Genomic DNA, 55867 nt, shown 5'->3' on the forward strand with positions numbered 1-55867 from the left:
GGAAGACCTCGGGCGTAGTCGGTTGGGGTTGGGGCGGCTTCAATGCCGTCTTCTAGGAGCTTTCGATAGCTCATCCACGAGGATGCCCCGCCGATGGAATCGGTCAGGGTCCCTTAGAGTATTTTTCCAATTTATCTACCGCTGCCCGAATCAGGCAGCTTCTTTCCTGGAGGAAACCCCTTGGAGACCAGTACTCCTATGCCTGCCGTTGCGCGGAAGCGACGGCGCTTGTTTTCAGTCCTTGCCGCGTCTGTGGTGGCCGGTTTGCTTGCCACCTCGGCGCTGCCTGCACAAGCGGCTGTGCCGGCGATTGGGGTGCCTGCGCGCTTGGTCTCCATGGCACCACCGAGGCTCATAGGAGATCCGACGGTCGGCGGAGTGTTGAAAGCAGACGTCTCGTGGGCCAACCCGTCGGTATCGCCCGAAGGCGGAGCCCCCTCCTTCTCCTTTTACTGGACACGGGACGGCCAGGTAATTCCCGGCGCGACGAACCAGACGTACCGGGCCACGGCGGCGGACTATGGGCGAGCGGTCACAGCCTTCGCGACCGTAACGTATGATCCCGACTCTACGGTTACGCTCCAAGCCACGGAGACACTCCGCATTGCTGCAAAGCCTCGTGCGCGGGGATTCAACAGCGACAACACCATGGACATCTTCGCCCGCGACGCGGCCGGGAGGTTATTGCTCTACCCGACGGACGGCCGGGGGCACTGGCAGCCGGCCCAGATCATCGGAACCGGGTGGAACGTCTTCAACCACATCTTCTCTCCTGGTGATTTCGATGGGGACGGCACAGTGGATGTCATGGCACGCGATTCCCAAGGACGGCTGTTCCTCTATCAGGGAAACGGCAGCGGCGGATGGAAGCGAGCAATCCAAGTCGGCCAGGGCTGGCAGGAATTCAACGCAATAGTGGGAGTCGGCGACTTCAATGGCGACGCCACTAACGACGTATTGGTCAAGGACAAGTCAAACAACGTCTTGCTGTACCCCGGGAACGGCAGCGGCGGATGGCTGCAGCCATACACCGCGGGGTGGTCATGGGGGCTCTACGACGTGATCGTGGGAGTCGGGCATTTCGGTGGAACGAGCAAGTTGGAAGTCGCCGGACGAAACGCGTACGGCGGACTCCAAATATTCCAGACCCGTCGCGATGGATGGTTCATCAACTTCGCAGAAACCGTTGGCTGGGGTTGGGGTGCCCTCAGCACGATCGGCTCCGCAGGCGATTTCAACGGCGACGACAAGATCGACGTTTTCGGCATTGACCGCAGCGGCCAACTGACCATGTACTACGGCAATGGCGCGGATTACTGGGCCAGCGGACTGCCCGGTAGCTTCTGGACGGGCCAATCGACTGTCGGCTGGGGCTGGGGTGGCTTCACAGCCGTGTTCTAGGCCTAGTCAACGCTCTTGATCTTCACCACGAACACGGCACCCAGGAGCCCGATGACTGCGGCGGCTACGTAGAGCGACACGTAGCCACCCCAGTACGTGACAAACGGGAAGGCGATCAGTGGGGCCACTACCTGGGGCAGCGAGTTGGCGATGTTGATGACGCCCAGGTCCCGCCCGCGGTCCATTGCGGTGGGCAGGACCTGGGTGATGAGTGCGAAGTCAACGGCAAGGTAGGCGCCGAATCCGATGCCCAGTACCAGCGCACCGGCAAGTCCCCCGATCCATGTGGGGGCAAACGCGAGGATCAACGACGCCACTGCGATGATGACGGATGACGCTATGACCAGAGGCTTCCGCTTTCCCATCCTGTCGCTCAGCCGCCCACCGAGCACACTGGTGATGATCACCGTGACGGCATACAGGCCAGTGAGGATCAGGACACCGAACTCTGGCTCTATGCCCTCAGTTTCCTTCAGGTGCACGGCGTCGCTGAGGAAGAAGAGCAAATACAGCGTGACCATGTGGTTGCCCGTGCTTACCAGCAGCCGCGTCAGCCAGGCCCAGGCAAAGTCCGGATAGCGTTTGGGCGAAATCCAGAATCCCTGGAGGAATTTCGCCAGGTTGAATGCGGGACGCTCGCCAAGCGGCAGGGGCTGATCGTCGCTCTTGAAAAGATAGAGCACGACGCCAGCCAGCAGCGCTGCGGCACAGACCCAGTAACCCATGGCGAAGTTACCGGCAACGACGGCGGCGATCACCGCGCCGACCAGAATACCCACCGTCTGCCCCATGGCAGCCAGCCCGCCCACAGTTCCGCGTTGCGGCACGGGTACGCGGTCCGGAACAGCGGCAGTGATGGCGGAGTACATGGCGTTGGCTCCGGCCTGCACGAGGCACCACAGGACGGTCATCACGGCAACGTTGGGAGCACCTGCCAAGGCAACCAACGCAACAGCGCCCAGGATGGCACCCATCAGCACCCAGGGAACACGGCGGCCGAACCTGGAGGTCGTACGATCACTGAAGGCGCCGAACAAGGGATTAGCGACCATGGAAACGGCTGCACCACAGCCGGTCACCAAAGCCAGGATCGCTTCCTTCTGCCCTTCGTCGAAGTGAGCTGCCTGCTGTCCCAAGAGCACTTGGAGTGGACCAAAGAAGGCCGCGTTGATGCCCAGGTTGACCAGTACCACTCCGGTGACCCATAGCGGCCGAACGCGTTCTACCGGTTCGGCAAGGGCCGTAGCGGTTCCCCGCGTTACGGCAGGATCCGGCACCGGACCCGGCAGGTCGGACAGGCTCATGGCAGGTTCCCCCTCGTTTCAATGTTTGGATTCAGCCTAGCGCGGCGTAGAGACACTGGACCGCCGTCGCGTTCTTTATCCACATAGGCCGAAACAAGCGCTGCTATAGCCCATGCACGAGCGTTAGTGTGGCCTCAAAGCGACTGAGGGGAAGCACTATGAGCGAGCAAGTAAATACCGCCGATCTTTACGACGAACGTGGCGAGGAACTGGAATCCATAGCCGTCCAGTTTCAAAACCTGGGTGGGCGCACCCACTTCAGCGGGCCGGTCCGCACTATCCGGTGCTTTGAAGACAATGCACTGGTGAAAGCCGTCCTCGGCACTCCCGGCGAAGGGGCTGTTCTGGTCATTGACGGGCAGGCGTCGCTTCGGACTGCTCTCATGGGAGACATGATTGCCGAAAGCGCGGTGGCCAACGGCTGGTCGGGTGTGGTGATCAACGGAGCTATCCGGGACCGCGAGGCCATTGGCCGGCTGCCGCTGGGCGTCAAAGCCCTGGGTAGCAACCCCAAGAAGAGCGCCAAGACGGGCGTAGGTGAAGTGGACGTTCAGCTGGTGATCGATCGCGTCCGCATCCAACCCGGAGTGATGATCTACTGCGACCCGGACGGCATCCTGGTGGAGCGCTGACCCTTCCCTCGTGGACGACTTAGACGGAAAGTGGAAGAAATATTCTCCCTTCGGGAATCAACTGGGCCGTAAGATAGTTACTGAAAGCAACTATCCTGCTTAATCCACTTTTCTGCCACCTCTGGAGAAGATATGTCCAAAACCACGCCCGTTCGGGCCGCCGGTGAGGTCCTGACCCATCGTCAGACCCTCACCGTCATGGTGGGACTCATGCTCGGCATGTTCCTGTCCTCGCTGGACCAGACCATCGTGTCGACGTCCATCTACACCATCGCCAACGACCTCGATGGCCTCTCGCTCCAAGCCTGGGCCACCACCGCGTACCTCATTACCTCAACGGTCAGCACACCCCTGTACGGCAAGCTCAGCGATATCTTCGGACGACGCCCGCTGTACCTCGTGGCCATCGTAATCTTCCTGGCAGGCTCTTTGTACGCGGGATCGGTGCACTCCATGACCGAACTGGCCATCGCCCGCGGCATCCAGGGCCTCGGCGCAGGCGGCTTGTTGGCGTTGGCCCTCACCATCATCGGCGACATCGTCGCTTTGAAGGACAGGGCTAAGTACCAGGGCTACTTCATGTCCGTATTCGGCATCTCATCTGTCTTGGGGCCGGTCATTGGCGGCGCCTTCGCTGGTTCAGCCAACATTCTCGGCTTCGACGGCTGGCGCTGGGTCTTCTTCATCAACCTGCCTATCGGACTCGCGGCACTCGTCGTGGTCTTCATGTACTTGCACCTGCCAGCGCGGCACGTGAAGCAGAAGATCGACTACTGGGGCGCCGCCGCCATCACACTGGCCATTGTTCCGCTGCTGCTGGTCGCAGAACAGGGCCGTACGTGGGGTTGGGCCTCCGCCGGATCGTGGCTCTGCTATGGCCTCGGCATCATCGGCATCGTCGCATTCCTGCTCGCTGAGAAGCGCGCTGGAGACTACGCCCTGATCCCTCTGCGCCTCTTCAAGAACATGACGTTCGGGCTGTCATCGCTGCTGAACTTCATCATCGGCATCGGCATGTTCGGCGCCATCGCCATGCTGCCCATGTACCTGCAGCTAGTGAAGGGGCTGACTCCTACCGAGGCCGGCCTCATGATGATCACGTTTACCGTGGGCATCCTGTTCGGTTCCATCTCTGCCGGCCGCACCATTTCGTCGTCGGGCGTCTACAGAATCTTCCCGATCATGGGCACGGCTACCTTGGCAGCTGCGGCTACCGTCATGGGCCTTGTGCTTGGCGTCGACACCGGTCTGTGGGTTCCCGGCCTGATTGCCGTGTTCTTCGGCGTTGGTTTGGGCTTCTGCATGCAGCCCCTTACCCTTGCCATGCAGGTTTCGGTTCCTCCCAAGGACATGGGCGTTGGTACCTCCACAGCGGCGTTCTTCCGTTCCATGGGTGGTGCCGTGGGCACGGCAGTGTTCATCTCCATGCTGTTCAGCACTGCTGCCGATAAGATCGCCGACGGCATGAAGACAGCTGCGGCCAACCCGGACTACCAGGCCGTCATGCGGGATCCCGCAGTAGCCTCGGACCCCGCGAACGCCAAGCTGTTCGACTTCTTCAAGAACGGCGCCAATAACGAGTCCCTTAACGACACCAGTTGGCTCCACACAGCCAACAGCACGCTGACCAGGCCGATCACCGAGGGCTTTGCCCAGGCGATCGACATCGTCATGCTGACCGCAGCCGGGCTCATGATCATTGCGTTCCTGATCAGCTTCGCATTGCCGAATAAGAAGCTCACGGACCCGAAGGCTGCCGCCAAGGAATCGGTGTCCGCACACTAGGCAGCGACTCGCTCCAAGCACCATGAACAATAAAGGCAGGCAGTCCACGGACTGCCTGCCTTTATTGTGTGAGCCCGGCCAGTCCACTCTCGATAGTGCGTTCAACTAGTTGCGCCAAAGTTCCCTCTTTTCACGCACTTGGCCCCGCGGAGGGCCCGCTCAGCCAACTCACAGCGGCCGAACAGACTTCGATGCGTTAACAACGTGAATACATGTCACGTCGGTCACTTGACTGGAACTCGGCCGATATGACGTGCCACACTGTGTAGCGCGAGTGCACCGGCGTCCCCGTCGGAACAGCCGACGACGTCCCTGCACTCCGATCCCACACCACAATCCCCCAAGGGAGTCCCATGTCCAGTTCCAGCACCGAAGGCGCGCCCCAAGTCTCCCGGAAGGTGATCGGCCTGGCCGTTGCCGGCGCGGTGGGCGGCTTCCTCTTCGGCTTCGATTCTTCCGTGGTCAACGGCGCCGTGGACGCGATGGCCGACGAATTCGTCATGAGCGAGGCCTTGACCGGGTTCGCCGTCGCCGTCGCTTTGCTGGGTTGTGCCGCAGGCGCCTACCTGGCCGGCAAGGTGGCCGACCGCTATGGGCGCATTCCCGCCATGAAGATCGGCGCGCTTCTCTTCCTGGTGAGCGCTGTTGGAACGGGCCTCGCGTTCAGTGTTTGGGACCTCATCTTCTGGCGCCTCGTAGGCGGCCTCGGAATCGGGCTTGCCTCGGTAATCGCTCCGGCCTATATCTCCGAAATCTCCCCGCGGCACGTGCGCGGACGTCTGGCATCGCTCCAGCAATTGGCCATCACCACTGGTATCTTTGCAGCGCTGCTTTCCGACGCAGTGCTGGCCAATTCGGCCGGCGGCGCGGATGGCACCCTGTGGCTGGGCATCGAGGCGTGGCGCTGGATGTTCATCGCCTGCGCTGTTCCTGCAGCTGTGTACGGGTGGATCGCTTTCCGCCTGCCCGAGTCGCCGCACTTCCTGGTACTCAATGGCAAGGAAGACCAAGCCCGCACCATCTTCAACAAGCTGATCCCGGGCGACGACATTGAACGGCACATCCGTGAGATCCGCGAATCCATTCAGCAGGAGAAGCTCTCCACCAAAAAGGGCTCGCTGCGCGGCAACAGGTTCGGTCTCCTCCCCGTGGTGTGGATCGGCATCATCCTGTCCGTGCTGCAGCAATTCGTCGGCATTAACGTGATCTTCTACTACTCCACCACGTTGTGGAAGGCCGTCGGATTCCAGGAGAAGGACTCCCTGACGATCTCCGTCGCCACGTCGGTCACCAACATCCTGGTGACCCTCGTAGCCATCGCACTCGTTGACCGCATCGGCCGCCGACCCATCCTCCTGACCGGCTCCATCGGAATGGCCGTATCGCTTGGCGTCATGGCCTTGGCCTTCTCCTCAGCGACCGGCACCGGCTCGGAAATTTCGCTGCCCGGCGCATGGGGTCCTGTGGCCTTGGTTGCCGCGAACGTGTTCGTCATCAGCTTCGGCGCCTCATGGGGTCCCCTCGTGTGGGTGCTTCTGGGCGAGATCTTCCCGTCCCGCATCCGCGCCCGCGCCCTTGGACTGGCCGCCGCAGCACAGTGGATCGCCAATTTTGCGATCACTCTCAGCTTCCCCGTCATGGCGGCAGGCTCGCTGCCGCTTACGTACGCCATGTACGCAGCGTTCGCCGCGGCGTCGTTCTTCTTTGTGATGTTCAAGGTTCCTGAGACGAATGGCATGTCCCTCGAGCAGGCCGAAACACTGTTCGTCCCCAAGGGCGCACCCGTGGCGCCGCTGCCAGTCGCCTCAGACGAACCCAAGTAATTGCGCAACCCCAGGTAGTACACAACGAGCCCCGCGGATCTCCGCGGGGCTCGTTTGCTTAAGGCGCACCCCTTACACCAGGTGCGGCTCGTGCGACCTCAGGTAGCTGCGGCCTCCAAAAGCAATGAGGATCGCAATCACCATAGCCACTGCGCCAGCGAAGAACGGCACCTGCGGTCCGAAGTGCTCGCCAAGCTGGGCTGCAGCGAATGGTGCCAACGCACCGCCCATCCAGCGCACAAAGTTGTAGCCGGCCGAAGCGACGGGACGCGGAGAATCAGACACGCCCATGGCCAGTTCGGTGTAGACCGTGTTGTTGATCCCCAGCAGGGCACCGGCCACGATGACAAGGACGACGACGGCGGTCACCGAGTGCCCAGCGGCCAGTCCCAGCCCAATCATGTCGAGCATGAGGACGGCCAGGGTGCCGGTCAGGACCTTCACTGCACCGAAGCGCTTCTGCAGGACGGGAGCGACGAAGACCGAGAACACGGCAACAGCAACGCCCCAGCCGAAGAAGACTCCCCCGATCCCGTAGGCGTCCATGCCCAGGATGAACGGGGTGAAGGCGAGGATGGTGAAGAATCCGTAGTTGTAGAAGAGGGCACTGGCTGCGGTGGTCCGGAGTCCCTTGTGCCCGAGTGCCAGGAGCGGATCCCTGAGGCGGGATTTCCTGGCGGGAGCGGGTGTCTTTGGCAGCAGTGCCAGCAGGGCGATGAACGCTGCCGCCATCAGGACAGCGGTGCCGAAGAACGGTGCTCGCCACTGCCAGCCTCCCAGCAGGGCACCGAGCAGTGGGCCGAGCGAGATACCCAGACCGAGGGCGGCTTCATAGAGAATGATGGCCGTCCCGGTTCCACCACTGGCCACACCTACGATTACCGCAAGTGCCGTGGCCACGAACAGTGCATTGCCGAGTCCCCAACCGGCGCGGAACCCGACCAATTGTTCAACGCTGCCGGAAAGGCCGGACAACGATGCGAACACCACGATGATGGCCAGGCCGATCAGCAGCGTCTTCTTGCCACCGATTCTTGACGATACGAAGCCGCTGATCAACATGGCGATGGCCGTCACCAGGAAGTAGCTGGTGAACAGCAGCGACACCTCACTGGTGGATGCCTCAAGGTTCTTGGCAATCGCCGGAAGGATGGGATCCACCAGCCCGATGCCCATGAACGCGAAAACGGCCGCGAGGGCGGTGGCCCACACCGCCTTCGGCTGCTTGAGGAAGGAGGCCTTCTCAGCCTCCAGAGTGGTTTCGATGGTTGTTTCGGCGCTTGCTGAAGCGTCAGCCAACTGGCGTGACATTCAATGGCTCCTGTCGGTGCTGGTTTTCTGGTTGTGCTGGATTTTCTTAGTTCTGGAATGAGCTGTTGAGTTTGGCGATCACGGGCAATGCCGCGGCGAGCTGCTCGATTTCGTCGCTGGTGAGGTCCTGAAGGAGTTCGGCCACCATCGCGTTGCGCCGCTGGTTGGCAGAATCGACGGCGGACGTCCCCGCTTCGGTGATGACCACCTGGACTGCCCGGGAATCGTCGGGATCCTGCTGGCGGGTAACCAGGCCGGCTCGCTCAAGCTTGATGATTTGCTCAGTAGCGCTCGGGACTTTGATGCCCAGGTTCTTGGCGATGTCGCCCACGCGAAAGCCGTCGTCGGAGATCATGGACAGCAGGCTGAGCTGCGCGGCCGTAAGGTCACCTTCAGGATCAAGACGTCGGAACATGTACACGCCGAGACGCAGTGACTCGCGAAACTCCTGCGCGAGGTCAAGGAGCCGGGGATCAAAGGTGTTCATATTTAGGCAGCCTAATAGTTAGGGTACCTAATAGTCAAGCCTGGCCGGTGAAGTTGGTCTGCGTCTGTGGCCCGGTGGCGCCGGAGCTTTTGATGTGTAGGCGTGGCCGGTTGGTGTGCGAATTTCAAGGGTGTGCACATCCTCGGGCAACGACTGGGCCGCCCAACCAGGGCTTTCCTTGGTGTGGTTGCAGGCTTCGCAGAGTCCTGCACTGTTGGTCACAGTGGTGGTACCACCTGATTGCCACGGGACGATGTGGTCGATATGCCTAATGGGCGCGTCGCAGTAGGGCGTACGGCAAGTATCGTCCCGGACTTCGATGAAACGCCTCAATCTAGGCGGGAAGAGTCGCGCCTTGGAGTCCATGGTGATGAGCTCCCCGGTGGACGGTGCTGCGTAGAGGCGGCGAAGCCACACGGTGAACTCGGGATCCTTCGTTGGCAACGGACTACCGCCCGCCGCATACGGCCTCCTTTCACCAGGCTCGTCCAAGGCAGCCCCTCCGGCGCCAACCAAGGCTCTCGCCCATGCCGCCGGGACGATTCCGTAGCCCTTGAGACGAGCCGGCTCACTGTCCCCTTGGAACAGCGTGCGGTCCGTCATGATGACCTCAAGGTCGACACCACTGATTCCGCCGCGCCTGCCGGTAATGCGTTCGACAAGGGTGTCTGCCATAACCTGGCCCCTGTTCCGTGATTCACCAGCGGAACGTACAGAGTCTGCCTTCCGGGTGAGTGCGGCATACACGGCAACCCCTTGGGCGACAGGAAGCAGGGCGGTCAGGTATGTCATGGCGTCCGGCGCGGGGCGCAGGCTGACGTTCCGCTCCGTGGCAGCGTGACTGGCGCGCTGGGCAACGGTACGGGGATCGCGACGATAGGCGGCGGCTTTCGCTGCGGCGATGATGGCTTTGTCGCCGACACCATCGAAGGTGCCGGCGTCAGGTGCGAGTTCCTCGTCCACGGCGCGCCGATCCTCCAAGGAGAGGCAGGCCGTCTCTTTCACGAGCAAGGTGGCGCGCCATTCATTGAGCTGTCCAGATTCCAAGGCAGCCATGGTGCGCGGCATCTCCGTTACCAACGCCTTGGCCAGCCCGAGGAGACGCGAGCCGCGACTTGGTGATCCGCGACGCGCCAACGCGATCTCCGCGCCCGAACCCTGCCCTTGCTCAGAGGTGGGAATGCCAGCCGACGCTTGCTCGCTGCGACGCGTGAGGTCGAAGGCTACGGCCGCCCGGGCCTGGACGCTTGAGATAGCCGACTTCAGATCCTCTAAACCGCGCAGCTGATCAATCAACTCACCACAGGTCGACCCAAGGCAAAGGGCCCTCAGCAGCCCCATGAGAGCGGAGACACTGGGCGCGGAGCTGTCAGGCTGGGGCGCCATCAGCAGGGCATGTGAGTCCGAATCAATCGCTTGCCGCTCCCGAATCTTCTCCATGGCCCAACTCTTCCAGCGGGCCAACTGCCCCGTAAGGCTGGAATCTGCCTATGTGGAAAACGTAAGCCGAACTACCGTGGGCCCGGCTCAGAGCGTCAGCTTCATTCCCTCATGACTCGCGACGAAGCCGAGCCGTGAGTAGAAACGGTGCGCTGCCACACGGGATTTGTCGGTCGTCAGTTGCACCAGCGAGCAGCCCCGCTCGCGCGCCTGGTCGATAGCCCACTCGATCATCAGCGCCCCAACACCCTGGCCGCGCAGCACGTCCGACACCCGGACGGCCTCGATCTGCGCCCGCCAGGACCCCTTGCGGGACAACCCCGGAAGGTAGCTGAGCTGGAACGTGGCAACAACATCCCCGGCGAGTTCGCCGACCACCAGAAGGTGGGCCGGATCGGCGTCGATCGCGTCAAAAGCCCGCTCGTAGGGCGCCAGGTCGTCGACGCTCTCGCGGGTGGCACCCAACTGATCGTCCGCCAGCAAAGCGAGGATCCGAGGCAGGTCGCCCTTGCGGGCCCGCCTCAGGCTGAACGTGCCAGGTTCGACGGCGGCAGTCATCAGGGCGGGTGCGGTACCAGATTCCGTAGTCACCATCCCAGCATGCCATTGTGGCTGGAACTCAGTATTGCTAAGTACCGGTACTTAGTTCTACTATGTAGTGGTAGCTAGTAATACTGAGTAGTGAGGGAGGTGTCCGATGGGCAAGCAAATGACGGAGATGCTCAAAGGCACATTGGAGGGCATTGTCCTGGCCCTCCTGACCGGAAAGGCAGCGTATGGATACGAGATCACCACGCTGCTCCGGGAACAGGGCTTCACCGAGATCGCTGAGGGCACCGTGTATGCGCTGCTGGTCAGGATCGAGCAAAAGGGGCTGGTGGACGTTGAAAAGCGGCCATCCGAAAAAGGGCCGCCCCGCAAGGTGTACACGCTCAACACACAGGGCGAAAAGGAACTGAACGAATTCTGGAACACATGGAGCTTCCTGTCCGGACGGATTGAAGAGCTCCGCAAGGAAGGAAAATAACATGGCAGCAAAATGGATCGAGCTGGTCACCGGATCACTCGAGCAGAAGAAGCAGTACAAGCAGGCCAAAGCACGGCTGGACGCCCTGCCCGAGCCGTACCTCACCGTAGCGACCGCCTTCAACAGGTACTTGATGTACTACGGCGGCGTCACCGAGGGAGACACCATGGTGCAGATGTTCACGGACCTTGCCGACCTCTGGGAACGCGCAGCAATCGATGGCACGCCCGTAAGCGAAATCGTCGGCGAGGATCCCATCGAGTTCGCCGAGGCCTTTGCCCAGGCATACGGCGGCAAGCGCTGGATCGACAAGGAACGCGAGCGCCTCACCAAGGCAATCGACAAGGCAAAGGAGGCTGAATCATGACTGCAACGGCAATCCGGGTAGAGGGCATTGAGAAGTCGTATAAGGATCTCCACGTCCTGCGCGGGGTGGACTTCGAGGTAGCGTCAGGCAGCATTTTCGCCCTTCTCGGCTCCAACGGAGCGGGCAAGACCACCATGGTGAAGATCCTGTCCACGCTGCTCAAAGCGGATGGCGGTTCGGCCGCCGTCGAGGGTTTTGACGTGGCTGCGGAGCCGCTCCAGGTAAGGCAGTCCATCAGTCTCACGGGTCAGTTCGCCGCCGTGGACGAGGTCCTGTCCGGCAAGGAGAACCTGATCCTGGTGGCGAAGCTCCGTCACTTGAAGGGCCCCGGGCAGATCGCGGATGAGTTGCTGGCGCAGTTCAGCCTCACCGACGCCGGAGCCCGCAAGGTAGCGACGTACTCCGGCGGCATGCGGCGTCGCTTGGATATCGCCATGAGCCTGATCGGCAATCCGAAAGTGATCTTCCTGGACGAGCCGACCACCGGTCTGGACCCCGAGGCCCGCCTGGAAGTGTGGCAGATCGTCAAGAACCTCGCCCACCAAGGGACCACGGTACTGCTCACCACGCAGTACCTCGATGAGGCTGAGCAACTCGCAGACCGCATTGCCATCCTCCACGAGGGCCGCATCATCGCCAACGGCACCCTCGCGGAGCTCAAGCAGCTGCTGCCGCCGGCCAAGATCGAATACGTCGAGAAGCAGCCGAGCCTGGAGGACATCTTCCTGGCCCTGGTGGGAAGTGGCGGAAACGTCCCAACCGATAACAACGAGTCAGTAAAGGACAGGTCATGAACACCCATTTCTTCGCAGACACGTCCGTGCTGCTGGGCCGCTCCATGCGGCACATCTTCCGGAGCGTTGACACCATCATCACCACTGCGATCACCCCGATCGCCCTGATGTTGCTCTTCGTCTACGTATTCGGCGGAGCCATCAGGACCGACACCGAGAATTACGTGAACTACTTGCTCCCGGGCATCATGTTGATCGCGATCGCTTCCGGTATCGCTTACACGGCGGTCCGCTTGTTCACTGATATGCAGAGCGGCATCTTCGAGCGGTTCCAGTCCATGCCCATCGCACGTTCCTCGGTTCTCTGGGCGCACGTCCTGACCTCCTTGGTGGCCAACGGACTCTCACTGGTGATCATCGTGCTGGTGGCGCTCCTCATGGGATTCCGCACTTCGGCAAATGTTCTGGATTGGCTGGCCATCGCGGGAATCCTGGCACTCTTCACCTTGGCGCTTACGTGGATCGCCATTATCGCCGGCCTCTCCGCGAAGTCCGTGGACGGCGCCGGCGGGTTCTCCTACCCGCTGATCTTCCTGCCGTTCATCAGCTCGGCCTTCGTCCCGACGGAGACCATGCCTGGCCCGGTCCGCTGGTTCGCCGAGAACCAGCCGGTCACCTCCATCGTGAACACCATCCAGGATCTGTTCGCGCAGCGTCCGGTGGGCGGAGACATCTGGGTTGCCCTGGCTTGGTGCTTGGGGATCCTGGTCGTCTCCTACGGCTTCGCAACTGCTGCTTACAAACGCCAGATCGCGTAGTGCCCGCAGCCTGACTCAGCGCCAGAGAAGGCCTAAGCTCCCCCTCAACCAGGGCGGGAGCTTTCGCCATTCAGACGGATTCGCCATTTGTCAGACATTAGCTATAGCTTTATCGAACAGATTTGTAACGGCCGTCACTATTGTGGCGGGTCCTTCGAAGGGTTCTTGAACTAATGTCCGACCAGACAACACAGGGGCAGCTCCGCGCCTCCAGCAGGGACAGCGAGCCCCACCTGTCACGCTCGCTCAGCAACCGCCACATCCAGCTCCTGGCCATCGGCGGCGCCATCGGAACGGGCCTCTTCATGGGCTCCGGCAAAACCATCTCCGTTGCCGGTCCCTCGGTGATCTTCGTGTACATGATCATCGGCTTCATGCTCTTCTTCGTCATGCGGGCCATGGGTCAGTTGCTGCTGTCCAACCTGAACTACAAGTCCTTCAGCGACTTCGCGGGCGACCTACTCGGTCCCTGGGCCGGGTTCTTCACCGGCTGGACCTACTGGTTCTGCTGGGTAGTCACCGGTGTTGCGGACGTCATCGCGATTGCGGGCTACGCCAACGAACTCTGGCCGGGAATCCAACTCTGGATCCCGGGCCTCGCCACCATCATCATCTTGCTGCTCCTCAACCTCCCCACGGTCAAGGCCTTCGGCGAGACCGAATTCTGGTTCGCACTCATCAAGATCGTGGCCATCGTGGCGCTGATCGTCGTAGGCCTGGTCATGATCTTCACCGGCTTCCAGTCCAACGCAGGCACCGCGAGCTTCACCAACCTCTGGAGCCACGGCGGGTTCTTCCCCAAGGAATTCATGGGATTCGTGGCCGGCTTCCAGATCGCCGTCTTCGCCTTCGTCGGCATCGAGCTGGTAGGCACCGCCGCAGCCGAAACCAAGAACCCGGAGCACAACCTGCCCCGCGCCATCAACGCCATCCCCCTGCGCGTGATGCTCTTCTATGTAGGCGCGCTCATCATCCTCATGTCGGTCACCCCGTGGACCGAGTTCAAAGCCGGCCAGAGCCCGTTCATCGCCATGTTCTCCCTGGCCGGCCTGGGTATGGCAGCCACCGTGGTCAACCTCGTGGTGCTCACCTCGGCCATGTCATCGGCCAATTCCGGCATCTACTCGACCTCCCGCATGGTCTACGGCTTGGCCAACGACGGCGACGCGCCCAAGCTCTTCGGCCGGCTCTCCAGCCGAAAAGTACCCCAGAACGCACTGTTCCTGTCCTGCGTTCTGCTGCTGGCCGGCGTCGCGCTTCTCTACGCGGGCAAGGACGTTGGCGTCGCCTTCGATATGGTGACCACCGTGTCCGCGGTCTGTTTCATGTTCGTGTGGTCGATCATCCTGGCCAGCTACCTCGTGTACCGCAAGCGCCGGCCCGAGCAGCACGCGGCCTCGCCATTCAAGATGCCCGGCGGCATCCCGATGGTATGGGTGGTCTTCGCGTTCTTCGCGTTCCTGGTCTGGGCGCTGACCACGCAGCCTGACACGCTCACTGCCCTTCTGGTGACGCCCATCTGGTTCGCGATCCTCGGCGTCGCCTATGCCGTGGTCCGCAAGACACCCCTCCACCAGGCCCGCGTGGCCGAGTGGAAGGCGATGTCCGAGGCGGAAACCGCAGCCGCGCGCTGACTCTTAAAGCGCGCTAACGCCCAAAACAAGTGAAGCCCGACGTCGGAACCCAGCTTGGGTGCCGACGTCGGGCTTTCTTTGTACAACTGAAAGCGTCAGGCGAAGTACACGCCGATGCGGTTGCCGTCGATTTCCTCGATGCGGATGTCGATGTCGTAGACGTCGTGCAGCATCCCGGCGCGCATGATCTCCGAAGGCGTGCCCTGATGGATGAGCCGGCCGTCCTTCATGGCCAGGATGGTATCCGAGTAGCAGGACGCAAAGTTGATGTCGTGGACCACCAGGACAATGGTCTTCCCGAGCTCGTCCGCCAGCCGGCGCAGCAACCGCATCATCTCCACGGAGTGCTTCATGTCCAGGTTGTTCAGCGGTTCATCAAGCAGCAGGTATTCGGTGTCCTGAGCCAGAACCATCGCGATGTACGCGCGCTGACGCTGACCGCCGGAGAGCTCGTCCACGAATTTGTCGGCCATGGACGTGAGGTCCAGCTGTCGGATGGCCTCGTCCACGTGTTCAAGGTCCTCCACCGTGGGCCTGCCGCCGCTGTGCGGGAAGCGGCCAAAAGCCACGAGGTCGCGGACCGTGAGCCGCATGGTCAGGTGGTTTTCCTGCCGCAGGATGGCCATGGTCCTGGCCAGTTCCTTGCTGGGCGTCGCTGTGACATCCAAGCCAGCCACCGACACTCCCCCGGCGTCCATGGGCTGGAGACGACTGATCAACGAGAGCAGCGTGGACTTGCCCGCACCGTTGGGGCCGATGATGGACGTGATGCCGCCGCGAGGGATCTCGCAGCTCACGTCGTCCAGCACAGTGGTGCCGCCGTAGCGCTTGGTCACGTTCCGGACGGTAATCATGGGCAGACCCCAGTCATTTCAGTGAGCCTTTCAGCAAGAGGTAAAGGAAGAGGATGCCGCCAGTGAACTCGATGATGACGCTCAGCGCCGTGGCGAAACCGAAGACGCGCTCCAACAGCAATTGGCCACCCACCAACGCAATGGCACCGATCAGCACCACGATCGGCAGCAGCCAGGCGTGCCGGAAACCGCGGCAGAGCTGGTAGCCGAGGCTGACCACCAGGAGCCCGAAGAACGTCACCGGCCCCACCAAGGCGGTGGAAATTGCCACCAGCAGCGAGCACGCGAGCAGCACCCGCATCACCACGCGCTTGTGGTCGACGCCTACGTTGATGGCCACTTCCCGGCCCAGCGCCAGCACATCCAGGGTGTGCCGCATCCGCCACACCCCAACGCACACCAGAGCGATCAGCACCGCGGAAACACCCAGCAGGCCGGGATCCACATTGTTGAAGCTGGCAAAGAACAGGTCCTGCAGGATGATGAATTCGCTGGGTTCCATCAGCCGCTGCAAGAGCGAGGAAAAGCCACGGAACAGTGTCCCCAGGACGATCCCCACCAACAGCAACAGGTGCAGGGATCGCGTGGCGCCGGTGAACATCCACCGGTACAGGAAGGCGCTGAAGCCCACCATCAGGAGGATCTCGAGCCCAAATTTCAGCGTTGACGGAGCCGTCGCCAACGTCGCGGCACCCGCCACGAACGCCAGCGCGGTCTGCACCAGGATGTACAGCGAATCGAACCCCATGATGGACGGCGTCAGGATCCGGTTGGCCGTCACGGTCTGGAACAGCAGCGTGGAAACCCCCACCGCGACAGCCACCAGCAGCATCGCGGACACCTTGATGGCCCGGCGGGGCAGGATGTAGGCAATGTTGCCTTTGAGGTCGATGGTCAGGAAAACGGCAACGAGCACGACGGCGGCAATCGCCAGGATGCCGATCACCAGTCCCGGCGGGGTGCTGCGGATGGCCTCACGCCAGCGGGTGCGGGCGGAAAGGCGGGGTGCGGTCAGGAGCGCTTCAGGCATTGCGTTTCCTCAGGAGCAGGAAGAGGAACAGGATGGCGCCCAGCACGGACATGACCATGCCGACGGGCACTTCATAGGGGAACCGGATGGTCCGGCCGATGATGTCGCAGACCAGCACGAACGCGGCTCCGAACAAGGCGGTCCACGGAACGGCCCGGCGGAGGTTGTCTCCGAACAGCAGGGACACGATATTCGGCACCACGAGCCCCAGGAAGGGAACGGCGCCAACCGTCGTGACGACAACGGCGGAGATCAACGAAACGATCATCAGCCCCAGCCGCATGGTGCGCGCGTAGTTCAGGCCGAGGTTGGTGGTGAAGTCCTGGCCCATGCCGGCCACAGTGAAGCGGTCGGCGGCAAAGAGGCCCAGCAACACCAGCACGGCCACGATCCACAGCAGTTCGTACCGTCCGCGGAGCACGCCGGAGAAGTCGCCGATCATCCAGTTGCTCAGGGTCTGGAGAAGATCGAAGCGGTAGGCGAAGAACGTGGTGACTGCAGCAATGATGCCGCCCAGCATGATGCCTACCAGCGGAATAAGCAGGGTGTTGCGGGCGGGGAGCCTGCGGAGAATGGCCAGGAAGAGCGCGGTGCCGAGTACGGCGAACACAGAAGCCACGATCATTTTGGTGAGGATCGGTGAGTCAGGGGCAAGAACCGTGACTACCAGGATTCCGAGCGTCGCTGATTCAACTGTGCCCACGGTGGAGGGCTCCACGAACCGGTTCCGGGCCATGAGCTGCATGATCAACCCGGCAACGGCGACGGCCATCCCGGCCAGCACCACAGCAACGGTGCGCGGCACCCGCGACACCCAGAAGATTTCCCAGGCTCCGGCGTCGTTCGCCATCAAAGCAGACAGGGAAACATCACTGACACCCACGAAGATGCTGCCCACGGCGATCACCAGCACAACGACAGCCGCCGCAACCAGTCGGGCGGTCTCGCCAGTCCGGTTGCGGCGTGCTGGTGCCGCGGGGCGCACGGCTGTAGTTGTCACGTCAGAACTTCAGGTAATGCGGGATATCAGGCGACGGAATCGGCCACTGCGGTGACCATGGCCTGGACGTTGTTCAGGCCATAGCCCACGAGGTACCAGCCGGCGGGATCCAGGTTGACGATCTTGTTGTTCTTGGCTGCGTTGGTGGACTTCACCAGCTCGTTGTCCAGGATGGGGTTGGCTGTGGAGCCTGCGGTGCCGATCGCGGTGTCGCGGTTGATGACGTAGAGGATGTCCGGGTTGGTTTCCTTGATGTATTCAAAGGAAACGGCCTCGCCGTGGGAACCCTCGGCTTTGACGTCGGCAGCGGTGGGAACGCCCAGGACGTCGTGGATGATGCCGAAGCGGGAACCCGCACCGTACGCGGTGACTTCACCGCCTGAGGTGAGGACGATCAGGCCCTGGCCAGCCGTGGCGGCCTTGGTCTTGGTGTCCGCGACGGTCTTGTCCACCTCTGCGAGCTTGGAAGCGACTTCGTCTTCCTTCTTGAAGATCTTGCCGAGCTTCTCGGTCTGGGCCTTGAAGCTTTCCATGGGCTTGGCCGCATCAACGGAGAGGTCGATGGTGGGGGCAATCTTGCTCAGTTCCTCGTAGGCGCCGGCAGTGCGGCCGGAGACGATGATGAGGTCCGGAGCTGCGGAGCTGACGGCTTCGAAGTCCGGTTCCTTGAGCGAGCCGACCTTGGCGTACTTGGCCTCGGAGAACTTTTTGAGGGCCTCCGGGTAACTGGCCTCGGGAACACCGGTGGGCTCGACGCCGAGTGCGTTCATGGTGTCCAGGACGCCGAGGTCGAACGTGACAACCTTCGCGGGGTTCACGGGAACGTTGGAGGTAGAGCCCTGGGCGTGCTCGATGGTGATGGTACTGGCCTCTTCCGGCTGCGAGGACGCCGTCGCGCCGCCTCCACACGCCGTGACGGTCAGCAAGGCAGCGCCTGCAGCCAGTGCCCCAATGTAGCTCGACAGCCTCTTTTTCACGCCAGTACTCCACTCACTAATAAGTCATAGATGTGTTGCCTAATTGTTTTTGACTCTATTAGTAAGGTGAGGCTAACTTCAAAACCGAAAGGCCCTCCAATGGGCAAAAGTGAGCAAACTCACTGGTTTTTCTCCTGCCGGAGACCAAAACCCTCCCCACCCCTGTCCACGCCCTGCTGCAACTCGACGCGAAAAGGCCCGACGTCGGCGCTCGGGTGAGTGCCGACGTCGGGCCTGTCTGGAGACAGTGAGAGACCGTCCGCCTGATCGAGCCGTTCCGTGAGAGAAGGTCAGCCTGAAGGGGGCAGAAGGTGAGAGAGGGTCAGGCCTCGGCCTTGCGGTCCTCCACGAGCTTTTGCAACGCCGGGAACAGCGGGTGCGCAGGCGTCAGTTCCGTGATGCGTTCGACGGCGGCAGCCGCGTCCAACTCCGACAGCATCCTTGCGAGCTCCACGGCTTCGTCATCGGCACCGTCGTCGAAACGAAGGGCTGCAGACATGGCCTCAAGCAGCGCTACCGGAGTGACGCCACGCTCGGCGAGCTCAGCCGCGGGGCCAACGAAGCGCTCGTGCCGGCCGAGCTTCCGCAAGGGCGCGCGGCCCACGCGGTTCACGGTGTCCGGCAGGTGCGGGTTGGTGAAGCGTGACAGGATCTTCTGCACATACGCTTCCTGTTCCGCCTCCACGAACCCGTGCTTGGCCACCAGAAGTTCCTTCGTTTCCTCCAGCACAGCCCGGACCTTCGCAGCCACGGACGGATCGGCCATGGCGTCGGAGATCTTCTCAAGACCGGCCTGGTAACCGAAGTATGCCGCCGAAGCATGGCCCGTGTTCACCGTGAACAGCTTGCGCTCGATGTACGGGCCCAGCTCATCCACGAAGGTAGCCCCGGGAATGCTCGGCGCATTGTCGCCAAAAGGCGTGCGATCGATGACCCACTCATAGAAGGTCTCCACCGTGACGTCCAGGCCCTGGCCCGGCGCCTGGTTGGGGACAATGCGGTCCACTGCGGTGTTGGCAAAAACAGCGACGGCGTCCAGGTCGCCTGCCGAATCGTCCCACGCCGCACGGATCTCCGTGTGAAGGAGGTCCGTGGCGTTGATGGCGTTCTCGCATGCCATGACCTGAAGAGGTGGCAGATCCACCGGTCGGGCAGCCAGCCCGCGGGCAATCACGGGCGCCACGAACTTCAGGATGTGCGGCCCCACGGCAGTGGTGACCACGTCCGCCGTCGAGATTTCCTCAACAACAGCAGCTTCCTGCGAACCCGAGTTGAAGGCACGGAAACCGGTGACTGTCTTGACCGCCGGGTTCTCGCCTACCTCGTGGACGTCGTAGCTGCTGGCCGAGGCGAGCTGGGTGATCAGCGCGTCCGCTACGTCCGCGAACACCACCTCATAGCCGGCTTCGTGGAGCAGCAGCCCCACGAAGCCCCGCCCGATGTTGCCTGCCCCAAAATGGACTGCCTTCACTATGCGTTGACCTTTCCGAACAGCTCCAGGACTTCGTCAACCGTGGTGGCTTCTTCCAGTTGGGCAACCTGCGCCTTGTTGGTGAAGATCTTGGCGATCGACGAGAGGATGTGGAGGTGTTCGTTGTTGATGCCGGCCACACCGACGACGAACTTCACTTGCTTGCCGCCCCAGTCGATGCCCTCGGGGTAGCGGATGATGGACACTGCCGAGTGGTTGATGTGTTCCTTGGCATCGTTGGTGCCGTGCGGGATCGCCAGGAAGCTGCCCATGTAGGTGGACACGGATTCCTCGCGCTCGTGCATGGCGTGAACGTAGCTGACATCAACGGCACCGCGGTCCAGCAGGAGTTTGCCGGCTTCGTCGATGGACGCATCACGGTCAGTGGCCGTGCCATTAAGGACCACGCTTTCGCGGAGCAGGACACCCTTACCCTCGACGGCGGCGGCCGGCTCGGCGGCATGTGCACCGTGGGTGGCGGCTGCTGTTGTGGCAGCTGCGGCGGGCTGGGCGTCTCCGGCGGGGGCCGCCGTCGCGCCTTCTTCGCTGTTGCTGCTCCGTACCAGTTCAACGATTTCGTCGTACCGCGGGCTGTTCATGAAGTTATCCACCGAGTAGTGCACGGCACTGGAGGTGCGTGGCTGGGCACGTTCGGTGAGGTCCTCGTGGGTGACGACAACGTCGTAGGTGTCGTTCAAGTTGGCGATGGCGGAGTTGGTGACCTTGACGTCCGGGAAGCCGGCCGCCTTGATCTTGTTGCGCAGCACCGAGGCACCCATGGCACTGGAGCCCATGCCGGCGTCGCAGGCGAACACGATGTTCTGGACCGGCCGGGTCAGGACGGTTCCGCCCTGGTCACCGGCGCGATCGCCGACGAGTGCCGAAGAGACGGAGCTCTTCTTGCCCTTCATGGCTTCCATGCGCGAGGTGGCCTCGGTGAGGTCGTCCTCGCCCTTGTTCTTGGAGGTGCGCAGGATCAACGACGCAATGAGGAAGGAGACGGCGGTCGCCAGGATCACTGCGAGGATCACGCCAACGTAGCTGTCTCGCGACGTCTGGGCGATCACGGCAATGATGGAACCAGGCGCTGCAGGAGCAACCAAACCCGAGTTGGTGATGGCCAATGTTGCGATGCCCGTCATGCCGCCGCCGATAGCCGCGAGGATCAGGATGGGCTTCATCAGGACATATGGGAAGTAGATCTCGTGGATACCGCCGAGGAAGTGGATGATCGCCGCACCGGGAGCCGACGCCTTGGCGGCACCACGGCCGAAGAACATGTAGGCCAGGAGGATGCCGAGGCCCGGGCCGGGGTTGGCTTCCAGGAGGAACAGGATGGACTTGCCCTGTTCCAGCGACTGCTGGATGCCCAAGGGGGTCAGCACGCCGTGGTTGATGGCGTTGTTGAGGAAGAGGACCTTGGCGGGCTCGATGAAGATGCTGGTCAGCGGCAGCAGGCCGTTGTTGACCAGGAACTGGACGACGTTTCCGGCGCCGGTACTGAAGGCCGAAACCAACGGGGAAATGCCGTAGAAGCCAAGCATGGCCAACAGGGCGCCCCAGATGCCGGCGGAGAAGTTATTCACCAGCATCTCGAAGCCGGGGCGGATCTTGCCGTCCCACAGGCGGTCAAGCTGCTTCATGGTCCAGCCACCCAGCGGGCCCATGATCATGGCGCCAATGAACATCGGGATGCCCGCGCCGACGATCACGCCCATGGTGCCGATGGCTCCCACCACGCCACCACGGACGTCATGGACCATCTTGCCGCCGGTGTAGCCGATCAGCAGCGGGAGCAGGTAGGTGATCATCGGGCCAACAAGGCCTATGTTGGGAACCCCCTCGGCATTGGTGCCGAAACCACCGAGCGCGGGAACTGGAATCCAGCCCTTCTCGATGAACAGCGCCGTAATCAGACCCCAGGCGATGAAGGCGCCAATGTTGGGCATGATCATGCCGGAGAGGAATGTTCCGAACTTCTGGACACCAACGCGCACGCTGGTGCGGGGCTTCGCAACTGTCTCTGTTGCCATGTGAATTCCTAACGTGTGTCCCGCGGCGGCGCGGGGTCAGTCGATATAGATCGAGAGAGAACAGCCTTAGGAGCTGCTGGAAATGCGGTGAAGCCATTCGAGGAAGAGCTTCAGTTCAGAGCTGGAAAGTTGGTCCGAATGCGAGGCCTGCAGTGCCGCATTCAGGGCGATTGCCGCAACAACTACCGAGGACTTACCGGAGTCGTCGGCTGCGGCGCCACGGGCGGTTTCCGTGGAGACGGCAAAAATCATGGAATCCCGGGTCATCGTTGAGAGCTCGAGGTTCCGTTCTTCCACCGGTTCGGCGATCAACATGAGCGTTACGCCCACATTGGCCGCCAGAATGCTGCGTGCCGCTTCGCGGGGCGGCACGTTGATCTGACCGGCAATGGCGGCCTTGTTCAGCATTTCTTCCAGGAGCGCTTCAGCATCGGCCACGATTGCTGGGCGGCTTTCCGGCCTGATGTTGCCGAACATGACCAGATAAAGATGGGGTTGGGTCAGGCCGAACTGGACGTGGTTATCCCACATCCGCCGGACGTCTTCCAAAGGCTCCCCGGACGGTGCAAAATCCCGCTCTCCCGCCACGTACTCTTCGAAACCGGCTGAAACAACGGCGTCGAACAGTCCTTCTTTGTCACCAAAGTGGTGGTAAAGCGTGGGCGCCGTGACCCCGGCAAGCTTGGTGATCTGGCGCGTTGAGACCGCTGACCCCTCCGAATTCGCCAGCAATTCGGCAGCTGCGCGAAGCAACCGAATTTTGGGCGGAAGCTGGTCATCGAAACTCATAACCGCTACCCTAGCACCTATAGCGTTGCTATATGAAGTGGCTCACAAAGGAATTTTGTAGGCTAGTTTTCGAGGCTCCCGGTGCCGTCGCCGGCGGGCCTGAACCAACAAGCAGGAACAGAGGATTCAGTGCAGAATTTCCAAGGAGTAGGGGTAAGCCCTGGCCGCATCATTGGTTCCGTCCGCCAGATGCCCAAGCCGGTGAGTGAGCCGCCGTCGGGAGAGCGTTTGGCTGCGGACGTGAGTCCGGAAGACGCCGTCGCGGGCTTGAAAGCGGCTGCGCAGGCGGTCCATGACGAGCTCAAGGGACGTGCGGACAGTGCTTCCGGCGACGGCAAGGCCGTCCTTGAAGCCACTGCGCTGATGGCCAAGGACACCATGCTCCTGAAGTCGGCAGCCAAGCTGATCAACGGCGGGTCCTCAGCCGAGAGGGCCATTTGGGAAGCGGGTGCTTCCGTGTCTGAAATGCTGCACAACCTGGGCGGCTACATGGCCGAGCGCGCCACCGATGTCCTGGATGTCCGCGCCCGCATTGTTGCCGAACTCCGCGGGGTCCCGGCTCCTGGCATCCCCGCCTCGGAGACGCCTTTCATCCTGGTCGCGGAAGACCTGGCCCCGGCCGACACTGCAACGCTGAATCCCGCTGTAGTGCTGGCACTGGTGACCTCCGGCGGCGGACCACAGTCCCACACCGCGATCATTGCCCGCTCCCTCGGCCTGCCTGCGGTTGTTGCCGCGCACGGGGTTGACTCCGTGGCCGACGGTTCCGAGGTGTACGTCGACGGCGCGGCCGGCTACGTTGCCGTTTCGCCCACCGATGAGCAGCGCACTGCTGCGACGGCCTGGGCGGAAACCTCCGCCACCCTCGCCGAATTCGACGGAAGCGGCACGACGGCGGACGGCCACTTGGTGCCGCTGCTCGCCAACGTCGGCGGAGCCAAGGACGCGGTGGCAGCCGCAGGCCTCGGCGCCCAAGGTGTTGGCCTGTTCCGCACCGAGTTCTGCTTCCTGGAGCGTGACACCGAGCCCTCCGTGGACGAGCAAGCCGCGGCCTACAAGGCCGTGTTCGACGCGTTCCCGGGCAAGAAGGTTGTCCTCCGCACCCTGGATGCAGGCGCGGACAAGCCCCTGCCCTTCCTCACGGATGCCACCGAGCCCAATCCTGCGCTGGGTGTCCGCGGCTACCGCACCGACTTCACCACACCGGGTGTCCTGGAGCGCCAGCTCGAAGCCATTGCCCGGGCAGCCTCCGGGTCCGAAGCCGATGTGTGGGTCATGGCGCCCATGATTTCCACGGCCGCCGAAGCCGGACGTTTCGCCTCGTTGTGCGCCGCCGCTGGAATCCAGACGCCCGGCGTCATGGTGGAAGTCCCCTCCGCGGCACTGACCGCAGCCACCGTACTGCGGGAGGTGGGCTTTGCTTCCCTTGGCACCAACGACCTCACCCAGTACGCCATGGCCGCCGACCGCCAGCTCGGCCCCCTCGCCGAGCTCAACACCCCGTGGCAGCCCGCCGTGCTCCGTCTCGTCCAACTAACAGTGGAAGGCGCCGCGCAGGAAGGCGCCGGCCGCGAAGGCGATCCCAAGCCGGTGGGCGTCTGTGGTGAGGCAGCCGCGGACCCGGCCCTCGCCGTCGTCCTTACCGGGCTGGGCGTCACCACACTGTCCATGACCGCCCGCTCGTTGGCCGCCGTCGGGACGGTGTTGAAGACCGTCACCCTGGAGCAGGCGCAGGAACTCGCGCGGCTTGCTCTGTCCGCGCCGAGTGCCCTTGAGGCCCGGGACTGGGTCCGCGCCAAACTCCCCGTGCTCGAAGAACTCGGCCTCTAATTCTCGTTTCCGACCTTTAGGAGAACACCATGCCCGAACGCACAGCCACCATCGCCAGCCGCTCCGGCCTGCACGCTCGCCCCGCCGCCTTGTTCGCCGAGGCCGCCGGCGAGCAACCAGTGGAGGTCACCATTGCCATGCAGGGCGAACCCGCCGACGACGCGCTCGACGCCGCCAGCATCCTTTCGCTTATGACGCTCGGCGCCGCGAAGGGCGACGTCGTGGTGCTGCGGGCTGAGGGCGACGGCGCCGACGCTGCTCTGGACGCACTGGTGAAGCTGCTGGAGACGGACCTGGACGCGGAGTAGCTCTCGCTGGGCTGGTGTAGGTTCGGGCTATGAACGAGCGCGCGATCCCCATCCTGCCGTGCCGGTACCTCGACGACATCGTGCCGTTCTACGAGGCCCTGGGCTTCAAAGTGACCTTCCGGCAGGCGCGGCCAAACCCCTACGTGTGCTTCAACCGGGGTGGGATCGACCTGCACTTCTTCGGCCTGGAGGCGTTCGAGCCGGAGAACTCGATGGGCACCGCCATCCTGCTGGTCGAGGATACGGGTGTGCTGTTCGACGAATTCGCAACCGGACTTCGTGCTGCTTTCGGCAAGTTGCCCATTGCCGGGATTCCGCGGATCACCCGCCCCCGCCGCAAGCAGGGAACGACAGCTGGGTTCACCGTGGTGGATCCGGGCGGGAACTGGCTACGGATCAGCGCCTTGGGTGAAACCGAGGATGATGGCTCCGGCTCGGAAAGCCGTCTGGAAAGAGTGCTGATGAGCGCTACCCGGCAAGGCGACTCCCATGGGGACGAAGCCCGGGCTATCTCGGTGATCGAGGCGGGGCTTTTGCGCCACGGGGAAGCAACGGACGCCGAGAAGCTGCCCCTGCTGGTGTACCTCGCTGAGCTGCACCACCGCACCGGCGACCCCGGGCTCGCCGCTTCAGTGCTGGATAGCGTGGATGCCCTCACCCTGACCTCCGGGGAACGGGAAGCGTTGGCCGCAGAGCTGGCCAATGCCGCCGAACTCCGGGCGTCGTTGTAGTTGGGCCGCAACGAACGCCGGTCCGCGGCAGGCTCGCGCTAGGCTTCTGCCATGGCATTGATAGCTCCCCGCGTCACAGCAGGCCTCCCCGCCGATGACGCCCGGAATCTGGCACGCTCGTTGGCGGACAGCAACGACATCACCGTGTTTGTGGACGGCACCGTCCATCGCCTGCCCGATCAGGCGAGGGACGCCGTCGTCGACCTCCTTGAGAGGCTGGGCCGGGGCGAAACGGTGACGGTCAGCAGCGTGGAAGAAATGCTCACCACCTCGCAGGCAGCGGAGCTCGCGGGCATTTCGCACACGTACTTGCGCAATATGACCGACCGCGGCGAAATCCCCGTGGAGTACCGCGGCACGCATCGTCGGATCCGGCAGGCTGCGATCATGGCGTGGCTGGAAACGCAGAAGAAGAACCAGGCTGAAGCGGGCGCGGTCCAGACCACCGAAAATGACTTAAGCGCCGGCTAAAAGTGTCGGAGTGATAAGGATCAAGCAACGATCCCACGCAACGGGCCAGCACCCCTTAAGGCCGGGGTTACGCTTGATCGGTGGGCAATTTCAAAGGGTGGCATATCGTGGCCGGGTTGGCCGCCATGGCCCTTGCCGCACCCTTGGGCTCTGCCATGGGATTGAACTTCGTGGCAACATTCATGTTCGCGTGCACAGTGTTCGTGGCCGTGGCCATGTGGACGGAATCGAGAATCGCACGACGCCGGGACGCGGCTGAGGCGGCCGCGGCGCCTGAGGCTTCACGTCCTGCAGTCGACCCCACTGAATCGGACGACGCGAACAGGGAATAGCCTATGGCCCAGGAAAGACGCGCCAAGTACTCCGAATGGCCGTGGAACCGCCCGTGGCTGTGGCTCGTCCTCATTTCCGCCACGGTCCCTTTCCTGGGTTTGATCTGGCTGCAAACCGGTGGTTGCGGTCAGGCCTCGGGCGATGTTGGTTTCGACACCTGCCAATCGGCGCCCTTCCTCGGCTACCCGGTGACCTGGGCTCTCACAGCGGCCGCGGCTGCCTTTCTCGTGTGGTGCGCAGCGGGGCTGGCAAGGTCCGTACAGTACTCCCGCAGGCCCTCGCGCAACCGCGTCTTCATGGAACCGCCCTCGCAGTAAACCGCCCGTGGCCGTGGCATGGGGTTCAATAGCAGTATGGCGTCGACTTCCCCTTCCATTGTCTGGCCCGTGGTCCATGAGGAACGCCGTGCCCTGATCAAGGATCTGGAACCACTCCATCCAGCCCAGTGGAAGACGCCGTCGCTGTGCCCTGGCTGGGACGTCCACGACGTCCTGGCTCACGTGATCGACAGCGCCAAAACCACGCGCCTCAATTTCATGAGCCGAATGATTGCTTCCCGGATGGATTTTGACCGCGACAACGCCGTGGGTGTGGAGCGCGAAAAGACCGGGGACCCCGCTCAGACCCTGGTCCAGTTGGAGGCCGTACTCTCCCGGACATCCGGTCCACCGGCCGGGCTGGCCACCAGGCTGGTTGAGGCGTTCGTCCACGGCGAGGACATCCGCCGGCCGCTGGGCTTGCACCGCGAATATCCGGCCGCCCACGTCGCCACTGCCATTGACTACCAAATGCGGACCACCACCAAGATGGGTGGCGGCAAGGAGATCGCAGCCGGCTGGCGCTGGGTCGCCACTGACACCCGCTTCGAGTACGGTGACGGTCCCACCGTTGAAGGTCCCGCGATCGCGCTGCTGCTGGCGGTGTCCGGTCGACCGGTAGCGGAGAGCGAATTGAGCGGCCCTGGCGCTCCGGTGTTCCTGCAGCGGCAGCCCTGATGACAACGCGGGGGAAGTCGGCACCGCTACTGTCTGCCGACGTCGAGGTTTTGGGACTGAAGGGGCGGATCCTCTGGACCGAGGGCACGCCTTCGCCTGGGCCTGGCTCCGAGTCGGGGTCTGAGGTGGGCGCCGAACCCGCGTACATCCTGATCCACGGCATCGGAGTCTCACACCGCTACTTGGCCCGGCTGCATGCCGTACTCGCGGCGGGCGCACCCACGTATTCCCTGGACCTCCCCGGTTTTGCCGGGACACCCAAGCCCGACCGGCAGCTCTCCGTGGAGGATTACGGTGCCTTCATCGCAGCGGCGCTCGCGTCCCATGGCATCGGTTCCTACGTGCTGGTGGGCCATTCCATGGGCGTGCAATTCACCATCGAAGCGGCCTTGCATGCGCCGGAATGCGCCCGGCAACTGGTGTTAATGGGACCGGTGGTTGATTCGCGCCACAAGAACGTGGGGCGCCAGTCCTTGGCTCTTATCCTCGACGGGCTGCTCCGTGAGAGCCCCTCGTCAAACTGGATCGTCATTTCCGACTACTTCCGCTCCGGACCGCGTTGGTACCTCACCGAGTTGCCGGTAATGATGAAGTACCCCACGGAGAAACGCCTGGCTTCGATCAGGGTTCCGGTGCTGGTGTTGCGTGGAAGCCGCGACAACGTGGCAGGTCCTGATTGGTCGCTTCGGCTGTCGCGGGCGGTTGCAGAGGGTCGCTTGGTGGAAATTCCCGGCGTCGGACACGTGGCTCAGCACATGCGCCCGAAGGCCGTGGCGGATGCCATCCGGAGCTTCGTTACTGCGACGACACTCCAAGGCTAGGTGCCCTTGTTGGCTCAGCTCGTCCCGGATAGGCTGGCGGAGCAAGCGTATTAGTAAGTTTGCTTATGAAAGGGCTGATCGTGACCAGTAAAGACCCCCAGGACGAGCAGGGCTTCGGCGTGACCGGCGCTACGGGGCCCTACGGTGCCGCAACAACCCCCGCGGCCCGGAACGACCACGTGAACGCCGATCCGGAATTGCGCCAGGACGAAGACAATGACCCGGCAGCCTCCGCCAACCCCGATCCGCTGGACGGAAATGTCACGGGACTCGAGCCCGGCGGCGGAGTACCACCAGGGGAAACCCCGCCCGCCGAGGGCAGCATGAGCAGCGACCAAGGGCACGAGGAGTAACTACGGCAGCCTCAGGATCTCACCGAGGTCGTACTCCGCCGGCTCCTCCAGCTGCGAATATGTGCAGCTTTCCGGGGTTCGGTCCGGCCGCCACCGCCGGAACTGCGTGGTGTGGCGGAAGCGGTCGCCCTCCATGTAGTCGTAGGCCACCTCGATCACCAGTTCGGGGCGCAGCGGCACGAACGAGAAGTCCTTGCCCCCGCTCCACCGGCTCTGGGCACCAGGCATCCGGGAACCCGCGACCCCTTCGCCCTGGCTGGCCCACTCGCCCCAAGGGTGCTCGCTGAGTTCGACCTGGTAGGGCTCAAGCTCGGCCACCAGGCTTTCCCGCTTGGCCATGGGGAATGAGGCCACCACCCCCACGTGCTGGAGGCGTCCGGCGTCGTTATAAAGGCCCAACAGCATGGACCCCACAACTTTCGCCGTCTTGTGCCAGCGGAATCCGGCCACCACGCAGTCCGCCGTCCGCTCGTGCTTGGTCTTGAACATCACGCGCTTGTTGGGTTGATAGGTCCCATCCAGCGGCTTGGACAGCACACCGTCCAAGCCTGCGCCCTCGAGCTGCACGAACCACTCCTGCGCCCGCTCAAGGTCTGTCACCGCGGGCGTCACGTAGACGGGAGGCTCAGCCTTGGCGAGCGCGCGTTCAAGGATGGCGCGGCGCTCAGAGAACGGCCTGCCCATCAGGTCCTCACCGCCCAGGGCCAGGATGTCGAAGGCGATCATGGATGATGGGGTCTTCTCAGCGAGCATCCGGACCCGGCTGTCCGCGGGATGGATCCGCTGCTGAAGCACCTCGAATTCGAGCCTGTTGCCCTGGATCAGGACAATCTCGCCGTCAATCACGCATTTGTCCGGGAGGTTCTTCCGCAGCGCGTCCACCAGCTCCGGGAAGTACCTGGTCATGGGTTTCTCGTTGCGGCTGCCCAGGATGACCTCGTCCCCATCCTTGAAGACGATGGTCCTGAAGCCGTCCCACTTGGGCTCATAGTGCCCAACATCGGGGATGGCCGGAACGGACTTGGCGAGCATGGGCGAGACGGGCGGCATCACTGGCAGGTCCATAGACAATGTCTACCTGCCGGTGCACGCCGAAGCTAGTCTTATGCCATGGATATCTTGGCCGTGTTGGCCGCAGTACTCGGAGTTCCCGCGCTCCTCGCCGGCCTCTGGTACTGGACCTCGCGGCAGTCCAAGCGCGGAGTCAGGCGTGCGGCGGCGGGCGGGATGCTGGGCATCGCCGACGAGATCTTCCGCCCTGAGACTCATCAGGCACATCAAATCCAGAAGATCCAGCACGAGCTCCCGGCCCCAGCGCCGGCCCCGAAGCGTAAGCGCTAGAGGCCCCTCAATGGGGGAGGCCTACCGCCCGTTACATTAATGTGACTTTACTTTCCGGCTCATGTACCGTCGTAGGGCGACCCTTATCTCCGCTGGGCCGCTTCCGGATTGACGCCGAGCTCTGCCGCAATCCGGGATCCGCCAGACCCGCGGCAGAGGCGGGGGACCCAAAAGTTCCCGGACTTGATTCAAGTCCTTGGGGTGAAGCCGCCTTGTGCGGCCGGACGGCCTCGTCCGAACCCGACAGCTAACCTCGAAGGCGTTGAGAGGCAACCACCATGTCCCCAACCATGGATCAGCCGCGCCGCGCCCAGACTGAGCGCGAGCGCACCAAGCCAACCGGACGCCGTCGGGCCCAACCCAGCGGATCCCCCATCAGCGCGCCTGCAGGCTCCGTCGCGGCGCCCGAAACTACAAGCACGACGCCGGAAGCCGCCACCGCGGCCGTCCCCACCGTCGCAACGCCCACCACCCGCGCAGCCGTACGCGCGGCCGAGCGGGAGCAGGCAGCCCAGGCTGTGATCGCTCCTGCAGAGCCCGCTGCTGGGGAATCATCCCGGCCCGGGCCTGTTGAGGCGGCAACTGCAGCCATTCCGGTCGTTCAAGCTGAGACCCCGGCATCCACCACGCCGGGGCCTCCCACCGCGGCCATCCCGATCGTTAATCCCGCAAGCCCTCAGCCAGGCTCGTCGGAACCAGCCACGGCAGCCATCCCCGTGGTGGCAGCCCCCGATGAATCCGCGACCACATCCGCGGCTCCGGCCCCTGTGTCGCCGCGAGGCAAGTCCCCGGCCCAGGTCGCCGCGGCCGCAACGGCGTCAGCATCACTCGCCGGCCGCAAGGATGTTCGCAAGCAGGCAGCGTCAGCCGCTGCCGCCAAATCCAGCTTTGGTGGCTCCTCCTTTGGCCGGGAACCCCACACGGTTTTGCGGAAAGCTGCGTCGGTCAAGCACATGAGCCAGCGCATGGCCGTGGTGGCAGGTGCCCTCGGCCTGGTCCTGACGGCCGGAACCTTGGGGCAGGCTCTCGAACTGCCCTTCTTCGGCCAGGAAACGCCAGTCCAGGAAGCCAGCGGTAGCGGCACCGATCGAAACTCGGGCTCGGCAACCCCCGCGCCCAGCGCTTCGTACTCCACCGCCTCATCGCCTTCTGCATCAGCGGCGGCGACATCGGAAGCCGGTCAGCCGGCCACGGTTCCGGAGGCACCCGCCGCCGTTTCGCCGTCGTCGATTCCTACCCCGAAGATTTCACTGGCTGATCCGGTGTGGGTCCCGTCCGCTGTGCCTGCGACCATCGCCGCTGCGCCTGGTACCACCAGCCCGGCACCGGCTCAGCCAGCTCCGGCTCCTGGCGACGTGCCCTCGGACACGATCACCACGCCGCCCACGACACCGTCTCCGACACCCACGACGACGCCGACTGTCACTCCGACGCCGACTCCCACTCCCACTCCCACGGAAACGTCTACGCAGACGTCCAAGCCCCGGCCCACCGGCAAGCCCGTTGCGTCTACGACACCGCAGGCCTCCGGGACGGCTCTTGAAGAGATCCTCGACGCCGCAAAGGAAGCCCTCAAGTGAGCACCCGCCTGCCGCGCACCAGCACGCATGCGGGCTGGCACAGCCGGTACTGCAGCAGCAGCCGGACGGCCACCTTCCGTCGTCGATTGGGGCGCTGGAGCTGCCAGCGGTTGAAACGGTCCTAAAGCGAACCCTGCGAATGAGGCAGGCACCCACGACGGGTGCCTGCCTCATTCGTCCATCCACCCTCAAATCCGAGGCCGCCCCGCCCATCGCCGCGCTTTCAAGGCAGCATGCAACTCGAGCCGGATTGCGCCGCTCAAGGGATCAGCGCCGATGAGCTGGCGGATCCTGCCGAGCCTGTTGTAGATGCTGCTTCTGTGGAGGTGGAGTTTGGCCGCCACATCCTGAACTGAACCGTCGCTGTCATAGAGAAGCTCCAGGACGGGCAACAGTTCGCCGTTCTTGTCCTGGTCCTCCAAGGACCGGAAGTGCACAGACCCGGTGTCATCCCAGCCCCCTGGTGCCAGCAGTCGGTCGAAGAGCTGGTAGACGCCCACTGCCCGGCTGTCCACAAGCTCCCCGAGTGGCTGATCGACGGCGGCCGCCTGCGCCGCAACCTTCGACTGCCGGTAGGCGCCGGCGAGCTGCCGGATGACGTGGAACGGCTCGCTGATGCCCAGGATCACCCGATCCACCGTCCTACCGGCCCGCTTGGCGAGCTCCAATTGATAATGGACCAGCACCTGGGCGTGGTCCGCCCGGCCACCCGACTCGCGGAACAAGACCACAGAATGCGTCTCGGTTCCTGCACTGAACAGCGCGGCGTTGACACCGATTGTGGACTGCAGCGCGGCCGAGCGGTGGGTCAGGGTCGCGGCAATGGGGTCGACGTCGGACCGCACACCGTCCGCGTCCAGGATGGTCACCAGTTGCCACGGACCCCGGCCTTGGATTTCCTTCCACCCAGCCACCGCTGCCACCGCGTTCGATTCCCCGCTGCATGCCGAGAGGAACTCCTGCTCACGCCTGCGCCTGAACTCTGATTCAGCGGTGTTGGAATCAAGGAGCAAACCCGCCAGCAGGTCCAATTCGTCGCGCACGCCGGGCAATTCGGCGAGTATCGCCGTCGCGCTTTGCTCTTCAACGTCGAGCTGGACCCATAAGTAGCCCACACGGAAACCCCGCACAAGGAGGGGGACGCAAACCCGGCCCAACATGCCGAGCTCCTCGTTGGCGGGAACCACGACGGGACGCACCGCCGTGGCGATGCCGTGGGACAGCTGCCAGAGGCTGACATCGCTGGGGACGCGCTTGCTGAGGAGGAAGTTCACGCGGACGCGGTCGGCGTGGGACTGGTTGGAACTGTAGGCAAGGAGGACGCCGTCGAGGTCTTCGAGGGAGAGGCCTCGGCCCAGCTTCAACGCCACGCGTTCTACGATCTGTTCCACGTCCTGCTGCATCCTTCAAAGCGTACCAACAGCAGGCGACACCTGACGCTCCAGTGCTCGACAAATGTCGAGCCCACAAAGAGAAGACCCTTGATTTTCCGGGGTTTCGGCAGAAGCGGGCGCTGGAATCCATGTCGCCTGCCTCACAGCCGGATTTATTCTTGAATCACAGCCCGCAACACATTTTCGGCCGAAGAGGCCGCTAACGATGGAGCCCACAGATGATCATCGGCGTCCCCAAAGAAATCAAGAACAACGAATTCCGCGTAGCCATCACGGCTGCAGGTGTCCACGAATTCCGCACCCACGGACACACCGTTCTGGTTGAACGCGGCGCAGGCCTCGGCTCGGGCATCACCGACGAGGAATACTCGATCGCCGGCGCTGAAATCGTCAACGAAGCTGATGATGTCTGGGGCCGTGCGGACATGGTCATGAAGGTCAAGGAGCCCATCGCCGCGGAGTACCACCGCTTCCGCAAGGGCCTCATCCTTTTCACCTACCTGCACCTGGCCGCAGAGCCCGAGCTCACTGCCGAGCTCATCAACTCCGGCGTCACGGCCATCGCTTACGAAACCGTTCAGGAAGGCCGCACCCTTCCATTGCTCGCCCCGATGTCCGAGGTCGCAGGCCGCCTCTCGGTCGTAGTCGGCGCTTCTTCCCTCATGGCCCCGGCTGGCGGCAAGGGCGTCCTCCTGGGCGGCGTACCGGGCGTCCGCCCGGCCAAGGTCGTTGTCCTCGGTGCCGGCGTTGCGGGAACCAACGCCGCTGCCATGGCGCTGGGCCTCGGTGCTGATGTCACCATCATGGACATCAACATCAATCGGCTGCGCGAACTCGACGCCCTCTACCAGGGCCGGCTGAAGACCGTTGCCTCCAACGCCTACGAGATCGAGAAGTCAGTTATCGACGCAGATCTCGTGATCGGCTCCGTCCTGATCCCGGGTGCCAAGGCTCCCAAGCTGGTCACCAACGAGCTCGTCTCCCGCATGAAGCCGGGCTCGGTCCTGGTGGACATCGCTGTGGACCAGGGCGGCTGCTTCGAGGACACGCACCCCACCACCCACCAGGAACCGACGTACAAGGTCCACAACTCGATCTTCTACTGCGTTGCCAACATGCCTGGCGCCGTTCCGAACACCTCCACGTACGCACTGACCAACGTCACCCTGCGCTACGCCGTGGCACTGGCCAACCTGGGCGTCAAGGCCGCATTCGACCGCGACCCCGCCCTGGCCGCCGGCCTCAACATCGCCGCAGGCCACGTGGCACACCACTCCGTTTCCGAGGCTCACAACCTGCCCCTCGTCAACGACTGGCACGGCCTGGTTTCCGCCTAGCTTTTAGCTTCGCGGCGGCGATTGGACGTCGTTGGCCCGTTGTTCCGTTGCTGCCCAGCAACGGAACAACGGGCTTTCCACGTGTTAGCGTCCGATCCCCCGCCGCCTGCCCAGCGCAAGCTTGAGCCGCTGCTCAACTTCCCACGGACGGCTGAGGTGATCCCACTCAATGCGGACAATCTGCCACCCCATTGCTTCGAGCGCCTTCTCCCTGCGACGTTCCTCGAAAATGACCTCGTCCGTGGGCGCGAACTCAAAATATTTGGCGCGGCCGTCGAACTCAAGGATGACCTTCTGTTCCGACCAGCCGAAATCTCCCCTGAACCTGCCAATGGGCGTCGCCACGTCAAGCTGAAGCCCGGCGGCAGGAATTCCGAGTTTGGCCAGCAGCAGGCGTGTGCGTGTCTCGCCTGTTGATTCGGAGCGCTTGTCCATCGCGGCGAGGACACGACGCAGCCTCCGGGCGCCGCGGGTGATCCTGCCGGTGTCCAAGTAGTCCTGCAGGATCCGCGGATCAGCCCCACGCCGGAGCGCTTGGTCCGCGATGACCACGGCCTTTTCGAAGTCCAGCGTCCGCGCACAATCAACCACTGTGCGTTCCAGACTGGTGGCCTTGGCCGATGATCCCCACGGTGTCCGTGTTTCCGAGATTTCGGAGCGTTCCAGCTGCCCGCCGTGGGCTATGACATCCGCGCCGGAACTCGCCTGCGCCGGAGAAAAAGGAGTGGTGACATGCACGTGTGGCCCGCCCTCCCAATCTGAGAATCCGTGGAGTCGGGCCGCACTCACATGGCTGTAGACGGCCTGGCCGGCGGGGTTGCTGCAGTGGTGCGCCTGAATGCGGAGCAGCTCCTGGTCCCAGGGTTTTCGGCGGCGCCAATCAGCTGCCCGGACGTAGGCGCCCCGCCTCAATCTCAGAAGCCTCCCGGAGCGTACGCCCGCCGTCAGGACCCGGTCGCCCAGCCCACTCCCCAGAAGCTCCGGAGTGGAGGCAACGGACGTCTCCGGCCAATGTGCGGTGATGAGGGCATCGAGTTTTCTTGGGTTCATGGACCCATGCTTGGCCGAACCCAGGCCCGAGGCCATCGAGCTTTGGCCTTATGTGGACAACAACGTTGATAAACCGCTTCTCCATGGCGGGGCGGCAACGATTTAGCGGTTTGGCAACGTGCTTGTGACCTACGGCTTGCCAGGAACGTCGGGAACGACGTGCGTGGGAACAGGAACGGGAATCTCCGACGGGCGGATCTTTGAGGGATCGATCGTCGGCGTATCGATGGCTGGTGGCGTCACAGGTACCACTGGGGGCGTGGGAATGACTCTCTTGCCGGGTTCATCGTGCTGCGGACCCTTGGGTGCTTGCGATGGTGCCGCCCCGCCCGGCTGCGGAACGCGATCAAGGGCGCCCGGCGTCGAAGGTGCTGGACCGGGCTGGTTCCGGACCGGGGGTGCAGGCGTTTCATCGGCAGGTGGTGCGGGTGCCGGACCAACAGGACCGCCCTGCTGCGGAGCATTTCCGGAGCCGGGCGCCAACTGCGAGACAACGGATCCGATGGCTGCGCCCAAATGCTGGAAGGCACCCGGAATCCCGCCTTCGGACGCGGCCGCCGCAGTGGCACCTCCGGCCAAGGACACCACCACGGCCAGGCCCGCGATGGCGGTGCGACGCTTCTTCCGTCGCCGCGCTGCGATTTCGTCGACGGCTGCCAGTTCGTCGACAACTGCCGGCCCACCCACAGGGGCTTGGGCTTCGGCCAGGTCAGCCGTGGCGAGTACCGCCGTCGATGCGCCGGACGGCGCGACCAGGGCCTCCGCCGTCGTGGTCTGTTGGGTGACTGCAGCGGGGCCGCCGACCATCAGGGCGCGGACTGCGTCGGACGGCAACGGGGCAGTGCTGGCCAGTGAGCGGAGCTCCAGGAGTTCGGTGCGGAGATCGGCGTCGCCATCGAGGCGTGATTCGGCCAGCAGGCGGTCGATTGCCAGCTCGTTGTGGCGTCCGCGTGACGGAAGGTGTTCGCTCATGATGTGCCATTCGTTCGTAGTGCACGCTTCTTCAGTGCGCTCAATGCCCTGCGCTGCAACTGCTTCACGGCGCCTTGGGACTTGCCCATGATGCCCGCTGTTTCTTCCACGGAAAGGTCGGCAACAACGCGTAAAGCCAGGACCTCCCGGTAGTCGTCCGTGAGGTCATCCAACAATTCGGTGACACCCACACCGAAGGCACGTCCGAAAGCCTCGTCTTCCGCCGACGACGCTCGCCGTGAGTCCAGTTCCGACTCGTAGGGCGTGGAATCGGGTGTCCGTTCGCGTTTGCGGTAGTGGTCCACCATCCGGGCATGGGCGATGGAGAACAACAACGTTTTGGCACCCTGAAGTCCGCCATGGAGGGCTTCGAGCCTTGGATACAGGGCAAGGAACACGTCCTGAGTGACGGCTTCGGGGTCGTCCACGCCGCGTGCCCGGAGGTAGCCAAAGACAGGTCCGGCGAAGCTGTTGTAGGCAGCAGTGAACAGCAGCGCGGGGTCGTCACGATCCGCCTGCACATATTCATCCGCCATGGGGTCAAGCACCCGTGGACGCCTCCATTCCACGTTACGAAAGCGGGGCTCCTTGTCCTAAGCCAAGGAGCCCCGCCCTTAAACCGTAGCTGCTGCGCGCTTAGCCGACAGAATCGAGGGGTGCTCCCGGAGCGGCCGGAACGTCCGCGGGAACGTGCGACGGCAACGAAGGAACGGCAGGCGTCGCCGGGACAGCGGGCGTCGCGGGCACAGCGGGCACAGCAGGCGTCGCGGGCACCGCAGGAACGGCCGGCTTTGCCGGAAGTTCAGGCGTTACTGCGGCATCGACGTCGGTTTCCGCCTTGGCCGAAGAGTCCGTCTTCGCACCGGCAGCCTTACCGGCATCAACCACTGCCTCGCAGTGCGCTTCCACCTCTGCTTCGCCACCGGCGGCGATGGTCAGGGATTCGAAGCCGGGGGCCTTGGAGTCGGACTTCAGGCCACCGTTCAGGAAGGCGGTGCAAAGGCCGAAAGCCTCCGGGGAAGTGGCATCTTTGGCTGCGGCCCCCGCGTCGGACACAGCCTCGGCAGCCTTCGCCTGGCCGGCGTCGGCGGCGTGGGCAGCCTTTGCCTGCGCAGTCTCGACGGCGTCAGTCGCCTTGGTGTTGGCGGTCTTGGCGGCTTCGGCTGCTTCAGCGGCCTTCCCGTCGAGCGGAGCCGGTGCACCAACGAGGTTGTGTGCAGTCTGCTGGAACTCGGTGGGAAGTGCGCCATTGAAGGCAGCGACGCCGGTTCCGCCGGCTGCTACGGCTCCGGCAGCCAGGACGCCGGCGGCGACTTTGCTGGTGGCAAGGACAGTGAAAAAGGACATGAAACCCTCCGACAAACGATTTGGGGATTGCCCCGGCAGCGGTTGGGTCGCTGCCGGATGATCAGCGTGCGGACGTGGCCCGCACTCCCCTTACATCGTTCGCGGCACCGGTGAGGTTACGCTTTGTCCGAAATTACTTCCGCGGAGTGCTGTCAGGCCCTTTGTGCACAGCGGCTAGATGTCCCCATGGCCGGGTTCGCTGCCGCCAACTATGCTCAGGGAATGCCTGGCGCCGTTGGCCCACTGGCTATTTGCACGTCACTACGTTCAGGGGATACGTAATGGGACAGGGTTCGTAATGGGACAGGGATTGGTGGGCGCGGACGTCGGAGACCTCCGGCGGTTGTCGGCCGTGATGGACGCTGAGGCTGAAAAGATCGCCGATCTCAGGCGCCAGCTCAACGGATTGATCCAGAATGGCAGCTACTGGCGTGGAAACGATGCAGACCAGTTTCGCAGCGCTTGGCACAGCGACCTCCAAGGCCGGTTGGGAGCGGCAGCTGCATGCTTGAAGACCAACGCCCGCGCCTTGAAGCTCAATGCCGAGCAGCAGGAGCAAGCGTCTCTGGGCGGATCGGGTGGACCTGGAGGTTCCAAGGGCGGACCGGGCCCGGGAGTCGGCAAAAGCCCAGAGGGAATGCCCGGATTCACTTTTGGTCCAACCACCTACGGTCCGGTGACGGTTGAGGGCGACGGGTCCTTGGTGGCTGAGGTCAATGGCGAGGCGCGCGGATCAGTCGGTCCTGATGGAGCGGCTTTTGAGGCCTCCGTTGACGGCAAGATCGGGGCCGAGATGACCTGGACTGCCACGTCCGGATTCGGCCCCGTCACGACCACCACTACCAACGAAACGTTCTCTGGAGCCCGTGGGGACGGGAAGATCGATGCCCGGGTTCCCTTCGGGTTGGGACTCCCGAGCCTCCAGGCCAACGGTGAAGTCTTCGTAGGCGTGGAGAACACCACCACAACCAAGAGCGAATTCTTTGACGGGTGGGCAACCAACACATCGACCGTCCGGGGCATGACCGGGGCGGAAGCAGGGATCCACGCGAGCGCGGACACCCCCTTCCTGTTCGGTGCAGGCGGCGAAGCGTTTGCGGGCCAAAAGGTCACCTTCGGCAACGAAACGGAGTTCGCGGGAGGCTTGTTCAGCATTGGACAAGGAGCGGAGTTGCGCGGAGGAGCTTGGGCCAGCGCCGGCGAAGGCGAGGTCAGCGTCAAAAACGATGACGTCACCGGCAAAGTAGCCGGTGCCGGAGCTGGTGCGGAACTGACCGCCTCCCAGTACATTGAAGTGCTGGGCCAAAAGCTGTCTACGTCAGAAACTGTCGCCGCTGGCGCGGGCGAAGGCTACTTCTTCAACGCGTCAATGGACGAGGACGGCTTCACCTTGGGTGTGGGCGCGAAAATTACGGCGGAACTTGGACTCGGCGCCGGAGGCCAAATCACGATCAGTCCCTCCGGATTCGTGGATTCCGTGACCGGGTTCGTCGATTTCCTCAACAAATAGCCTCCTGACCAGACACTGCTCCGAAAGGACTCCCATGACATCACACCAGGTCTTCCCGTCCGACGCTTTCCCCGCCTACCCGTCCATCAAGCTCACACCGCCGGCCGGTTGGACGCAGCAAGTGGTTCCCGACGCGGTGGGGGCACTCATGGCGCCCGCCACTGCAGGAAACTACACGGCGAATGTGGTCATCTCCGTGTCGCGCCGCTTGCCGGAGTACGGCCTCCAGGACATCGCGGCCTCCGTGGACCAATTCCTGGATGCCCTGCCCGATGCTGTGCTGCTTGCCACCGAACCCGTGGTCATCAACGGCCGTGATTGGCACGTTCGCGAGGCGCGATACACACACCCGCAGGCCGGGTCCTTGGCGCAGTTCACAGCCGTCACGGTGGTCCATCACCAAACCGCCGCGGACATCGTCCAGTTGACCGGCAGTTGCCAGCCGGTTGAGGGGAACGACGACCTCAAGGCCATCTACTCGGTCGTTGCGAGCGCGGACGTTACGCCAGCGCCCTAGCCTGCTCAATCAGCTTCAGCACCGCAACCGAGTCAACCGGATCAACAGGTAACGGAAGAGCAGAGGCCGTGCCGCCGTCGTCGAGCTTGTCCGCCAGGATCCTGTAGAACTCGGGGTACGCCCCGCGCTCGGTGGGGACAGCGGTGCGCCGCCCGTTGACTTCCAGCGTGCCATGGTTTTCGGCAGGCTCGACGCCGTACCCGGGGTCCGTAGGCAGCCCACCGCCCAGCACATACGGCTCCTGCGGGTCGGCACCGAACTTTACGAATCCGCCCTCGGTGCCGAGGATGCGGAAGCGCGGTCCGTGGAGGTGGCTGTTGAGGTTGATGGTGACATGGGTGACCACACCCGATTGGTGTTGCAGGACAAGGAAGACGTCGTCGTCCGCGCTTTCCTGGGGGCGGCGTCCTTGGATTTCTGCGTAGGTGACCTCGGCGGGGCCGAAGAAACGGAGAGTGAGGTCGAGGACGTGGGTGCCGAGGTCGAAGAGGACACCCCCGCCATCCTGGGTCGTGGCGCTGGCCTTCCATGCTTTGGCGATCTCCGGCGCCCATCGCTCCATGCCCACCTCAAACCGGGTCACGGTACCCAACGTCCCGGCGTCGAGCAGTTTCTGCACAGTGAGAGCGTCTGCGTCCCAGCGCCGGTTCTGGTACACCGTGAGGACGCGGCCCAGGCTCGCTGCAAGCTGGATTAATTCCTCACCTTGGGCGCTGTGCACCACGAACGGCTTGTCAACGACGACGTCGAGCCCGGCTTCCAGCGCCGCTTTCGCCAGCGGGTAATGGGTTGCGGGCGGTGTGCCCAGGACAACGAGGTCCAGTTCGCCAGCGAGGGCCAGGATGTCCTCCGGCGTGTTGACGATCGTCGCCTGTGGGTAGCGGTCCTTGGCTTTGGATTGGCGCGATGCATCCGAAGTTGCGATGACGGCGAGCTCATAGGCGGGATTGCTGGCGATGAAGGGCGCGTGGAATACGCTGCCCGATAGCCCGAAACCTGCTACTGCGGTACGGATCGGCGTGGAAGTCATGACCCTAGGCTACCGATCCTCACACACTTAACGGCCCTTTCACGCCAACCCTCTATCACCGGGTGATAGAGGGTTGGGGTGAAGGGCGCAAAATGAACTGGTCCCCGTTTGTTGGACTGGCTAATTGGGATTTTAGGCTGCGAGGGTCTGGGCCCGGTATTGCACCGGGCTCAGGCCTTCGAGTTTGGTGGAGATCCTTTCGTTGTTATACCAGCGGATGTACTCGTGCAGTGCTGTTGCCAAGGCGTCGGTGCTGAGGAACCGGACGTGGTGGAAGAGTTCTTCCTTGAGATGTCCGAAGAAGTTCTCCATGACGGCGTTGTCGTAGCAGTTGCCCTTGCGGGACATTGACTGGGTGGCGCCGGCTTCGGTGAGCAGCTGCCGCCAGAACACGTGCTGGTATTGGAAGCCTTGGTCCGAGTGAACCAATGGTTTTTGTCCCGGTTCCAGGCAGGTGATGGCCTGAGATAGTGAGGTGTTGGCTAGTTCCAGGTTCGGTGAGTTGCCGATGGAATACGAAATAATTTGCCGGTCGAAAAGGTCCATGACTGGTGAGAGGTAGAGCTTCCGGTCCCCGACGCGGAACTCGGTGACATCAGTGACCCACTTCTGGTTCGGAGCGTCGGCGTCGAACTTCCGGTCCAGCACGTTCGGTGCAATCACCCCCTGCTCGCCTTGGTAGGAGTTATAGCGTTTCCGCCGCCGGATCTTGCAGCGCAAGGCCAGGGCGCGCATCAGTTTCAGCACGGTCTTCTTCGCCACCGTCCATCCTTGCTTCGTCAGCTCGGTGTGGATTCGGCGATGTCCGTAACGGCCGTGGTTGGTCGTGAAAACCTCCGTGATGGCGCTCTTGAGTGCTTCCTGCGGGTCCGGGGACAGGAGCCGGGCCTGATGGTAGAAGAACGTCGAGCGGGCCAGGCCCGCGGCCCGCAGCAGAACCGGGAGCGGGTAATCAGCCTTGAGGGCAACGAGGGCTTGAACCTTCACCGTCGTTCCTGCGCCCTCAAGGCCCGCAATTTTCCCAAGTAGGCCACCTCTGCCCGCAACAGTTCGTTCTCCCGACGCAGTTGCTCAAGCTCCGAAACCTCCGGGGCCTGCGGCGTCGCCCCGGGCTTCACGGACAGCATCGCACCAGGCTTCCGCGACGGCAGGGCCACGGGTTCCCCAGAAGGTGCGGCCTTCGGCTTCGCTGGCGTGCCGTTGCGTTTTGGCATCAGCCCGTCTTCGCCCTCCAAGCGATACGCTCTGACCCATTTCTGCAGCAGTTGCCGTGAAGACAGGCCCGCTTCAACGGCCAGGTCGGGACCGGTTTCGCCCGCCAGGAACCGCTGCACCAAGGCCAGTTTGACCTCGAAAGAGTATGACTTCGGCGCCTTGGTCACCAAGACTCCTTCCCCATGAATCCTCCATAACCCATACAGTCCCCTTACCGGCACCTGGGGCGCATCAAGGTACCGGGCCGCCGCCCGATAGCCAAGCCCTCTTTCAAAACACGCTACAGCCGACACCCGCTGCACCACAGACAAAGAACTACGCGAACACATAAAACTGCTCCCCTCAAATCGGAACTGAAATTCTCAGTCCAACTTCAGGGGAGCAGTTCAAAAGGTGAGAGAGCGTGGGGACGGCGAAGGCCGGGAGCCTCTCCGAACCGGTCAACAGGTTCAGGGAAGCTCCCGGCCTTCAGGAACTTACAGCGGGGAGGCTACTTCTTGGCGCCCTTTTCCCAGCCGATGGTGGTCCAGTCAGGAACGTTGGAGAGGCTCTTGAACAGGGACGGGCCGTAGTTGGCCAGGCCTGTGCGCACAAACTGGATCTCCGGGCCGTTCAGCACGGTACCCATGGAGAAGTACTTCTCCATGTGCTTCTTCTCGACGTCCATGGCGGCCTTGTTGCGCTCTTTGTCATCAGCAATGGTTGCCAAGCGCGTGATTTCGGCGTCGAGCTCAGCATCACCCAAGCCGTTTTCGTTAGTGGCGGAGTCGTAGAACTGCTTCACGGCATCAGTGGCATCCGCGCCCACGGTGTAACCGGAGATGGTCACGTCGAACTCGCGTCCGCCGATGACCTTGCCGAAGTCAGCATCACCGCGCTGGTCAATGGACACATCCATACCAGCGGCCTGGAGCTGCTTCTGCAGGGTCTGCGAGGTTGCAGCCGTGGTGGGGTCGTCACCGAAGTTAGTGATCTTGAAGGAGACGGGGACGCCATCCTTCGCCATGATGCCCTTATCGTTGGCCGTGTAACCAGCGTCGGTCAGGACCTTCTTGGCAGCCTCAGTGCCGGTGTCCTTCACAGGGTAGTTGTCCTGGTAGTACTCGGAGAACGGCATCAGCATCATGGAGCCGGAGCTTTCCTCGGACCAGTTCAGGCCGTTGAAGCGGACATCGCGGATCGCTTTGCGGTCGACGGCGGTGAAGATCGCCTGGCGTACTGCGACGTCGGTCAGAGCCGGGCGCTTAGCATTGATGTTGAGACCACCGGCGAACAGGCGCTGACCGCGGCGGACCTCGGAGTTGGTGGTTCCTTCGAGTTGCTTGTAGCGGCCCAGGGTACGGCCGTTGGCTGCGTCGATTTCACCGTTCTTGAACGCAGCGATGGTTGCGCTCGGCTCCATCTGGCGCCAGATGACCTTTTCGAGGACCGGCTTCTGGCCCCACCATTTGTCGTTGGGCACCATGGTGACCGTCTTGGCGGTGGTGTCGTAGTTCTCCACCTTGAAAGGTCCCGCCATCCATTCGGGGTGCATGTTGCCTGCAAACCCCGTGTTGAAGATCTCGGGGGTATTGATGGCCGGGTGGATCAAGCCGAAGAAGAGGCCTTCCAACGGAAAGACCGGCTGGGTAGTGGTGACAATGACTTCTTTGTCGTTGGCACCTGCCTTGACTGAATCGACGAAAGCGTAAGCACCAGCGGTCACGATGTCGATTGACTTGTCTTCACCCTTGAGCATTTTCCAAGTGTTTTCGAACGTCTTGACGTCGATGGGCGTACCATCGTTCCACGTCGCTTTGTCGTTGACCTTGATGGTGATGGTCTGCTTGCCGTCCTTGACTTCGCTCTTGACGTCTTCGCAGAAGTCCTTGTTCGGCTCTGCCTTGCCATCGAAGTCCAGCTTCCAGCAGCCGCCAATGCCACCGCTGTTGATGGAGGCAGTGTTGACGGGAGTCATCAGGGCCGAATTGTCAGCGCTGTTGCCCACATTTGAGAAGCCATTGAAGTCCGGACCAATGCTGCCGACAGCAAGGGTGACCGTGCCACCCGGTTCCAGGTCTTTTGCTTCCTTGGCGTTGACGCTGATCAGCTTGCTGATGTCACCGCCTGCTTCTTCGGCCTTCTGCGAGGCCGGACCCGACGGCGTTCCCCCGCCGCAAGCGGTCAGCATGAGCGTCGCTGCGAGCGCTACGCCGCCGATCGTCGTGTATTTCTTCATGGTTTGCCCTTCATGTTTACGACTGGAATTTCATTTGCGAGTTGAGACCAGGGATTCATTTCAAATGCGTCATATGTCGTCAGGCATGCACCACCAGCATGTCGGCATCTATCTCTCCGTCCGGGAAGAAGCATGCGAAGTCCTGCGCGCCTTCCTTCTCAGAAGCCAGTGGCGGCTCCAGAGTAAGGCACTTCTCCTGCTTCGCGGCAGGTAGCGCGGCGAACACAGGACAACGCGTGGCGAAATTGCATCCCTTGGGCGCATCCAACGGGCTGGGAAGGTCACCCTGCAGGATGATGCGTTCGCGGGTGCGCTCCAGGTTGGGGTCCGGCACCGGGATGGCGGACAGCAGGGCCCTGGTGTAGGGGTGGCGTGGGTTGTCGAAGACGTCGTCCACGTCGCCGGTTTCCACGATCTTGCCCAGGTACATCACGGCCACACGGTCTGAAATGTGGCGGACCACCGAAAGGTCGTGGGCCACCATCAGGTAACTCAGCCCCAGTTCGGCCCGGAGCTTGTCCAGCAGGTTGATGACCCCTGCTTGGACGGAGACGTCCAAGGCAGAGACCGGTTCGTCCAGGACCACGAGCTTGGGATTGACCGCGAGCGCCCGGGCAATGCCGATACGCTGACGCTGGCCGCCGGAGAATTGGTTGGGGAAGCGGTTCACGTGGTCCGGCTGCAGGCCCACCAGCTTCATGAGTTCCATGATGCGTTTCTTGATGGCGGCCTTGGGCATCCCCAAGTTCTCAAGGGGTTCCGCCAGGACTTCATACACGGTGAAACGCGGATCCAAGGCGCCTGTGGGGTCCTGGAACACCATCTGCATTTCCTTGCGCATGGCCATCTTGGTCTTGTGATCCGTGGCCACCTTGTTGCTGACGCCGCCGATGATCACTTCGCCCACCTGGTCCGGGTGGAATTCCATAATCTCCAGGAGCGTGGTGGTCTTGCCGCAGCCGGACTCACCCACGATGGAGACACACTCACCCTCGCGGATATCGAAGCTCAGGCCGTCCACGGCCTTGACCGTGCCGATCCGCCGCTTGATCAGCGCACCCTTGAGCAAGGGGAAGTGCTTTTTCACGTCCTTGAGTTCCAGGACCTTGTCGCGCTCGACGCGGGCAACGCCGTCGAACTTTGAGATGGGCTTGGGCGGCGCGTGGAAGATCCTGTGGGCGTCAGCGTCGTTGGACAGCTCCTGCGACTTGATGCACGCTGCCTTATGCCCCAGCGTCTGGCCCTCAACACCGGGCACGGGTAACAGCTCCGGCTCGCCATGCAGGCAGGCGTCGCTGACCAGGGGGCAACGGGCCGCGAACGAGCAGCCCGTCACCGGCAGGGCGAGGTTGGGCGGAGTCCCTTCAATGGGAACCAAGGACTGCTTGGTGGCCGTGTCTACTCGCGGAACCGCGCCGAGGAGGCCCAGCGTGTACGGCATCCGCGGGTTGTAGTAGATGTCCTCCACCGTGCCGGTTTCCACGGGCTTGCCCGCGTACATGACCATGATGTCGTCGGCCATGCCGGCAACGACGCCGAGGTCGTGCGTGATCATGACGACGGCGGCGCCGGTCTCCTCCTGCGCGGTGTGCAGGACTTCCAGCACCTGCGCCTGGATGGTGACGTCGAGCGCCGTCGTGGGTTCATCGGCGATGAGTACCCGCGGATCGTTGGCGATGGCGATGGCGATCATGACGCGCTGGCGCATGCCGCCGGAAAATTCGTGCGGGAAAGCCTTCAGCCTGTCCTTGGGGCTCGGGATACCCACCATGCGCAAGAGGTCGACGGCGCGGGCTTCTTTGGCCTGCTTGCTCATGGTCGGATTGTGGACGGTCAGTGCCTCGATGATCTGGGTGCCCACCGTGTAGACGGGGGTGAGCGAGGACAGTGGGTCCTGGAACACCATGGCGATGTCGTTGCCGCGGTGCTTGCACATGGCTTTGTCGCTGAGGCCCAGGAGTTCCTTGCCTTTGAAGCGCACCGAGCCGGTGATGTCCGCAGTTTCCGGGAGGAGCCCCATGATGGCCATGGACGTCACGGACTTACCGGAGCCGGATTCCCCCACGATGCCCAGGGTCTTGCCTGGCATGAGGTCGAAGTCCACTCCACGGACGGCGTGGACCACGCCGTTTTCGGAGTTGAAGCGCACGTTCAGGTCGCGGATGCTGAGGACAGCGTCGCCGGGTGCGTAGAGTCCGGCGTCGCGGAGGCGCTCGGCGGGTGTGGTGTTGGTGCTCATTTGTTGGTCTTCTTTGCGGTCTTGGTCTTCGCCCGGCCAATGGAGCTGGAGCTGGGGTCGAAGGCGTCACGGAGGCCGTCGTTCATCATGGCCAGCGAGCCGGTCAGCAGGAACATGACGGTCAGCGGTACCCAGAACATCCACGGGAAGGAGGACACCTGGCCCGTGGCCTGCCCAATGAGGACACCGAGGCTGACGTCCGGGAGCTTAATGCCGATGCCGATGAAGGAGAAGGCGACTTCGGCAAGGATTGCCCCGGTGATGCCACGGGTGAAGTCGAGGACCAGCAACGAGCCGATGTTGGGAACCAGGTGACGCCAGACGATACGCCGGGACGGGACGCCCATGTACTTGGCGGCCTTGACGTAGTCGCGCTGCATCAGGGACATGGACAGCGAGCGCACCAGGCGGGCGGTGCCCATCCAGCTGAAGAACAGCAGGACGATCACCAGCAGGAGCCAGCTGGGAAGGTCCTTCAGGCCACCGCTTCCGCTGGTTGCCACGGCCACCACCAGGATGGCGGGCATCATGATGAGTGCTTCGAGGATGAACAGCATGGTGGCGTCCACCTTGCCCCCGAAGAACGCCATGGTGCAGCCATACACGGCGGAGATCAGCACGGACAAGCCGCCCACGATCAGGCCGATGAGAATGGAGGTCCGAGTGCCGTCCACTATGAGTGCCATGAGGTCGATGCCAGCCTGCGTGGTACCGAGCAAGTGGTCCGGTGACGGCGGCATGCCGATGTTCAGAGGATCAAGAGTGTCCTTGTCCCACGGCGTGAGGAAGCCGCCAAAGATGGAGAAGAGGAACAACGCTACGAAAACGAACAGACCGGCGACGGCGGTCCGGTTCCGCATGAAGCGACGGAAGATAATCCGGGACTTCCCAATGACGACGTCCTGGTCAGCTACCCTGGCCTCGTCGATTTCCGCGATGGGATCGATGATGTTGGTCATTACTGGACCCTCACTCGCGGATCGACCAGCGTGGTGGCGAAGTCGGCAAGGATCGCGCCGATCGCGAAGATCACCGAGCCGTAGGCCAGCGTGGCCGTGGCCACGTTGACGTCCTGCAGGCCAATCGACTGGATACTCCACAGGCCGATGCCCGGCCAGGCGAAGATGGCCTCGGCGAAGAAGCCGCCCGTGAAGATTGCCGGGATGGTGAACGCGATGCTTTGCGCCACTGGGATGAAGGAGACGCGCAGCGCGTGCTTCCTGATCGCCTGGTTCCGGGTCAGCCCCTTGGCCCGGGCAGTGCGGACAAAATCGGCGTTGACGTTGTCAAGCAAGTACTGCCGCTGGGCGATCTGGTAGCCCGCCCAACCGAAGATGGTCATGGCGAAGGTGGGCACGGCGTAGTGGGCCACAAGATCAACGAACGCGGGCCAGCCTGGCTCAATTCCCGGCGTCGAAATTCCTGTGACGAAGAAGATGCGCTCGCCTACGGCCTCATTGACGCTGATGGCACCCAGCTGCACCAGGAAGTAGGCGATGGGTGCCGGGAGGATGTGGACCAGGTAGCTGTAGGACGTGATGACACGGTCCTGGAACTTGTACTGGCGTGCGGCGGAATAGACGCCGAGGGCGACGCCGATGACCAGCGTCAGGATGATCGAAGCAATGAACAGCCGGGTGGAAACCAGCACGCGGTCGGCGAATTCGGCGTTGACGAACGCGCCGTTCGGGCTGCGGCCCCAGTCCCAGCGGGTGATGATGCCACCGAGCCAGTGGATGTAGCGTTCCCAAGGGTTCAAGTCCGGGTCCAAGCCCAGTCCACGGAAAGACGCAGCTACCTGTTCAGGGGTTGGCCGCGGAATTTTCTCTTGCTCGAGAACTGCGGGCTTGAGCGTTGAGACTGCCAGGAAGTAGCCGGCACTTGTGGTCAGGAAGATCATGATCAGGTAGATGCCCGACCGCTTCATCAGATATTTCAGCATGTCGGGTGGCTGCCCCGAATCGTGGCAAAACTCAATGCTCGTCCTTCCGCGGTTCCCGGCTGTGGCCGGCGTCAGCTACGAATTGGCGCAGCGGGTTGTTGGGTCCCCCGCACCCCTTCAGTGATCACCAGCCCTGTATGGCATGCGTCACATTCAAGAGGAAACTACCACAATAACTGCTTCACGTTTTGCTTCGCTGCCCTCAGTTTCGCGCCTGCAGCCAGATTGTTATGTGCAGACTGCGTCACGCTTCCGACCCTGGAGACACTGATACGCCCATGGCGGCCGCGATGGGGGCGCTAACAGGTTCGGCGGGAGGGCTGCGGCGCTAGGCCGTCCGCAGGAGGCGCGTGATCAGCTCGCGCCAGGAGTCGGTCAGGCGTGTGGGTGAAATGCCTCGAACGCGGACGTCGTCCACTATCCGCTCGGGATCCAGCGCGTAGGTGAGTGACATCGCCATGACCCAAGGGTCGGCGATACCACCCTCCCGAAGCAGGACTTCCATGTGGCGATGCGAGAGCTTGGTGGCCGGAACGTCGAACCTGTTGCGCGTGGCAGCACCCGCGGCCTTCAGGAGTTCACCATTTTCAAGGACGAAATAGATCCGGCCTTCTCCAAACGCCATCAGCCGCTCGAGGGGCGGTGCGCCCGGACCCAAGGGTGGTGGACCGAACATGAAGCCGTGCTGGAACTCAGACTCAGAATCGCTCAAGAGAGTCATCATGAGCCCCGCCCTGCTGCCAAAGCGGCGGAACACGGTCCCTTTGCCCACGTGGGCCTTGCAGGCGAGTGCATCCATGGTCAGCGCTTCGGCGCCGAACTCAGCCACCAAGTCCCGGGCAGCGTTGAGTAAGCGCTCACGATTCCTCGCTGCGTCACTGCGCTCGTGCGGCGCACCAAGGGGCACGTCCGGCCGGATTGGGATCGAGCTCACAGAAATATTCTAGACCCCGGGAATAGAAAGCGGACCGTGGTCCGTTTAGTATCGGTGAAGGCTCCACAGCCCAGTTACCGCAGGTCCGGTTCCGCGAGGGACTGGGCCAGACACAAGGAGACACCATGTCCAAGAGCACAGTTCTTACCCTCGTCGGCAGCCTGCGCGCCGATTCCCACAACAAGAAGCTCGCCGAAGCCATCCAGCTGAACGCACCCGAGAACGTCGACGTGCAAATCCACGGCTCACTGGGCACCATCCCCTTCTACAACGAAGACATCGACGTCGAAGGCCAGGTCCCCGCCGAAGCTGCCGCCCTCCGCGCTGCAGCAGCCGAAGCCGACACGATCCTGTTGGTCACCCCCGAGCACAACGGCACCATGCCCGCATCGCTGAAGAACGCCATTGACTGGCTGTCCCGCCCGTTCGGCGCCGGCGCCCTCTCCGGCAAGCCGACCGCCGTCGTCGGAACCGCTTTTGGCCAGTTCGGTGGCGTGTGGGCGCAGGACGAAGCCCGCAAGGCTGTGGGCATCGCCGGCGCCAAGGTCCTGGAAGATGTCAAGCTGGCTGTCCCGGGTTCCATGATCCGCTTCGCTGAACTGCACCCGAAGGACGACGCCGAGGTTGTTGAGCAGATCAAGGGCATCTTCGAGCCCCTGACGGCCGTCCAGGAAGAAGAAGCGGCCGCCTAGTCTCTTCGCTTCTGATGCCCCTGTTCCGCAGCTTGCGGGACGGGGGCATTTGCCTTCCCACGCGTCGCCGGACCGCTGCCGGCTTCAGCGTGATCAACTCTTGTCCGAACCGTCACCGTAGCGGCATGTTGCGCTGCGCCCATGCGTCCTAACGTTGGAGGTACAGGTGGACGGACAGGAGCGCGGGCTGTCATGCATGCCGGACGGGGATTCACAAGTACGACGGCGATCGCCGCTGCCTGCCTCGTCTTCAGCCTGGGGGTGGCTGGCTGTACATCGATTCCGGCCAGTCCCGAAGGCGCAGGGCCCGCAAGTGCCCGTCCTTTGCCGACGGTTTCCGTGACTGCTTCGGCCAGCATGACGCCCATAGTTTCCACGCCTGGCACTCCGTCTGTTGCCGTACCCGCCGCACCTCCCTCGACCGCCTCAGTTTCCTCGGCCCCCTCACCAACGCCGACGCGGTCCCCTCCCAGCGCTCCGGCAGCCATCCCCGCGCCTCCTTCGGCCTCTCCAACTGAGCCAGGTTCCGCCGTCGAGCCTTCCCCCGAACCGGGCACCAGCGCGCCCGAACCTTCACCAACCGCCACCGTGGTCCCCGTGGATGCAGACACCTCGGGGCCGGCGGTCTACTACGTGGCAATCGACGACGGCGGCTCCCGCGGCGTGCGCTTCGGCTGCAACGACAGCCTGGTTCCGGTCCGCGGCGTGGCTGTGCCCGGCGATCCCCTGACCGTTGCTCTGGGAAGACTGCTGGAAGCCGGAATGCCCGTGGACAGTGATGCCGCACTCTACGACGCACTGGCAGGTTCCTCGTTGCGCTACTTGTCCGGCTACATGAGCGGGGCCACCGTAGTGGTGAACCTCAGCGGATCATTGAGGCCCGGAGGGGTGTGCGACATTCCGCGCATCCAAGCGCAACTGACGCACACCATCGTGTCGGCCAGCGGAGCGTCGCGGGCCGAGATCTACGTCAACGGCCGGACATTGACCGAGGCCTTGAGCGTGCGGTGAGCATAGGCTTGGGGGACATCTTGATGGGGGGGAAACGCTGCATGACCAGTCCTGAACTTCACGTGTGGCCACGGTTTGATGGCGGGTACCGCCGCTCGGACGTGTGTGCCGTGGTGGGTCATGGTGATGAGGTCTGGGAGCGCGCCACGGAGCAGGTGCTCCGCTGGGGTGTGAAGACCGCGAGCGGGTTCTCCGTCAATTCACCGGAGCCCGTGTCTGCCGGCGATCGGGTGCTGGTCACAGCGCATTTTCTGGGCTTTCGGGTGCTGGAACCGGTGGAAGTTGTGGCCGTCGTGCAAGAGCCGGACAGGGTGGGATTCGCGTACCGCACCCTGCCGGGGCACCCTGTTTCAGGCGAAGAAGCGTTCATCGTGCACCGCAATGGGGAGCAGGTGAGCTTGACCATCCGTTCGCTGACAGCGCCGGCGCCGCAGCAGCCGTGGAGAGTGCTCTACCCGGCTCTCCTGGTGCTGCAGAAGGTGGTGCGGCGTAGGTACCTCCGGACGCTGCGCTGATTCCTTCACGCCGTTGCTATCGCCAGCACCCTCCGCAGGGCCCACGCCACGCGCAACAAGGCAAGGACAGAAGCGAAGGCCAGCACGAACACCACGGCTTCGGGAATCCATAGTCCCGTGGCGGCGCCTCCTTCGAGGACAACCGTGACCAAGGCGGCAACCACCAGAAGGCCAAGACCCGGGATGGCGAACAGGAATACCTCACCGATCTGGCGGCGGTGGGCTGCTGACAGCTTCTCCAACGGTAGTTCCCGCTGGCCCGGCGCTGCCTTCTTGCCGAGCACGTTAATGAGCATGGAAACACTCGTGAGGGTCAACCCTGCCGTGGCACCGGCCAAGGTGGCCAGAGTCTGGAAGAGGGTTCGCCGGGCTCCGGCATCAACACCTTCCAGCATCAGCGGCTGACGCGCCAACAACCCGATCCCCAGCCAGATCACAACAGCGAGAACCGCCCAAAGGAAGTCGGCTGTGGGGTGCAGCAGGAACCAGCGCCACAGGGTCCGGCGACGCCCTGTGTGCTGGAGATCAACCTCGTACAAGCTCATGTCCCGCACCGCCCTGGGCTTCCTCATCACGCCTTGTGGCGGCCACTAGTGCTTCCCGCACGGCGGCCATTCCGCCCGCGACGATGTCCGGTACCAGGCTGGCGTCAGCCGAGCCTTTGACGTCCGGCAAGGTCCGCGCGAAAAATTCCTCGTTGTCCCTGGCCTGCTTGTTGAGGATGGCGATGGCCTCGGCCACCGACTTCTGCGGATCGTTGAATACGTCCGGGTCAACCTCGATATGCGAAATGAACCGCTCCTTGAGCAAATCCACCACCTCACGATCGCCGGTCAGCGAGTCCTTGCCCTCCGCCACGACGTAGTCAAAGTGCTCCACGGACCCTGCCCTGCGGAAGAGGTCGATGAGTTGTTGAATGCGGTCCCGGATCCGCTGCTTGTCCTCCGCTTTTCCGGACCGGCCAACGCTGAGGGAAATGCGAAACGTTCCCTCGTTCATGAGGCGGGAGGCACTGTCCAGGACGTCGGCCCATTCGCCTTCCATCAGCTTCCCCGACAGGCGCTCTGCTGGAAGGGCGAACTCGAAACGGCTCACTTCAAGCCGGGTGAGGATTTCCTCGATGTCCTCCCTCACCACCGGAACAAGGCTTGGTTCCAGTCCCAGCATTCCGCCAAGGTACTCCGCCATCCGTGAGGCCCGGGGACCGTTGCCGCTGGTGAGTACCGCGATGACGTTCCTCTTCAGGAACGCGAAATACGTGGTCTCCAGCAGGTGGTCGCCCGGAGCCAGTGGCAGGGGTTTCCGTCGACCAAGGGCGTCACCGACACTGGGCAGGTTGGTGTCCCGGACCCGGTCAAGCAGAATCACGGGATGCGGCGAAGATGCCACTGCCTGGGCGAGCAACACCGTTCCGTCCACGCTGGTGAAATGCCGGTCCGTCGCCGCATCCTGGGCTTTCTTCAGGACCTCTGCCACCCGTCGCGCTGGAAATGGACGGCTGAGCTCGTCACCGTTCAGCTGTTCCATGCGCCAGAACTGCACACTACGCCGTGCCATGGAGCCTCCCCTCGTCTTCCACATGACCAAAGCTACCGGCGGGGTCCGACAATAAAGGCGGGTGCCGCCGTCGTACCTTCCGCCGCTTCAGAGGCTGTATTTGGGCCCCTCTGCGAAGAGGGCGTCCATCTCGTCGTGACTCCGCGTGCCGGCGAGGCCGGCCCAGTTGCCGTCCCCGAGGATCTCCTTGGCTACCCGCGCAACCTTGGCGTAGGCCGCTTTGGCGGTGCTGCCTCCGATGCTGACGCGACGCACGCCGGCGTCGTGCAGTTCAAGCGGCGACGGGGCACCCACACCCGCCAACGCGTTGAGTGGCGCCGGAATCCGGTTGGACAACTCGTGGAGGACATGCAGATCCACGACTCCGGGCACGAAAACTCCGTCAGCGCCGGCAGTGAGGTAAGACTCGGCACGCCGCAGCGTCTCGTCATATGCAGCGTCCGGGAAGCGGCCGGAGAGGTAAGTGTCCGTGCGTGCATTGATGAACAGCGGGATCCCGCGATCATCGGCCGCGGCGCGGATGAGGGCAATCCTGCGCGACTGTTCGCCGATCCCGGTGAGCGGTTCGGCGCCGGAGTCTTCAATATTGATCCCAACAGCGCCCGCGTCCAGGACGGCATGGACGGTGGCCCGGAGCTCGTCGTCGGTCCGCCCGTACCCGGTCTCGATGTCCGCGGTCACGGGCAGGGTGGTGGCGCCGACCACCCGCCCCAAGGCTGCCATCGCCAACCCCCACGGCACGTGATCCTCATCCCGGAACCCCAGGCTCCAGGAGACGGCCGAACTTGAGGTAGCAATCGCCGTCGCCCCTGCATCCTGGACCACGCGGGCGGAAGCCGCGTCCCATACATTCACGAGCACCAGGGGCGTAGGCCCGGCGTCGTGGAGTTTGTGGAACTGTTCGGCCTTGGTCACGGATCCCCGGTGCGCTGTCATAGCTACATTCCAGCCCTTCCGGATCGCGGCGTAAAGCGTGACCTGCGAAACTGGGGCAGATTCGAAAACAACTGTTGCCTCATTAGCAACATCGAGGAGTATCCTGTGACTGTGACCCACGAAACATTGGATGCCGGCGCAACGCTGCCCGCTGAAGCCATCGACGCCATTGAGCGGGCCGCCACGGCCGCCCACCCGCACGAGGAACTTTTCTCCGAGCGGGCCGCCAATATCAAGCAATCCGCTGTCCGCGACGTCTTCGACATCTCGATGCGGCCAGGCCTTGTATCGCTCGCAGGCGGCAACCCGTATCTGCAGTCGCTGCCGCTGGACAAACTCGGCCAGACCGCCGCCCGCATCATCGCCGAAGAGGGAATGACTGCCCTGCAGTACGGCGGCGGCCAGGGCACCGAAGAGCTCCGCAGGCAGATCTGCGACATCATGGCCGCCGAGGGAATCACCGATGCCCTTCCCGAGAATGTGGTGATCACTGCCGGGTCCCAGTCGGCCCAGGACGTGGCCACCAAGGTCTTCTGCAACCCTGGGGACGTTGTCCTGGTGGAGAACCCCACCTACGTAGGCGCCCTGAATACGTTCGAGGCGTACCAGGTACAGGTGGAACCGATCGAAATGGACGACGACGGCCTGGTGCCGGAGCTTCTGGAGGCCCGGATCGCGGCGCTCCAGTCAGAGGGCAAGAACATCAAGTTCCTCTACACCATCCCCAACTTCAACAATCCCTCCGGAATCACGCTGGCGGAGGACCGCAGGCAGCGGATCGTAGATATATGCCGCGACGCGAATATTATTGTGCTGGAGGATAACCCGTACGGACTCCTGCGCTTCGACGGTCGCCCGATCGCCCCCATGCGCGCGGCCAACCCGGGCGATGTGATCTATCTTGGCTCCTTCTCCAAGATCTTCGCACCCGGGCTCCGGATCGGCTGGGCACTTGTTCCGGCCCACTTGCAGCGGCGTTTCTACCTCGCATCCGAGGCCGTGACGCTCTGCCCGCCGCCGCTGAACCAAATGCTCGTCTCGGCATATCTCCGCGAGTACGACTGGCAAGGCCAGATCGACACCTACCGTGAGCTCTATGCAGAACGCTGCAAGGCACTGCTCTCCGCACTGGACGCGTACATGCCGGACGGCCTGACCTGGACGCGGCCGGATGGCGGGTTCTTCGTGTGGGTCACCCTGCCCGAAGGAGTAGACACCTACCCGCTGCTCGCGAAGGCCATCGACGCCGGTGTGGTCTTCATCCCCGGTGCGGCCTTCTCCCCCGCTGACGGACCCTCAAACAAGCTCCGCCTCGCGTTTAGTGCCGTTCCCCCGGATACGATTGCCGAAGGCGTCCGCCGCTTGGCACCAGTTTTGGCAGAAGCCATCACAGCCACCAATGAAGGAGCAGCACAATGACCGGAGTTGTGATTGTCGGAGTAGACGGCAGCGAGACGGCGATGAGGGCAGCCCAGGCTGCCCAGCAACTGGCGATTGGCCTCGGAGCCAACCTGCGCGTGGTCAGTGCTTTCGACAGCAACCGCACTGAGGTGGTCGAGATCGGCACCGATAAGTGGATCGTTTCCGACGCCGCCGAAGCTGAAGCAGTGGCCCGCACCGTGGCTGAACGGCTGACGGATGACCGCTTGGAAGTCACCTACTCAGCTGCCCGCGGCAAGCCGGGCGAAGCCTTGGTTAAGGAAGCAGAAATGCAGGACGCGCGCCTGATCGTTGTAGGCAACCGTCGCATGCAAGGCCTGGGCCGGGTGCT

General features: G+C 63.2%; 58 protein-coding genes and 1 riboswitch (2 of these 59 cut by a window edge). Of the genes, 29 read left to right on the forward strand and 29 right to left on the reverse strand.

The genetic code is table 11. The annotated features are described in order from the left end of the window. Nucleotides 1–56, forward strand: the final stretch of a protein-coding gene (locus tag J3D46_RS02415; RefSeq protein ID WP_253464887.1) for a VCBS repeat-containing protein. It extends 1219 nt beyond the left edge of the window; 56 of the gene's 1275 nt are visible here — the last part of the coding sequence; its start codon lies off the left edge, out of view; the stop codon is at nt 54–56. A 124-nt stretch (nt 57–180) separates the two neighbouring features. After that, nucleotides 181–1401 (forward strand): FG-GAP-like repeat-containing protein, encoded by a 1221-nt coding sequence (locus J3D46_RS02420; protein ID WP_253464888.1) that lies wholly within the window; start codon nt 181–183, stop codon nt 1399–1401. 2 nt (nt 1402–1403) lie between these two features. On the opposite strand, the gene J3D46_RS02425 is transcribed toward J3D46_RS02420, so the two are convergent. After that, nucleotides 1404–2705 (reverse strand): MFS transporter, encoded by a 1302-nt coding sequence (locus J3D46_RS02425; protein WP_231340243.1) that lies wholly within the window; start codon nt 2703–2705, stop codon nt 1404–1406. Between the two features lie 158 nt (nt 2706–2863). Here J3D46_RS02425 and rraA point away from each other — a divergent pair, with 158 nt between their 5' ends. The 3 genes from rraA to J3D46_RS02440 all read left to right on the forward strand — a co-directional run bounded on the left by rraA (nt 2864) and on the right by J3D46_RS02440 (nt 6945). Beyond that, a complete protein-coding gene (gene rraA / locus J3D46_RS02430) occupies nt 2864–3337 on the forward strand; it encodes a ribonuclease E activity regulator RraA (RefSeq protein ID WP_253464891.1) in 474 nt (157 codons plus the stop codon). A gap of 132 nt (nt 3338–3469) precedes the next feature. After that, nucleotides 3470–5122: an MDR family MFS transporter gene (locus tag J3D46_RS02435; protein WP_231340241.1), complete on the forward strand. Its 1653-nt coding sequence runs from the start codon at nt 3470–3472 to the stop codon at nt 5120–5122. Between the two features lie 353 nt (nt 5123–5475). Beyond that, entirely contained in the window at nt 5476–6945 is a 1470-nt protein-coding gene (locus tag J3D46_RS02440; protein WP_253464894.1) for a sugar porter family MFS transporter, read from the forward strand. 72 nt (nt 6946–7017) lie between these two features. On the opposite strand, the gene J3D46_RS02445 is transcribed toward J3D46_RS02440, so the two are convergent. From J3D46_RS02445 to J3D46_RS02460, 4 genes are all read right to left on the reverse strand, one after another. Continuing rightward, nucleotides 7018–8256, reverse strand: coding sequence for an MFS transporter (locus tag J3D46_RS02445; protein WP_231340239.1), 1239 nt, complete (start codon nt 8254–8256; stop codon nt 7018–7020). A gap of 46 nt (nt 8257–8302) precedes the next feature. After that, nucleotides 8303–8743, reverse strand: a complete 441-nt coding sequence (locus tag J3D46_RS02450; RefSeq protein WP_231340238.1) for a MarR family winged helix-turn-helix transcriptional regulator — start codon at nt 8741–8743, stop codon at nt 8303–8305. Nucleotides 8744–8770: 27 nt separating this feature from the next. After that, entirely contained in the window at nt 8771–10183 is a 1413-nt protein-coding gene (locus J3D46_RS02455; protein ID WP_374110760.1) for an HNH endonuclease, read from the reverse strand. Nucleotides 10184–10270: 87 nt separating this feature from the next. Next, entirely contained in the window at nt 10271–10777 is a 507-nt protein-coding gene (locus tag J3D46_RS02460; RefSeq protein WP_231340237.1) for a GNAT family N-acetyltransferase, read from the reverse strand. Between the two features lie 103 nt (nt 10778–10880). On the opposite strand from J3D46_RS02460, the gene J3D46_RS02465 reads away from it, so the two are divergent. The 5 genes from J3D46_RS02465 to cycA all read left to right on the forward strand — a co-directional run bounded on the left by J3D46_RS02465 (nt 10881) and on the right by cycA (nt 14763). Next, nucleotides 10881–11210, forward strand: coding sequence for a PadR family transcriptional regulator (locus J3D46_RS02465; protein ID WP_141283837.1), 330 nt, complete (start codon nt 10881–10883; stop codon nt 11208–11210). 1 nt (nt 11211) lies between these two features. After that, entirely contained in the window at nt 11212–11577 is a 366-nt protein-coding gene (locus tag J3D46_RS02470) for a DUF1048 domain-containing protein (RefSeq protein ID WP_231340236.1), read from the forward strand. Further along, nucleotides 11574–12371, forward strand: coding sequence for an ABC transporter ATP-binding protein (locus J3D46_RS02475; RefSeq protein ID WP_253464896.1), 798 nt, complete (start codon nt 11574–11576; stop codon nt 12369–12371). The genes J3D46_RS02470 and J3D46_RS02475 overlap by 4 nt, the downstream gene beginning before the upstream one ends. Continuing rightward, a complete protein-coding gene (locus tag J3D46_RS02480) occupies nt 12368–13129 on the forward strand; it encodes an ABC transporter permease (RefSeq protein ID WP_253464898.1) in 762 nt (253 codons plus the stop codon). Before J3D46_RS02475 ends, J3D46_RS02480 begins: the two co-directional genes overlap by 4 nt. Nucleotides 13130–13302: 173 nt before the next feature. Beyond that, nucleotides 13303–14763 carry a D-serine/D-alanine/glycine transporter gene (gene cycA / locus J3D46_RS02485; protein WP_253464902.1) on the forward strand — a complete coding sequence of 487 codons (1461 nt, stop codon included), beginning with the start codon at nt 13303–13305 and terminating at the stop codon, nt 14761–14763. Between the two features lie 95 nt (nt 14764–14858). Here cycA and J3D46_RS02490 read toward each other — a convergent pair whose 3' ends face one another. The 7 genes from J3D46_RS02490 to J3D46_RS02520 form a co-directional block, all read right to left on the reverse strand. Further along, the gene (locus J3D46_RS02490) at nt 14859–15617 is read right to left on the reverse strand and encodes an ABC transporter ATP-binding protein (RefSeq protein ID WP_231340233.1); all 759 of its coding nucleotides are present in this window, start codon (nt 15615–15617) and stop codon (nt 14859–14861) included. Nucleotides 15618–15630: 13 nt separating this feature from the next. Continuing rightward, nucleotides 15631–16647, reverse strand: coding sequence for an iron chelate uptake ABC transporter family permease subunit (locus tag J3D46_RS02495; RefSeq protein ID WP_253464905.1), 1017 nt, complete (start codon nt 16645–16647; stop codon nt 15631–15633). Then, entirely contained in the window at nt 16640–17647 is a 1008-nt protein-coding gene (locus J3D46_RS02500; protein WP_253464908.1) for an ABC transporter permease, read from the reverse strand. The genes J3D46_RS02495 and J3D46_RS02500 overlap by 8 nt, the downstream gene beginning before the upstream one ends. A gap of 26 nt (nt 17648–17673) precedes the next feature. Beyond that, a complete protein-coding gene (locus J3D46_RS02505; protein WP_253464911.1) occupies nt 17674–18624 on the reverse strand; it encodes a siderophore ABC transporter substrate-binding protein in 951 nt (316 codons plus the stop codon). Nucleotides 18625–18946: 322 nt separating this feature from the next. After that, nucleotides 18947–20095: a mannitol-1-phosphate 5-dehydrogenase gene (locus tag J3D46_RS02510; protein WP_253464914.1), complete on the reverse strand. Its 1149-nt coding sequence runs from the start codon at nt 20093–20095 to the stop codon at nt 18947–18949. Beyond that, nucleotides 20095–22128, reverse strand: a complete 2034-nt coding sequence (locus J3D46_RS02515) for a PTS mannitol transporter subunit IICBA (protein ID WP_253464917.1) — start codon at nt 22126–22128, stop codon at nt 20095–20097. Before J3D46_RS02515 ends, J3D46_RS02510 begins: the two co-directional genes overlap by 1 nt. A 66-nt stretch (nt 22129–22194) precedes the next feature. Next, nucleotides 22195–22917, reverse strand: a complete 723-nt coding sequence (locus J3D46_RS02520) for a TetR/AcrR family transcriptional regulator (RefSeq protein WP_018780189.1) — start codon at nt 22915–22917, stop codon at nt 22195–22197. Between the two features lie 129 nt (nt 22918–23046). Between J3D46_RS02520 and ptsP the strand changes: the two genes are divergently transcribed. From ptsP to J3D46_RS02565, 9 genes are all read left to right on the forward strand, one after another. Next, on the forward strand, nt 23047–24747 hold the full coding sequence (gene ptsP, locus J3D46_RS02525; protein WP_253464918.1) for a phosphoenolpyruvate--protein phosphotransferase: 1701 nt from the start codon (nt 23047–23049) through the stop codon (nt 24745–24747). A 29-nt stretch (nt 24748–24776) separates the two neighbouring features. Then, entirely contained in the window at nt 24777–25055 is a 279-nt protein-coding gene (locus J3D46_RS02530) for an HPr family phosphocarrier protein (RefSeq protein ID WP_089596564.1), read from the forward strand. A 29-nt stretch (nt 25056–25084) separates the two neighbouring features. After that, nucleotides 25085–25786, forward strand: coding sequence for a hypothetical protein (locus tag J3D46_RS02535; RefSeq protein WP_253464919.1), 702 nt, complete (start codon nt 25085–25087; stop codon nt 25784–25786). A gap of 51 nt (nt 25787–25837) precedes the next feature. Continuing rightward, nucleotides 25838–26257, forward strand: a complete 420-nt coding sequence (locus tag J3D46_RS02540) for a helix-turn-helix domain-containing protein (RefSeq protein ID WP_253464920.1) — start codon at nt 25838–25840, stop codon at nt 26255–26257. 80 nt (nt 26258–26337) lie between these two features. Continuing rightward, nucleotides 26338–26589, forward strand: a complete 252-nt coding sequence (locus J3D46_RS02545; protein WP_159706486.1) for a hypothetical protein — start codon at nt 26338–26340, stop codon at nt 26587–26589. 3 nt (nt 26590–26592) lie between these two features. Then, nucleotides 26593–26907, forward strand: a complete 315-nt coding sequence (locus J3D46_RS02550; protein ID WP_231342372.1) for a hypothetical protein — start codon at nt 26593–26595, stop codon at nt 26905–26907. Nucleotides 26908–26925: 18 nt separating this feature from the next. Then, a complete protein-coding gene (locus tag J3D46_RS02555; RefSeq protein WP_253464921.1) occupies nt 26926–27585 on the forward strand; it encodes a maleylpyruvate isomerase family mycothiol-dependent enzyme in 660 nt (219 codons plus the stop codon). After that, on the forward strand, nt 27585–28406 hold the full coding sequence (locus tag J3D46_RS02560) for an alpha/beta fold hydrolase (RefSeq protein ID WP_253464922.1): 822 nt from the start codon (nt 27585–27587) through the stop codon (nt 28404–28406). The genes J3D46_RS02555 and J3D46_RS02560 overlap by 1 nt, the downstream gene beginning before the upstream one ends. 80 nt (nt 28407–28486) lie before the next feature. Further along, complete coding sequence (locus J3D46_RS02565) at nt 28487–28759, forward strand: DUF6480 family protein (protein WP_253464924.1); 273 nt, start codon at nt 28487–28489, stop codon at nt 28757–28759. Here J3D46_RS02565 and J3D46_RS02570 read toward each other — a convergent pair whose 3' ends face one another. Continuing rightward, entirely contained in the window at nt 28760–29824 is a 1065-nt protein-coding gene (locus J3D46_RS02570; RefSeq protein ID WP_253464928.1) for an ATP-dependent DNA ligase, read from the reverse strand. It abuts the gene before it with no gap. A gap of 45 nt (nt 29825–29869) precedes the next feature. On the opposite strand from J3D46_RS02570, the gene J3D46_RS02575 reads away from it, so the two are divergent. Together J3D46_RS02575 and J3D46_RS02580 are read left to right on the forward strand one after the other, a co-directional pair. Then, entirely contained in the window at nt 29870–30100 is a 231-nt protein-coding gene (locus tag J3D46_RS02575) for a hypothetical protein (RefSeq protein WP_253464931.1), read from the forward strand. Nucleotides 30101–30229: 129 nt separating this feature from the next. Then, nucleotides 30230–30376, forward strand: a riboswitch (cyclic di-AMP (ydaO/yuaA leader). A gap of 2 nt (nt 30377–30378) precedes the next feature. Further along, nucleotides 30379–31680 (forward strand): hypothetical protein, encoded by a 1302-nt coding sequence (locus J3D46_RS02580; protein ID WP_253464933.1) that lies wholly within the window; start codon nt 30379–30381, stop codon nt 31678–31680. 188 nt (nt 31681–31868) lie between these two features. Here the strand turns inward: J3D46_RS02580 and J3D46_RS02585 are convergent, their stop codons facing one another. Beyond that, nucleotides 31869–33083, reverse strand: coding sequence for a CdaR family transcriptional regulator (locus J3D46_RS02585; RefSeq protein ID WP_231342357.1), 1215 nt, complete (start codon nt 33081–33083; stop codon nt 31869–31871). A 209-nt stretch (nt 33084–33292) separates the two neighbouring features. Between J3D46_RS02585 and ald the strand changes: the two genes are divergently transcribed. Continuing rightward, nucleotides 33293–34411, forward strand: a complete 1119-nt coding sequence (gene ald / locus J3D46_RS02590; protein ID WP_231342354.1) for an alanine dehydrogenase — start codon at nt 33293–33295, stop codon at nt 34409–34411. An 84-nt stretch (nt 34412–34495) separates the two neighbouring features. On the opposite strand, the gene J3D46_RS02595 is transcribed toward ald, so the two are convergent. From J3D46_RS02595 to J3D46_RS02610, 4 genes are all read right to left on the reverse strand, one after another. Then, nucleotides 34496–35461 (reverse strand): DUF559 domain-containing protein, encoded by a 966-nt coding sequence (locus tag J3D46_RS02595; RefSeq protein WP_231342352.1) that lies wholly within the window; start codon nt 35459–35461, stop codon nt 34496–34498. A 129-nt stretch (nt 35462–35590) separates the two neighbouring features. Beyond that, nucleotides 35591–36433 (reverse strand): hypothetical protein, encoded by an 843-nt coding sequence (locus J3D46_RS02600; protein WP_231342350.1) that lies wholly within the window; start codon nt 36431–36433, stop codon nt 35591–35593. Beyond that, nucleotides 36430–36981, reverse strand: coding sequence for an RNA polymerase sigma factor (locus tag J3D46_RS02605; RefSeq protein ID WP_231342346.1), 552 nt, complete (start codon nt 36979–36981; stop codon nt 36430–36432). The genes J3D46_RS02600 and J3D46_RS02605 overlap by 4 nt, the downstream gene beginning before the upstream one ends. An 88-nt stretch (nt 36982–37069) precedes the next feature. Further along, a complete protein-coding gene (locus tag J3D46_RS02610; protein WP_231342344.1) occupies nt 37070–37780 on the reverse strand; it encodes a hypothetical protein in 711 nt (236 codons plus the stop codon). 298 nt (nt 37781–38078) lie between these two features. On the opposite strand from J3D46_RS02610, the gene J3D46_RS02615 reads away from it, so the two are divergent. Together J3D46_RS02615 and J3D46_RS02620 are read left to right on the forward strand one after the other, a co-directional pair. Further along, complete coding sequence (locus J3D46_RS02615) at nt 38079–39290, forward strand: WXG100 family type VII secretion target (protein WP_231342342.1); 1212 nt, start codon at nt 38079–38081, stop codon at nt 39288–39290. A gap of 34 nt (nt 39291–39324) precedes the next feature. Then, nucleotides 39325–39807: a hypothetical protein gene (locus J3D46_RS02620; protein WP_231342337.1), complete on the forward strand. Its 483-nt coding sequence runs from the start codon at nt 39325–39327 to the stop codon at nt 39805–39807. On the opposite strand, the gene J3D46_RS02625 is transcribed toward J3D46_RS02620, so the two are convergent. The 8 genes from J3D46_RS02625 to J3D46_RS02660 all read right to left on the reverse strand — a co-directional run bounded on the left by J3D46_RS02625 (nt 39791) and on the right by J3D46_RS02660 (nt 49385). Further along, nucleotides 39791–40837: a Gfo/Idh/MocA family oxidoreductase gene (locus J3D46_RS02625; RefSeq protein ID WP_231342335.1), complete on the reverse strand. Its 1047-nt coding sequence runs from the start codon at nt 40835–40837 to the stop codon at nt 39791–39793. The genes J3D46_RS02620 and J3D46_RS02625 overlap by 17 nt on opposite strands. Before the next feature lie 132 nt (nt 40838–40969). Then, nucleotides 40970–41824 (reverse strand): IS3 family transposase, encoded by an 855-nt coding sequence (locus J3D46_RS02630; protein WP_231343491.1) that lies wholly within the window; start codon nt 41822–41824, stop codon nt 40970–40972. Next, nucleotides 41821–42219 (reverse strand): helix-turn-helix domain-containing protein, encoded by a 399-nt coding sequence (locus tag J3D46_RS02635; RefSeq protein ID WP_231343490.1) that lies wholly within the window; start codon nt 42217–42219, stop codon nt 41821–41823. Before J3D46_RS02635 ends, J3D46_RS02630 begins: the two co-directional genes overlap by 4 nt. Nucleotides 42220–42542: 323 nt before the next feature. Beyond that, nucleotides 42543–44270 carry an ABC transporter family substrate-binding protein gene (locus tag J3D46_RS02640; RefSeq protein WP_231341932.1) on the reverse strand — a complete coding sequence of 576 codons (1728 nt, stop codon included), beginning with the start codon at nt 44268–44270 and terminating at the stop codon, nt 42543–42545. Between the two features lie 79 nt (nt 44271–44349). Then, nucleotides 44350–46509 (reverse strand): ABC transporter ATP-binding protein, encoded by a 2160-nt coding sequence (locus J3D46_RS02645; protein ID WP_253464935.1) that lies wholly within the window; start codon nt 46507–46509, stop codon nt 44350–44352. After that, a complete protein-coding gene (locus tag J3D46_RS02650; protein ID WP_231341930.1) occupies nt 46506–47468 on the reverse strand; it encodes an ABC transporter permease in 963 nt (320 codons plus the stop codon). The genes J3D46_RS02645 and J3D46_RS02650 overlap by 4 nt, the downstream gene beginning before the upstream one ends. Next, on the reverse strand, nt 47468–48451 hold the full coding sequence (locus tag J3D46_RS02655) for an ABC transporter permease (protein ID WP_231341929.1): 984 nt from the start codon (nt 48449–48451) through the stop codon (nt 47468–47470). The genes J3D46_RS02650 and J3D46_RS02655 overlap by 1 nt, the downstream gene beginning before the upstream one ends. Nucleotides 48452–48779: 328 nt before the next feature. Then, a complete protein-coding gene (locus J3D46_RS02660) occupies nt 48780–49385 on the reverse strand; it encodes a TetR/AcrR family transcriptional regulator (RefSeq protein ID WP_231341928.1) in 606 nt (201 codons plus the stop codon). Between the two features lie 125 nt (nt 49386–49510). Between J3D46_RS02660 and J3D46_RS02665 the strand changes: the two genes are divergently transcribed. From J3D46_RS02665 to J3D46_RS02675, 3 genes are all read left to right on the forward strand, one after another. Continuing rightward, nucleotides 49511–50077 (forward strand): NAD(P)H-dependent oxidoreductase, encoded by a 567-nt coding sequence (locus J3D46_RS02665; protein ID WP_231341927.1) that lies wholly within the window; start codon nt 49511–49513, stop codon nt 50075–50077. 597 nt (nt 50078–50674) lie between these two features. Beyond that, the gene (locus tag J3D46_RS25050) at nt 50675–51088 is read left to right on the forward strand and encodes a GerMN domain-containing protein (RefSeq protein ID WP_253464937.1); all 414 of its coding nucleotides are present in this window, start codon (nt 50675–50677) and stop codon (nt 51086–51088) included. A gap of 41 nt (nt 51089–51129) precedes the next feature. After that, the gene (locus J3D46_RS02675) at nt 51130–51603 is read left to right on the forward strand and encodes a DUF1990 family protein (RefSeq protein ID WP_231341925.1); all 474 of its coding nucleotides are present in this window, start codon (nt 51130–51132) and stop codon (nt 51601–51603) included. A 5-nt stretch (nt 51604–51608) separates the two neighbouring features. Here J3D46_RS02675 and J3D46_RS02680 read toward each other — a convergent pair whose 3' ends face one another. The 3 genes from J3D46_RS02680 to J3D46_RS02690 all read right to left on the reverse strand — a co-directional run bounded on the left by J3D46_RS02680 (nt 51609) and on the right by J3D46_RS02690 (nt 54096). After that, entirely contained in the window at nt 51609–52148 is a 540-nt protein-coding gene (locus tag J3D46_RS02680; protein WP_231341924.1) for a hypothetical protein, read from the reverse strand. Continuing rightward, complete coding sequence (locus J3D46_RS02685) at nt 52129–53160, reverse strand: hypothetical protein (RefSeq protein WP_231341923.1); 1032 nt, start codon at nt 53158–53160, stop codon at nt 52129–52131. The genes J3D46_RS02680 and J3D46_RS02685 overlap by 20 nt, the downstream gene beginning before the upstream one ends. Before the next feature lie 87 nt (nt 53161–53247). Further along, on the reverse strand, nt 53248–54096 hold the full coding sequence (locus J3D46_RS02690) for an isocitrate lyase/phosphoenolpyruvate mutase family protein (protein ID WP_231341922.1): 849 nt from the start codon (nt 54094–54096) through the stop codon (nt 53248–53250). A 111-nt stretch (nt 54097–54207) separates the two neighbouring features. Between J3D46_RS02690 and J3D46_RS02695 the strand changes: the two genes are divergently transcribed. Together J3D46_RS02695 and J3D46_RS02700 are read left to right on the forward strand one after the other, a co-directional pair. Next, the gene (locus J3D46_RS02695) at nt 54208–55515 is read left to right on the forward strand and encodes a PLP-dependent aminotransferase family protein (protein ID WP_231341921.1); all 1308 of its coding nucleotides are present in this window, start codon (nt 54208–54210) and stop codon (nt 55513–55515) included. Beyond that, on the forward strand, nt 55512–55867 hold the 5' portion of the coding sequence (locus J3D46_RS02700; protein WP_231341920.1) for a universal stress protein. It continues 73 nt past the right edge of the window; the window shows 356 of its 429 coding nt (coding positions 1–356); it begins with the start codon at nt 55512–55514; the stop codon falls past the right edge of the window. The genes J3D46_RS02695 and J3D46_RS02700 overlap by 4 nt, the downstream gene beginning before the upstream one ends.

The organism is Paenarthrobacter sp. A20 (assembly GCF_024168825.1).
Classification (GTDB): Bacteria; Actinomycetota; Actinomycetes; order Actinomycetales; family Micrococcaceae; genus Arthrobacter.

Bases quoted from the DNA above. Each gene is read 5' to 3' on its own strand.
- J3D46_RS02435 (WP_231340241.1), top strand. From the start codon at position 3,470: ATGTCCAAAACCACGCCCGTTCGGGCCGCCGGTGAGGTCCTGACCCAT.
- J3D46_RS02555 (WP_253464921.1), top strand. From the start codon at position 26,926: ATGGGGTTCAATAGCAGTATGGCGTCGACTTCCCCTTCCATTGTCTGG.
- J3D46_RS02470 (WP_231340236.1), top strand. From the start codon at position 11,212: ATGGCAGCAAAATGGATCGAGCTGGTCACCGGATCACTCGAGCAGAAG.
- J3D46_RS02575 (WP_253464931.1), top strand. From the start codon at position 29,870: ATGGATATCTTGGCCGTGTTGGCCGCAGTACTCGGAGTTCCCGCGCTC.
- J3D46_RS02460 (WP_231340237.1), bottom strand. From the start codon at position 10,777: ATGGTGACTACGGAATCTGGTACCGCACCCGCCCTGATGACTGCCGCC.
- J3D46_RS02455 (WP_374110760.1), bottom strand. From the start codon at position 10,183: ATGGAGAAGATTCGGGAGCGGCAAGCGATTGATTCGGACTCACATGCC.
- J3D46_RS02680 (WP_231341924.1), bottom strand. From the start codon at position 52,148: ATGAGCTTGTACGAGGTTGATCTCCAGCACACAGGGCGTCGCCGGACC.
- ald (WP_231342354.1), top strand. From the start codon at position 33,293: ATGATCATCGGCGTCCCCAAAGAAATCAAGAACAACGAATTCCGCGTA.
- J3D46_RS02650 (WP_231341930.1), bottom strand. From the start codon at position 47,468: ATGACCAACATCATCGATCCCATCGCGGAAATCGACGAGGCCAGGGTA.
- J3D46_RS02655 (WP_231341929.1), bottom strand. From the start codon at position 48,451: ATGCTGAAATATCTGATGAAGCGGTCGGGCATCTACCTGATCATGATC.
- J3D46_RS02535 (WP_253464919.1), top strand. From the start codon at position 25,085: ATGAACGAGCGCGCGATCCCCATCCTGCCGTGCCGGTACCTCGACGAC.
- J3D46_RS02595 (WP_231342352.1), bottom strand. From the start codon at position 35,461: ATGAACCCAAGAAAACTCGATGCCCTCATCACCGCACATTGGCCGGAG.
- J3D46_RS02515 (WP_253464917.1), bottom strand. From the start codon at position 22,128: ATGGCAACAGAGACAGTTGCGAAGCCCCGCACCAGCGTGCGCGTTGGT.
- J3D46_RS02550 (WP_231342372.1), top strand. From the start codon at position 26,593: ATGGCCCAGGAAAGACGCGCCAAGTACTCCGAATGGCCGTGGAACCGC.
- J3D46_RS02675 (WP_231341925.1), top strand. From the start codon at position 51,130: ATGACCAGTCCTGAACTTCACGTGTGGCCACGGTTTGATGGCGGGTAC.
- J3D46_RS02540 (WP_253464920.1), top strand. From the start codon at position 25,838: ATGGCATTGATAGCTCCCCGCGTCACAGCAGGCCTCCCCGCCGATGAC.
- J3D46_RS02685 (WP_231341923.1), bottom strand. From the start codon at position 53,160: ATGGCACGGCGTAGTGTGCAGTTCTGGCGCATGGAACAGCTGAACGGT.
- J3D46_RS02425 (WP_231340243.1), bottom strand. From the start codon at position 2,705: ATGAGCCTGTCCGACCTGCCGGGTCCGGTGCCGGATCCTGCCGTAACG.
- J3D46_RS02570 (WP_253464928.1), bottom strand. From the start codon at position 29,824: ATGGACCTGCCAGTGATGCCGCCCGTCTCGCCCATGCTCGCCAAGTCC.
- J3D46_RS02520 (WP_018780189.1), bottom strand. From the start codon at position 22,917: ATGAGTTTCGATGACCAGCTTCCGCCCAAAATTCGGTTGCTTCGCGCA.
- J3D46_RS02480 (WP_253464898.1), top strand. From the start codon at position 12,368: ATGAACACCCATTTCTTCGCAGACACGTCCGTGCTGCTGGGCCGCTCC.
- J3D46_RS02610 (WP_231342344.1), bottom strand. From the start codon at position 37,780: ATGTCCTTTTTCACTGTCCTTGCCACCAGCAAAGTCGCCGCCGGCGTC.
- J3D46_RS02490 (WP_231340233.1), bottom strand. From the start codon at position 15,617: ATGATTACCGTCCGGAACGTGACCAAGCGCTACGGCGGCACCACTGTG.
- J3D46_RS02690 (WP_231341922.1), bottom strand. From the start codon at position 54,096: ATGACAGCGCACCGGGGATCCGTGACCAAGGCCGAACAGTTCCACAAA.
- J3D46_RS02530 (WP_089596564.1), top strand. From the start codon at position 24,777: ATGCCCGAACGCACAGCCACCATCGCCAGCCGCTCCGGCCTGCACGCT.
- J3D46_RS02625 (WP_231342335.1), bottom strand. From the start codon at position 40,837: ATGACTTCCACGCCGATCCGTACCGCAGTAGCAGGTTTCGGGCTATCG.
- J3D46_RS02580 (WP_253464933.1), top strand. From the start codon at position 30,379: ATGTCCCCAACCATGGATCAGCCGCGCCGCGCCCAGACTGAGCGCGAG.
- J3D46_RS02495 (WP_253464905.1), bottom strand. From the start codon at position 16,647: ATGCCTGAAGCGCTCCTGACCGCACCCCGCCTTTCCGCCCGCACCCGC.
- cycA (WP_253464902.1), top strand. From the start codon at position 13,303: ATGTCCGACCAGACAACACAGGGGCAGCTCCGCGCCTCCAGCAGGGAC.
- J3D46_RS02450 (WP_231340238.1), bottom strand. From the start codon at position 8,743: ATGAACACCTTTGATCCCCGGCTCCTTGACCTCGCGCAGGAGTTTCGC.
- J3D46_RS02440 (WP_253464894.1), top strand. From the start codon at position 5,476: ATGTCCAGTTCCAGCACCGAAGGCGCGCCCCAAGTCTCCCGGAAGGTG.
- J3D46_RS02475 (WP_253464896.1), top strand. From the start codon at position 11,574: ATGACTGCAACGGCAATCCGGGTAGAGGGCATTGAGAAGTCGTATAAG.
- J3D46_RS02465 (WP_141283837.1), top strand. From the start codon at position 10,881: ATGGGCAAGCAAATGACGGAGATGCTCAAAGGCACATTGGAGGGCATT.
- rraA (WP_253464891.1), top strand. From the start codon at position 2,864: ATGAGCGAGCAAGTAAATACCGCCGATCTTTACGACGAACGTGGCGAG.
- J3D46_RS02600 (WP_231342350.1), bottom strand. From the start codon at position 36,433: ATGAGCGAACACCTTCCGTCACGCGGACGCCACAACGAGCTGGCAATC.
- J3D46_RS02560 (WP_253464922.1), top strand. From the start codon at position 27,585: ATGACAACGCGGGGGAAGTCGGCACCGCTACTGTCTGCCGACGTCGAG.
- J3D46_RS02620 (WP_231342337.1), top strand. From the start codon at position 39,325: ATGACATCACACCAGGTCTTCCCGTCCGACGCTTTCCCCGCCTACCCG.
- J3D46_RS02640 (WP_231341932.1), bottom strand. From the start codon at position 44,270: ATGAAGAAATACACGACGATCGGCGGCGTAGCGCTCGCAGCGACGCTC.
- J3D46_RS02445 (WP_231340239.1), bottom strand. From the start codon at position 8,256: ATGTCACGCCAGTTGGCTGACGCTTCAGCAAGCGCCGAAACAACCATC.
- J3D46_RS02585 (WP_231342357.1), bottom strand. From the start codon at position 33,083: ATGCAGCAGGACGTGGAACAGATCGTAGAACGCGTGGCGTTGAAGCTG.
- J3D46_RS02615 (WP_231342342.1), top strand. From the start codon at position 38,079: ATGGGACAGGGATTGGTGGGCGCGGACGTCGGAGACCTCCGGCGGTTG.
- J3D46_RS02665 (WP_231341927.1), top strand. From the start codon at position 49,511: ATGTCCAAGAGCACAGTTCTTACCCTCGTCGGCAGCCTGCGCGCCGAT.
- J3D46_RS02645 (WP_253464935.1), bottom strand. From the start codon at position 46,509: ATGAGCACCAACACCACACCCGCCGAGCGCCTCCGCGACGCCGGACTC.